53 protein-coding genes and 2 pseudogenes (1 of these 55 running past the window's edge) are annotated in these 57,671 nt (G+C 42.7%); 19 read left to right on the forward strand and 36 right to left on the reverse strand.

The features are described from left to right. Positions 1–175: 175 nt before the first annotated feature. Both V7K85_RS15320 and V7K85_RS15325 read right to left on the reverse strand, forming a co-directional pair. A complete protein-coding gene (locus V7K85_RS15320; protein ID WP_334814496.1) occupies positions 176–2,767 on the reverse strand; it encodes a CHAT domain-containing protein in 2,592 nt (863 codons plus the stop codon). Positions 2,768–2,848: 81 nt separating this feature from the next. Then, positions 2,849–2,989, reverse strand: a complete 141-nt coding sequence (locus tag V7K85_RS15325) for a hypothetical protein (protein ID WP_334814497.1) — start codon at positions 2,987–2,989, stop codon at positions 2,849–2,851. A 299-nt stretch (positions 2,990–3,288) separates the two neighbouring features. Between V7K85_RS15325 and V7K85_RS15330 the strand changes: the two genes are divergently transcribed. Next, a complete protein-coding gene (locus V7K85_RS15330) occupies positions 3,289–3,927 on the forward strand; it encodes a histidine phosphatase family protein (RefSeq protein WP_334814498.1) in 639 nt (212 codons plus the stop codon). Between the two features lie 66 nt (positions 3,928–3,993). Here the strand turns inward: V7K85_RS15330 and V7K85_RS15335 are convergent, their stop codons facing one another. The 4 genes from V7K85_RS15335 to V7K85_RS15350 are packed head-to-tail and all read right to left on the reverse strand — an operon-like array spanning position 3,994 to position 9,221. Then, complete coding sequence (locus V7K85_RS15335; RefSeq protein ID WP_334814499.1) at positions 3,994–6,612, reverse strand: polynucleotide kinase-phosphatase; 2,619 nt, start codon at positions 6,610–6,612, stop codon at positions 3,994–3,996. A 5-nt stretch (positions 6,613–6,617) separates the two neighbouring features. Beyond that, a complete protein-coding gene (locus tag V7K85_RS15340; protein ID WP_334814500.1) occupies positions 6,618–7,379 on the reverse strand; it encodes a tRNA(His) guanylyltransferase Thg1 family protein in 762 nt (253 codons plus the stop codon). After that, a complete protein-coding gene (locus tag V7K85_RS15345; RefSeq protein WP_334814501.1) occupies positions 7,369–7,818 on the reverse strand; it encodes an ATP-binding protein in 450 nt (149 codons plus the stop codon). Before V7K85_RS15345 ends, V7K85_RS15340 begins: the two co-directional genes overlap by 11 nt. A 14-nt stretch (positions 7,819–7,832) precedes the next feature. Further along, positions 7,833–9,221 carry a 3' terminal RNA ribose 2'-O-methyltransferase Hen1 gene (locus V7K85_RS15350; protein ID WP_334814502.1) on the reverse strand — a complete coding sequence of 463 codons (1,389 nt, stop codon included), beginning with the start codon at positions 9,219–9,221 and terminating at the stop codon, positions 7,833–7,835. Between the two features lie 332 nt (positions 9,222–9,553). On the opposite strand from V7K85_RS15350, the gene V7K85_RS15355 reads away from it, so the two are divergent. Beyond that, entirely contained in the window at positions 9,554–9,751 is a 198-nt protein-coding gene (locus tag V7K85_RS15355; protein ID WP_334814503.1) for a hypothetical protein, read from the forward strand. A gap of 160 nt (positions 9,752–9,911) precedes the next feature. Next, positions 9,912–12,212: a glycoside hydrolase family 10 protein gene (locus V7K85_RS15360; RefSeq protein ID WP_334814504.1), complete on the forward strand. Its 2,301-nt coding sequence runs from the start codon at positions 9,912–9,914 to the stop codon at positions 12,210–12,212. A 241-nt stretch (positions 12,213–12,453) separates the two neighbouring features. On the opposite strand, the gene V7K85_RS15365 is transcribed toward V7K85_RS15360, so the two are convergent. Then, a complete protein-coding gene (locus V7K85_RS15365; protein WP_334814505.1) occupies positions 12,454–13,419 on the reverse strand; it encodes an alpha/beta hydrolase in 966 nt (321 codons plus the stop codon). A gap of 365 nt (positions 13,420–13,784) precedes the next feature. Further along, the gene (locus V7K85_RS15370; protein WP_334814506.1) at positions 13,785–14,147 is read right to left on the reverse strand and encodes a hypothetical protein; all 363 of its coding nucleotides are present in this window, start codon (positions 14,145–14,147) and stop codon (positions 13,785–13,787) included. 255 nt (positions 14,148–14,402) lie between these two features. On the opposite strand from V7K85_RS15370, the gene V7K85_RS15375 reads away from it, so the two are divergent. Together V7K85_RS15375 and V7K85_RS15380 are read left to right on the forward strand one after the other, a co-directional pair. Next, a complete protein-coding gene (locus V7K85_RS15375; protein ID WP_334814507.1) occupies positions 14,403–15,458 on the forward strand; it encodes a DMT family transporter in 1,056 nt (351 codons plus the stop codon). Between the two features lie 280 nt (positions 15,459–15,738). Then, positions 15,739–16,494 carry a DUF2996 domain-containing protein gene (locus tag V7K85_RS15380; protein WP_334814508.1) on the forward strand — a complete coding sequence of 252 codons (756 nt, stop codon included), beginning with the start codon at positions 15,739–15,741 and terminating at the stop codon, positions 16,492–16,494. A 105-nt stretch (positions 16,495–16,599) separates the two neighbouring features. Here V7K85_RS15380 and V7K85_RS15385 read toward each other — a convergent pair whose 3' ends face one another. Beyond that, on the reverse strand, positions 16,600–17,094 hold the full coding sequence (locus V7K85_RS15385; RefSeq protein WP_334814509.1) for a TM2 domain-containing protein: 495 nt from the start codon (positions 17,092–17,094) through the stop codon (positions 16,600–16,602). A 502-nt stretch (positions 17,095–17,596) separates the two neighbouring features. Then, positions 17,597–17,719 carry a hypothetical protein gene (locus V7K85_RS15390; protein ID WP_334814510.1) on the reverse strand — a complete coding sequence of 41 codons (123 nt, stop codon included), beginning with the start codon at positions 17,717–17,719 and terminating at the stop codon, positions 17,597–17,599. Between the two features lie 49 nt (positions 17,720–17,768). On the opposite strand from V7K85_RS15390, the gene acsF reads away from it, so the two are divergent. Then, positions 17,769–18,845, forward strand: coding sequence for a magnesium-protoporphyrin IX monomethyl ester (oxidative) cyclase (gene acsF, locus V7K85_RS15395; protein ID WP_334814511.1), 1,077 nt, complete (start codon positions 17,769–17,771; stop codon positions 18,843–18,845). Between the two features lie 395 nt (positions 18,846–19,240). Here acsF and V7K85_RS15400 read toward each other — a convergent pair whose 3' ends face one another. The 5 genes from V7K85_RS15400 to V7K85_RS15420 all read right to left on the reverse strand — a co-directional run bounded on the left by V7K85_RS15400 (position 19,241) and on the right by V7K85_RS15420 (position 24,769). After that, on the reverse strand, positions 19,241–19,390 hold the full coding sequence (locus tag V7K85_RS15400) for a hypothetical protein (protein WP_334814512.1): 150 nt from the start codon (positions 19,388–19,390) through the stop codon (positions 19,241–19,243). An 89-nt stretch (positions 19,391–19,479) separates the two neighbouring features. Beyond that, positions 19,480–20,760, reverse strand: a complete 1,281-nt coding sequence (hisD, locus tag V7K85_RS15405) for a histidinol dehydrogenase (RefSeq protein WP_334814513.1) — start codon at positions 20,758–20,760, stop codon at positions 19,480–19,482. A gap of 457 nt (positions 20,761–21,217) precedes the next feature. Further along, entirely contained in the window at positions 21,218–22,429 is a 1,212-nt protein-coding gene (locus V7K85_RS15410; protein WP_334814514.1) for a type I restriction endonuclease, read from the reverse strand. A gap of 317 nt (positions 22,430–22,746) precedes the next feature. Beyond that, on the reverse strand, positions 22,747–23,190 hold the full coding sequence (locus tag V7K85_RS15415; RefSeq protein ID WP_334814515.1) for a hypothetical protein: 444 nt from the start codon (positions 23,188–23,190) through the stop codon (positions 22,747–22,749). Positions 23,191–23,896: 706 nt separating this feature from the next. Further along, positions 23,897–24,769, reverse strand: a complete 873-nt coding sequence (locus V7K85_RS15420; protein ID WP_334814516.1) for an MBL fold metallo-hydrolase — start codon at positions 24,767–24,769, stop codon at positions 23,897–23,899. 230 nt (positions 24,770–24,999) lie between these two features. Between V7K85_RS15420 and V7K85_RS15425 the strand changes: the two genes are divergently transcribed. Then, complete coding sequence (locus V7K85_RS15425; protein ID WP_334814599.1) at positions 25,000–25,266, forward strand: Precorrin-3B methylase; 267 nt, start codon at positions 25,000–25,002, stop codon at positions 25,264–25,266. Between the two features lie 218 nt (positions 25,267–25,484). Here V7K85_RS15425 and V7K85_RS15430 read toward each other — a convergent pair whose 3' ends face one another. Both V7K85_RS15430 and V7K85_RS15435 read right to left on the reverse strand, forming a co-directional pair. After that, positions 25,485–26,558, reverse strand: a complete 1,074-nt coding sequence (locus V7K85_RS15430; protein WP_334814517.1) for a WD40 repeat domain-containing protein — start codon at positions 26,556–26,558, stop codon at positions 25,485–25,487. A gap of 236 nt (positions 26,559–26,794) precedes the next feature. Then, positions 26,795–26,986, reverse strand: a complete 192-nt coding sequence (locus V7K85_RS15435; RefSeq protein WP_334814518.1) for a hypothetical protein — start codon at positions 26,984–26,986, stop codon at positions 26,795–26,797. Positions 26,987–27,272: 286 nt separating this feature from the next. Here V7K85_RS15435 and V7K85_RS15440 point away from each other — a divergent pair, with 286 nt between their 5' ends. Then, a complete protein-coding gene (locus V7K85_RS15440) occupies positions 27,273–27,455 on the forward strand; it encodes a hypothetical protein (protein WP_334814519.1) in 183 nt (60 codons plus the stop codon). 248 nt (positions 27,456–27,703) lie between these two features. Then, positions 27,704–28,399 carry a pentapeptide repeat-containing protein gene (locus V7K85_RS15445; protein ID WP_334814520.1) on the forward strand — a complete coding sequence of 232 codons (696 nt, stop codon included), beginning with the start codon at positions 27,704–27,706 and terminating at the stop codon, positions 28,397–28,399. Positions 28,400–28,633: 234 nt separating this feature from the next. Here the strand turns inward: V7K85_RS15445 and V7K85_RS15450 are convergent, their stop codons facing one another. The 7 genes and pseudogenes from V7K85_RS15450 to V7K85_RS15480 all read right to left on the reverse strand — a co-directional run bounded on the left by V7K85_RS15450 (position 28,634) and on the right by V7K85_RS15480 (position 33,068). After that, a complete protein-coding gene (locus V7K85_RS15450) occupies positions 28,634–29,605 on the reverse strand; it encodes a polyphosphate kinase 2 family protein (RefSeq protein WP_334814521.1) in 972 nt (323 codons plus the stop codon). A gap of 102 nt (positions 29,606–29,707) precedes the next feature. Beyond that, on the reverse strand, positions 29,708–29,869 hold the full coding sequence (locus V7K85_RS15455; RefSeq protein WP_334814522.1) for a hypothetical protein: 162 nt from the start codon (positions 29,867–29,869) through the stop codon (positions 29,708–29,710). A 9-nt stretch (positions 29,870–29,878) separates the two neighbouring features. Then, on the reverse strand, positions 29,879–30,115 hold the full coding sequence (locus V7K85_RS15460) for a hypothetical protein (protein ID WP_334814523.1): 237 nt from the start codon (positions 30,113–30,115) through the stop codon (positions 29,879–29,881). 451 nt (positions 30,116–30,566) lie between these two features. After that, positions 30,567–31,547: an aldo/keto reductase gene (locus V7K85_RS15465; RefSeq protein ID WP_334814524.1), complete on the reverse strand. Its 981-nt coding sequence runs from the start codon at positions 31,545–31,547 to the stop codon at positions 30,567–30,569. Between the two features lie 47 nt (positions 31,548–31,594). Further along, positions 31,595–31,718 (reverse strand): annotated as a pseudogene (locus V7K85_RS15470) (IS630 family transposase); the annotation flags it as partial. A 131-nt stretch (positions 31,719–31,849) separates the two neighbouring features. After that, positions 31,850–32,020, reverse strand: coding sequence for a hypothetical protein (locus tag V7K85_RS15475; protein ID WP_334814525.1), 171 nt, complete (start codon positions 32,018–32,020; stop codon positions 31,850–31,852). Then, entirely contained in the window at positions 32,010–33,068 is a 1,059-nt protein-coding gene (locus tag V7K85_RS15480; RefSeq protein ID WP_334814526.1) for an alpha/beta hydrolase family protein, read from the reverse strand. The genes V7K85_RS15475 and V7K85_RS15480 overlap by 11 nt, the downstream gene beginning before the upstream one ends. Positions 33,069–33,253: 185 nt before the next feature. On the opposite strand from V7K85_RS15480, the gene V7K85_RS15485 reads away from it, so the two are divergent. Continuing rightward, positions 33,254–33,505 (forward strand): hypothetical protein, encoded by a 252-nt coding sequence (locus V7K85_RS15485; RefSeq protein WP_334814527.1) that lies wholly within the window; start codon positions 33,254–33,256, stop codon positions 33,503–33,505. A gap of 49 nt (positions 33,506–33,554) precedes the next feature. On the opposite strand, the gene V7K85_RS15490 is transcribed toward V7K85_RS15485, so the two are convergent. Beyond that, positions 33,555–33,722 carry an NAD(P)-binding protein gene (locus V7K85_RS15490; protein ID WP_334814528.1) on the reverse strand — a complete coding sequence of 56 codons (168 nt, stop codon included), beginning with the start codon at positions 33,720–33,722 and terminating at the stop codon, positions 33,555–33,557. Between the two features lie 214 nt (positions 33,723–33,936). Here V7K85_RS15490 and V7K85_RS15495 point away from each other — a divergent pair, with 214 nt between their 5' ends. Next, a complete protein-coding gene (locus tag V7K85_RS15495; RefSeq protein ID WP_334814604.1) occupies positions 33,937–34,068 on the forward strand; it encodes a hypothetical protein in 132 nt (43 codons plus the stop codon). Positions 34,069–34,142: 74 nt separating this feature from the next. Here the strand turns inward: V7K85_RS15495 and V7K85_RS15500 are convergent, their stop codons facing one another. The 3 genes and pseudogenes from V7K85_RS15500 to V7K85_RS15510 form a co-directional block, all read right to left on the reverse strand. Further along, the gene (locus tag V7K85_RS15500; protein WP_334814529.1) at positions 34,143–34,577 is read right to left on the reverse strand and encodes a hypothetical protein; all 435 of its coding nucleotides are present in this window, start codon (positions 34,575–34,577) and stop codon (positions 34,143–34,145) included. Positions 34,578–34,785: 208 nt separating this feature from the next. Then, a pseudogene (rpsU, locus tag V7K85_RS15505) lies at positions 34,786–34,916 on the reverse strand (30S ribosomal protein S21); the annotation flags it as partial. A 317-nt stretch (positions 34,917–35,233) separates the two neighbouring features. Next, complete coding sequence (locus tag V7K85_RS15510; RefSeq protein ID WP_334814530.1) at positions 35,234–35,542, reverse strand: RNA recognition motif domain-containing protein; 309 nt, start codon at positions 35,540–35,542, stop codon at positions 35,234–35,236. A gap of 399 nt (positions 35,543–35,941) precedes the next feature. Here V7K85_RS15510 and ilvA point away from each other — a divergent pair, with 399 nt between their 5' ends. Continuing rightward, positions 35,942–37,453, forward strand: coding sequence for a threonine ammonia-lyase, biosynthetic (gene ilvA, locus V7K85_RS15515; protein ID WP_334814531.1), 1,512 nt, complete (start codon positions 35,942–35,944; stop codon positions 37,451–37,453). 223 nt (positions 37,454–37,676) lie between these two features. On the opposite strand, the gene V7K85_RS15520 is transcribed toward ilvA, so the two are convergent. The 3 genes from V7K85_RS15520 to V7K85_RS15530 form a co-directional block, all read right to left on the reverse strand. Continuing rightward, on the reverse strand, positions 37,677–38,717 hold the full coding sequence (locus V7K85_RS15520) for a hypothetical protein (RefSeq protein WP_334814532.1): 1,041 nt from the start codon (positions 38,715–38,717) through the stop codon (positions 37,677–37,679). 10 nt (positions 38,718–38,727) lie between these two features. Then, on the reverse strand, positions 38,728–38,973 hold the full coding sequence (locus V7K85_RS15525; RefSeq protein ID WP_334814533.1) for a hypothetical protein: 246 nt from the start codon (positions 38,971–38,973) through the stop codon (positions 38,728–38,730). Between the two features lie 599 nt (positions 38,974–39,572). After that, positions 39,573–41,036, reverse strand: a complete 1,464-nt coding sequence (locus V7K85_RS15530; RefSeq protein ID WP_334814534.1) for a TonB family protein — start codon at positions 41,034–41,036, stop codon at positions 39,573–39,575. A gap of 348 nt (positions 41,037–41,384) precedes the next feature. Between V7K85_RS15530 and V7K85_RS15535 the strand changes: the two genes are divergently transcribed. Beyond that, the gene (locus V7K85_RS15535) at positions 41,385–42,053 is read left to right on the forward strand and encodes a MotA/TolQ/ExbB proton channel family protein (RefSeq protein ID WP_334814535.1); all 669 of its coding nucleotides are present in this window, start codon (positions 41,385–41,387) and stop codon (positions 42,051–42,053) included. Then, on the forward strand, positions 42,040–42,444 hold the full coding sequence (locus tag V7K85_RS15540; RefSeq protein WP_334814536.1) for an ExbD/TolR family protein: 405 nt from the start codon (positions 42,040–42,042) through the stop codon (positions 42,442–42,444). Before V7K85_RS15535 ends, V7K85_RS15540 begins: the two co-directional genes overlap by 14 nt. Positions 42,445–42,528: 84 nt before the next feature. On the opposite strand, the gene V7K85_RS15545 is transcribed toward V7K85_RS15540, so the two are convergent. Then, the gene (locus V7K85_RS15545) at positions 42,529–43,296 is read right to left on the reverse strand and encodes a thioesterase II family protein (RefSeq protein WP_334814537.1); all 768 of its coding nucleotides are present in this window, start codon (positions 43,294–43,296) and stop codon (positions 42,529–42,531) included. A gap of 65 nt (positions 43,297–43,361) precedes the next feature. On the opposite strand from V7K85_RS15545, the gene V7K85_RS15550 reads away from it, so the two are divergent. Both V7K85_RS15550 and V7K85_RS15555 read left to right on the forward strand, forming a co-directional pair. Then, the gene (locus V7K85_RS15550; protein ID WP_334814538.1) at positions 43,362–45,512 is read left to right on the forward strand and encodes an NACHT domain-containing protein; all 2,151 of its coding nucleotides are present in this window, start codon (positions 43,362–43,364) and stop codon (positions 45,510–45,512) included. A gap of 153 nt (positions 45,513–45,665) precedes the next feature. Then, a complete protein-coding gene (locus V7K85_RS15555) occupies positions 45,666–45,836 on the forward strand; it encodes a hypothetical protein (RefSeq protein WP_334814539.1) in 171 nt (56 codons plus the stop codon). 121 nt (positions 45,837–45,957) lie between these two features. Here V7K85_RS15555 and V7K85_RS15560 read toward each other — a convergent pair whose 3' ends face one another. Then, positions 45,958–46,410 carry a globin domain-containing protein gene (locus V7K85_RS15560; protein ID WP_334814540.1) on the reverse strand — a complete coding sequence of 151 codons (453 nt, stop codon included), beginning with the start codon at positions 46,408–46,410 and terminating at the stop codon, positions 45,958–45,960. A 206-nt stretch (positions 46,411–46,616) separates the two neighbouring features. Here V7K85_RS15560 and V7K85_RS15565 point away from each other — a divergent pair, with 206 nt between their 5' ends. The 3 genes from V7K85_RS15565 to miaB all read left to right on the forward strand — a co-directional run bounded on the left by V7K85_RS15565 (position 46,617) and on the right by miaB (position 50,547). Next, a complete protein-coding gene (locus V7K85_RS15565; protein ID WP_334814541.1) occupies positions 46,617–48,113 on the forward strand; it encodes a carotenoid oxygenase family protein in 1,497 nt (498 codons plus the stop codon). A gap of 113 nt (positions 48,114–48,226) precedes the next feature. Next, the gene (locus V7K85_RS15570) at positions 48,227–48,808 is read left to right on the forward strand and encodes a Uma2 family endonuclease (protein WP_334814542.1); all 582 of its coding nucleotides are present in this window, start codon (positions 48,227–48,229) and stop codon (positions 48,806–48,808) included. 374 nt (positions 48,809–49,182) lie between these two features. After that, positions 49,183–50,547, forward strand: coding sequence for a tRNA (N6-isopentenyl adenosine(37)-C2)-methylthiotransferase MiaB (gene miaB, locus V7K85_RS15575; protein ID WP_334814543.1), 1,365 nt, complete (start codon positions 49,183–49,185; stop codon positions 50,545–50,547). A gap of 32 nt (positions 50,548–50,579) precedes the next feature. Here the strand turns inward: miaB and V7K85_RS15580 are convergent, their stop codons facing one another. From V7K85_RS15580 to V7K85_RS15590, 3 genes are all read right to left on the reverse strand, one after another. Then, positions 50,580–53,372: a GEVED domain-containing protein gene (locus V7K85_RS15580; RefSeq protein ID WP_334814544.1), complete on the reverse strand. Its 2,793-nt coding sequence runs from the start codon at positions 53,370–53,372 to the stop codon at positions 50,580–50,582. A 96-nt stretch (positions 53,373–53,468) separates the two neighbouring features. Next, positions 53,469–55,604, reverse strand: coding sequence for a hypothetical protein (locus V7K85_RS15585; RefSeq protein WP_334814545.1), 2,136 nt, complete (start codon positions 55,602–55,604; stop codon positions 53,469–53,471). Positions 55,605–55,727: 123 nt separating this feature from the next. Further along, positions 55,728–57,671, reverse strand: partial view of a beta strand repeat-containing protein gene (locus V7K85_RS15590; RefSeq protein ID WP_334814546.1) — the 3' portion only. The gene runs 1,839 nt beyond the window's last position; only the last 1,944 of its 3,783 coding nucleotides appear in the window; its start codon lies beyond the right edge, outside the window; its stop codon occupies positions 55,728–55,730.

Genomic DNA, 57,671 nt, shown 5'->3' on the forward strand with positions numbered 1-57,671 from the left:
AGGATGCTTTAAGGCTGACAAGATAATATTTTTAACCTCTAATTCCTTTTGATTTGCGTTCTCTCATATCGCTTTTAGTCTAAACTCCAGTGAGATTGAAAGTTACTAAATTTACCTGCGCTGCATCAGTGTCATTCACCAAATTACAAACTGCTGTATTTATCCAGATATAAAACTACAGCCAATTACCTAGCAGAACGTAGGGTGCCCAATACCTGGGATGTATGTACTTAGGATTTTTTAAAAGAGCCAGTTGAGCGCGACGCAGTGCTTCAGCTTTAGTCAACTTTTTGTTAGCTAACTCTTGGTAAAATTGACTCATTAACACAGCCGTAGATTCATCATCTAAGTTCCACAGAGAAGCGATGGTACTCCGCGCTCCCGCTTGAAAAACGACACCAGCGATTCCCAACCCAGCCTGTGCGTCTCCAGTAGCTGTTTGACAGGCACTCAGCACAAGCAATTCAATAGCTTCAGGTCGGTTTTGCTCGATAGTTCGCACTAACTGATTAAACTGCTTGACATAAATACGGTCTTTCCAAGCAACAATAAATGTCTCCTCAGCTTTGGAGCTAAACTGACCATGAGTTGCCAGATGAACGACTGGAAAAGGCAGAGAATTAATTCGATTCTGCAAAGCCGATCTGGTAAATTCTTGATTGAGAAGTATATTACTAGGGATCTCAGCCCGGATTTGCTCTAATTCCCGCTTCACGTTGGGTAGTGCCGAAAATCCAGAACTTGGTTCACTCAATCCTGCGGCTATTACCTTTAATTCTTTTTGCAATGGTTTGGGTTCAATCAGTCGCATACCTGGAGTCAATGCAATGCTATACTTCTCAATCAGATATTGTTTGCCGTCATAAAGAGCTGCCATCGGGATATTTCGCAACCACCTATCCAGCACAAATACCAAAGTAGGAGTTTTACTTTCAGCTAAAGCACCTTCAGCGGGTTTAATCAACCAGTTATATACCTTTTGCGACAAAGACTGAATTTTTCGTAATGTATGGGGTTTGGTTAAATTTTGCTGTAGTTGTTTTAAAGTAGTTTGCACTTCATCTTTACTTACAGCAGTAGCATAGTGCAGCCAACGTTTTTGCGGTAATTGGAGAATCACCTCTAGTCGGTCTGGCAAAATAAATGGATAGATAACTGTTACGGCTGTTTGGTCTTGTTTTTTGCTTTGAATTTGAGCATTCAAACAGGTGTTGCGAAAAAAGTTATCAAGTTCTGCGACTTGCAACAATTCTATTGTTTCGCTGGCTTTTTCAATATTTGCTAGATTTGGTTGGGAATTTTCCCCAGGTTGCAAAAGTAAATCTACTAATTCCCGGTATACAGGTTCGACTTCATCCCGAAAGGAAAACTTCACTTCTGGATTGACGGCAGCTAAATCGTTGCGGAGTGACTGGAGACTATTAATTGCTTCATTGTAAGCTGCGATCGCACCTTGCGTATCTCCCTTCACTTTCAACAAACGTCCTAGCTGCCATTGCCATCGATAGCCAATATCTTTAGCATCAATAGCTTGAGCCATCAGCAAGGCTTGCTGGGTAAGGTTTTGGGCATCAGACCATTGTTGAGTTTGTTCGTACACTTCTGCCAAAACACCAAGAGCATAAGATTCTGTGCGTTGGTCTTGCAAGCTTCTGGCTTGCTCAATAGCAGATGATAAAAGTTGGGCAATATTCAACCATGAGGGCGTGTCTGTGCTAGTTTTTTTTCTAAATTTCGTTAGACTTTGGGCAAAGTTGATGCGGGCAGAAATTGCTGTACGACTGGGTGGTAATTCACTAAGTTGAGTTTGGATTTGGGACGATAACGCTGGGAACGCATCAAATTTCTCGGTTTCCACTAGTAGCCTGAGTTGATTAACTTCAGCTTGAATGCGGGTAGTTGGTGAAGTGGCAGCATTGGTAGCTTTTCGGTAAAATTCCATAGCTGCTGGGACATCTTGTTGAGCGCGGGCTGTGTTGCCTAAACTGAGTAGAATATCTCCTACTGCTTGCTTATCTGGCAACGATGAAGCTGCTGCTAAACTTTGTTGCAATATTTGCCGAGATGTTTCTAAATCACCAGTGACTTGTACAACATTGCCGAGACTACGCAACCCTGCGACTTTCAAAGGCGAGTTAGGTTGGCTTTGCAGTATTTTAATAGTTTCTTTTAAGGTTTTTTCAGCTTGATGATAAAACCCCAAAACTTGTAAAGCTTGCGCTTGGTTAATCCGGTTACGAATAACCGCTTTGTCGTCTCCTACTTTTTTGTAAATGTCAATTGAGAGTTGCCAACTATTTAAAGCATCTTCAGCCTTGTTTTGAGCTAATTGCAGGCGACCTTTGATATCTAAAACTTGGGCAAGGATTTGGGAGCGTTCTTTGGCGTTGATGTTTTGCGTGGTTTCTAATAAGTTTAGACTTTGAGCGATCGCACTTTCTGCTTCACTCCACTGTCCAAGTTGCTGAGAGGCTAATGATAAATCGCCCAGTGTCATCGCTTGTCGCAGTTGATCTCCATTGCCTTTGAATGCAGAGATAGCCTGCTGCCATACTTTAACAGCCTCAGCAAACTGTTCGACTTCATAGAATTTTCTCCCCTGTTCATACAAGTTTTGGGCATCGGACAATCTTTGAACACTAGAGTTTGCCGATGTTATATGTGCAAAGGTGGGCGGCAATAAAAGAGCGCCTAAGAATATAGCCAAAAACAGCAGTACACTTAAAAAGCGTTTGATTTTTCGTAATCTAGATTTTTTTATTACCATATTTTTGCCTCACTCGCACTGCGTCTTTACTAAAAATAGAGAGTGTAAGTTGCTATAGCGATCCTAAATCATTTGTGAAGATTACATATCTCTTTCTTCTTTCTTCTCTTTGCGTCCTTTGCGTTCTTCTCTACGAGACGCTGCGCGTACCCCTACGGGGAAGCAAGCTATACGTAGTGTCTCGTAGAGAAGGCGGTTCGTTTCCTTATCTATATTTTTCACGACTCATTTAGGACTGCTATAATCAACTTCCCTACTGTTGTTGCATCTGGGTATAAAATTGCTCAGAAAGCTCTCAATCGGTTCAGTTTAGCTGTTTGGGGAATTCGGCAACGGTATCCGTATCCCGGCTCAAACTAGAGTACTAGCTCTTACCGCTACTTTTGTCAACGAAATCAAAAGTTTGTGGTTGATTGACTTTTTTGGTTGATTACTTTGTCCTGGTGTCACATAAAAGATTGCGAGATTGATGGTATTTTATTTTTGCACAAACATCCTTTATCCCAATCGCGATACAAGCTATGACACTCAATTTATATTTACTGCGACATGGAGAAACTACTTTTAGTCAAAGTGGTAATTTCTGCGGTGAAACTGATGCGGAGTTGACTTCTGAAGGGATGCAGATGGCAAAGAGTTTTGCCGATGTTTATCAAAAACTGAAGTGGGAGGCTGTTTATGTTAGCCCGATGAAGCGCACAATCGCAACTGCCAAGCCATTTTGTGATGCTATCGGTATGGATATGCAGTTGCGTGACGGACTTAGAGAAGGTAGTTACGGCAAATGGGAAACTAAGAGTAAATCGTTTGCCCAAGAGAATTACACAGAAAACTATGTAAAATGGTTAACAGAACCCGCTTGGAATGCACCACTAGGTGGAGAAACTGCGGTAGATATTGCTAACCGTTCTATGCCTGTAATTGCTGAAATTCAAGAAAAACATTCCCAAGGTAATGTTTTAGTAGTTTCGCATAAAGCCACGATTCGGATTATGCTTTGCAGTTTACTGGGAATTGATTTGGGACGCTATCGCTATCGGGTGAATATTTTGGTCGCGTCCGTAAGTATGGTTAAATTTGACGTTAATGGCCCTTTGATAGAAATATTAGGCGATCGCCATCATATACCCGATCGTATTCGCTTTCGTCCGGGAACATAATGTCTAAACTCCAGAACTTAGGTTATTAGAAGAAAGCGAACTGTATTGACTCTAAAGCTTCAAAATTTAAAGTCGTGGATCGACGGGTTCGCTTTCCAATGTCAGAATACCGAAAACACATTCATGCACGCGGCGTAGAGGGGTATGGGCGACAAATCGCTCCAATGCTTCAACACCCAAAGCAAACTCGCGCATAGCCAGAGAACGTTTGTGAGATAACCCACGTTGGCGTAGACGTTGCAGATTCTCTGGGGTTGAATATTCAGGGCCATAGATAATCCGCAGATATTCTTGTCCGCGACATTTGACTGCGGGCTGGACAATGCCGCGACTACCTCGAACGATAAAGTCCATAGGCTTGACAACCATACCTTCACCCCCCATTTTAGTGAGATTTTCCCACCAATAAACCCCCTCTGTCTGACTGCTGGGGTCAGTCAAATCTATCACTTTATAGGCAGTAGCTAGGAGCAAAACAGGGTCTTTTTGGCAGATTCTAGCAATTTGCTCCATATGCCAGCGATGGTCTTTATCGATATGGACGGCTCCTTCTGTTGCTAAGATGTGAAAAGGAGCTAACCTTAATCCAGAAATATCAGTTACAGACCAACAGTATTGGCGGTAGGCACTGACGTACTGATGTGCCATATCTGTACGCTGTTGGTAATGACTCAGTTGGGTGCTAATATCTACACCGCGATCGCTTGCTTGTTGTAAACAGTTAACAGCGTCACTGAGGGCAAGGCGTGATGCCACTCCAACGGGTGCATACTGTTCTCGTAGTAGCCCCTGTGCTTTGGCTGACCACGGCATTAATTCACAGTCTAGACACACCCAGTCGGTTTGAAATTCTGACCAAAACCCGCTCTGGGAGAGGGCAAGATTTACCCGCCTCAAAAATTCTGTCTCTAATGCTGAATCATCAAAAAACCTCCGTCCCGTGCGCGTATAGCAGATGCCGATTCCCTCATTTACGACACCAAATCGTTTCTCGGCAGCTGCTAAATCTCGACAAATAATCACAACCGCCCGCGAACCCATGTGTTTTTCCTCACATATTACTTGTGTAATTCCCGGATTTTGGTAATAGGTAAAGGCTTGGGCTGGATGTTCTAAAAATCCTGGCAATAGGGATGTTTCTACCGGAGACATAGTAGGGGGTAAATAAATCAGCCATTTGGGATTGGTGGCAAAACGGCTCATCACTTCTAAAGCCGCGATCGCATTTTCTTCCCGAATAGTAATATTAGATTTCAGTCGGGTGTTGATAATCCGCTTACCTACAACGTCCTCAATATACAAGACATCATCCAATTCTTGTTGAGATGTGCGTGTTGCTGTGTTCTGTTCCAAAGGTTTCACAGGTTCACAATATATACGGGCAGCATGAATGCTCACCAGTTCCTTTTCTGGATAGCGGAGGGCAGTAAGTTTCCCGCCAAAGACGCAGCCTGTATCTATATCAATAGTGTTATTCAACCATTCTGCTTCTGGCACAGGGGTATGTCCGTAAACTACCATTGCTTCACCGCGATACTCTCCCGCCCAGTTGTAGCGGACGGGTAAGCCAAATTCATCAATCTCACCAGTGCTTTCGCCATAAAGAGCAAACTCGCGCACAGCACCAGACCCCCGTCCTTGCATTTCCTGTTTCATCCCCGCGTGAGCCACTACTAACCGCCCATCATCTAAAAGGTAGTGACTTATCAAGGAATCCAGAAACTTTTGCAGTTCTTTGCTGAAAGGTTCGCGCACCTGATCGGGTAAAGCCTCAATCTCAGCCAGGGTTTGCTCTAACCCATGATTAACCCGGACATTTTTACCGCGTAGTTTACGCAATAGTTTGTTTTCATGATTACCAGGAATGCAGAAAGCCGTACCTGCGTCAACCATGTTTCGCACTAGTTTAACTGTATCTAAGATCCGCGTCCCCCGGTCTACCAAATCTCCTAGAAATACGGCTTTGCGTCCCTCTGGGTGGTAGTAAATAGGGGCATTCCAGAGTGAAACAGAGGAAAAAATAGACAATTCTTCTTCTGTGCTTTTTTGCTCCTTTGCCTCTCCACCTTTTTGATAGCCTAGCTGTTGAAGTAATATTTCGAGTTCATCACAACAGCCATGAATATCCCCAATGATGTCAAAGGGGCCATGTTCGTGCTTCAGGTTATTCCAAAGGGGTTGGCGTTCGATTTCAATGGATTCAATTGCTTCTAAAGAGTTGAGAGTGTAGACATAGCGAAAGCCTTCCTTTTCTAAACCTCGCAAAGAACGCCGTAACATTTGGGTATGACGACGCACTACATGGGGGCCAAACTGGCGATCGCTACGGAGTTGATTACGTTCGTGGCACAATTCTTCTGGGAGATCGAGGACGATGGCGATCGCAAAACTGTGATACTGCCGTGCCATTTGCAGTAAGGGCTTGCGGTCTTCCATCTGGACGTTAGTAGCATCAATTACTGTTAGTTTACCTGCTGCTAGCCGCTTGTCAGCAATGAAGCGCAGCACCTCAAAAGCATCTTTGGTAGCAGACTGGCTATTTTCTTTATTTGACACCAACCCGCGACAAAAGTCGGAAGACAGCACCTCAAAAGGTTGAAAGTGCTTACGCGCAAAAGTTGATTTACCGGAACCAGAAGCACCGATGAGGACAATTAGGGATAGTTCAGGAATAGTGATTTTCATAGTAATTAATCTGCACTCAAAAGTTTTGCAATAAATTTGCTATACTCATCCTTCATTGGCAAGTCCAAATCTCGCGTGACGCGTCGCCGTAGTGCTGAGACAGTTTCACCGATGATCGGGTTAAATCCCTGCTTTTGGTATTCTTCCCAATACAGCCCTACACCTCGTTTTTGCCAATTAGGGAGATGATTAAAATTAATCCCATGCTGGAATAATAGTTCGTTTTTATCGGCAACAGACAACCCTTTCATCATACTGGTTGCTTCAGTTACACTTTTGCCATCTCGACGCAGACACCAGTAACAATGAGCATTGAGAGCATTTCTGTGGGCATCCTCACTGCGCCAACGAAAATAATTTACTACTTCTTCTATATTAGGAAGCTGCGAAATACGACAGTCAAAGCAGCCTATAGCACCTAATAGTAAAGAAAATTTGGCGCTGGCTTCACCTGCTAAAACCGAATTGAGTTTTCTTAATTTGCGGTTGAAAGTGTTTTCTTGTTGAGCAAATAGTAGAGAGATTTCATCACTTTGGGTATAACCATAAGTGAGATCTAATCCGCAATTGAGCAAATGTTCGACAGTTGCAAGCATCAAGTCTCGAAAGCGAGTATCGTAGGGAGCCTCAAATTGATGCACTTCTTTTGTCAGGCGAGTAAAGCTGCGTCCATCTAATCTTGCAACTATGTAAAGTCCAGGTAGCACACAATAATCGTGTGCTGTCTCAAACACCCGCATTTTACTATCAAGTTCATCAAATTTCACGGTTCCATTCCTCAACAAAAAATGAATTATTTAAATCATTTTTAACCGAATAAAGTGCATAAAATTCTTCGCTCCACCTCGGTAAATCAAGCTTTTTATACGTTGCTAACAGTCCAACCAAAGGCACGATTTCTTCAGGAAGTCTCTGGCTATTTCGTTGCTTGCAGTCTTCTAGTTGAGACTGAAAGTAGTAACCCACAACCCAGAAACCTTTCGCCTTAGCTGGAGTAATGTAGCGTTTTCTTTCCTCTACAGTTGGGTTAGTATTGTCCACAACGAAGCGTTGTTTACTTTCCAAACAAGCTTGAAGAAAAATTTGCTCTCGATGACGAGTTTTAAGCATATCAAGGTTAATGCGGATGTGAGTATTAAAGAAGCGATCGCGATAAAAAGTAGATTTACCTGCTCCCTGGATTCCTACAAAAATAATTGCTTCCATGATCAATGATGAAATTAGAAGTTATGGCTAAACACTGCCATTTGTGTGGGTGAACCGACTTCTGGATCTTCCGTCCCTATAGGTTGAAATTCCACAGTGTAGCCAAAGCCTTTTGCTACTTGGTTTGCCCAGTTTTGAAACTGCGATCGCGTCCATTCAAAGCGGTGGTCTTGATGTCGCAGTTTTCCCGCCGGGAGATTCTCAAATTTGATGTTGTATTCAATATTCGGCGTTGTCACCACCACCGTTTTGGGTTGGGCAAACTCGAACAAAACTCGCTCAAATGCTCCCAACCGAGGCAAATCAAGATGCTCAATCACCTCAATCACCGTCGCAGCATCATAGCTACTAAAGCGTTTATCCTGGTAAGTGAGTGCGCCTTGGATCAGTTGTACCCGTTCCCACTGGTTACGCGTCAGGCGCAGACGATCCAATCGTTCTTGGGCAACTTCTAGCGCCCTGTAGGAAACATCCACACCTGTAATCTGTTCAAAAAACCCGTCTTTGATGAGTATTTTCAACAGATTGCCTTGACCGCACCCTAAATCAATCACCCGCTTTGCATTGCTTTGTTTTAGAACTGCAATCACAGCATCCAAGCGCTGCTGATTCAGGCTAATCGGCTTTTCTACCTCCGCCTCTTCTTGAGCATAGTTTTCTTCAGCACTATCAACATCGGAATTGTCTGACTCTATTAGTTGAGCTAATGCTAGACGAGTTAAGCGTTGCTGTCGTTTCAGGTAACGCCTGGTAATTTGCTCTCGCGCTGGATGGGTAGTTAACCAGCCTTCACCATGACGTAGTAATTTTTCTATTTCTTCATCGCCTACCCAGTAATGCTTATCGTCATCCAACACTGGAATTAGAACGTAGAGATGACTTAACAAATCACTAAGCGGCAAGGTGTGCTGAAGTTCGACGGTAAAGTATTGGCTCTGCCCCCAATCAGGGAATTTCTCATCTAAAGCATGACCTTCGGCACTGACACCATAGCCCAACGGCTCAAACAATTGCCGCAGAAACTCTTCACCACCGCGACAAGGTAAGACCGATAGTTTTGCTACCAAAGGAATAGGGGTTTGCGCTAATTTTGGTAAGTCTTTGCAGCGACCTCCTAAAGCCGTACTAAACACCTGAGCGATCGCTACACTTAAAAATGAAGAAGCAACATAAGGGCGATCGGTTACATATTGTTCTAGCCTTGCACCGCGTCCCCGCACCAACTTCACAGGATCAACATCCAACAACAACGCCGCCGTACATCGCTCTCTACTAGCTTCTGGGTAGAAAATGTGCGCCTTTCCAAAACTTAGGGCAAAGGACTGACAACGGTCTGGGTGTTTATGCAACAGGTAGCCTAACTCCGTTGCTGGAGAATGTGTTGTTGTGATTGTCAGCAGCATTTATTTACTTGTACAAAGGTTTAGGGTAAGGAAATAATTTATGAATTCTGCTCAAGGATAAGCGATAATATATCGAATTTACTTCTTGTACTCAAATTATCTTCGCTCATATCTGACGTTATTTAAATATAGTTGTATTGATTGCTAAATCATTACAAATGAGTTAGCAAACATGATCGAACTCACCTCCATATACCTAATTTCTTAAGGTTCTAGACACAGAAAATTGAAATTATTGGTATCCCGCACAAATTGATAGAACAATTTTTTTGGATCACAGCTTTTAATTTTGCTTTTTAAAAAAGGTTTTATCTTAACACTATATTTGTAATATGGATACTACATATTGTCAAGGGATAGTACGATTTTTTGATCAGCTAGAGAATGGAGGATACCATTTTAATCCGAGCTTTGCAGGAGCAATGAAAGCCCTCCGCGTGGCGCGACGAGTACATGGAACTATCACTGCTGCAATCCGCATCGGTATTGGTGGAATGCCGCAGCTTCCGAATGGGAGTATATGTGCGTAATCTGCTAGTTGCTGATTGTTCATACTGCTTGGCACTACCAACCTGACAACTGCGTCAACTATCTTGCAGCTAAATTACTGTATCAGTTCTCCTGGTGTAGCAATTTAACGTTTATATGGAATGAAATATAACCAATTAAGCTCATTTAGAAGCAGAAGTAATGACAACTCAGTTTTGGGAAAAAAACAGAGAAATTAATGCGACTCTAACTTACTTACTATTTAACCCTGTGCGTAGACGCTTACTCCTATGTCGAAGCAAGCTACGCGTAGCCTCTGGTAGAGAAGCAGCGATTCAAGATATATCACCTTTGATTCATCATGGTTGGTTGCTTTTTAGGAAGCATCTGCTGCCATTATTATGTCTGATATCATTCTTTGTAGTATTGCAACTTAACAGCTTTGCCCCTGCCGTTGCCCAACTACCTCCTCAACCTCGTCAGGAAATTCGGGGAGTGTGGCTAAGTGGTAACGATTTTAGCATTTTCAGAAATCGCTCAAAGGTGCAAGCAGCCATGAGCCAACTGCAACAGTTAAACTTTAACACTGTTTATCCAGTAGTGTGGAACGATGGTTATACACAATACCCCAGTGCTATCATGCAAAAAATGGGTGTCCCCTTTTTCTTCAAGGGAGCAGATGGACAAGATGTGATTGCAGACATTATCAACCAAGCCCACAAACAAGGACTACTAGCAATACCTTGGTTTGAATTTGGTTTCATGGTTCCCCTAACTTCGGAACTCGCATCCCAGCATCCAGATTGGCTGACACAAAAGCTAGATGGGACTCAAACTTCAATTAGTGCTGCGGGTGAAGTGGCGTGGTTAAATCCCTTCTACCCCGAAGTGCAAAAGTTTATCACCGAACTCGTCATGGAAGTCATTACTCAATACGATGCTGATGGCGTTCAATTTGATGATAATACGAGTTTACCTGTGGATTTTGGTTACGATAAGTACACAATTAGTCTATATACTCAAGAAACTGGCAATCCTCCCCCACCTAATCCCCAAGCCCAAGCATGGATAAAATGGCGGGCAGATAAAATCACGGCATTCATGGTAGACCTCCACCAAACTGTGAAAGCCCGAAAACCGAATGCTATCTTCTCAGTTGCTCCTAATTATTATGATTTCGCCTACAAACTGCAACTGCAAGACTGGCTCAACTGGGTACGGTTGGGTATTGTCGATGAGTTAGTCATGCAAGTGTACCGTAATGATTTGGAAAGTTTTATTGCTCAAATTAGCCGCCCAGAAATTTTAGAAACAAAACAAGTCATCCCAACTGGTATCGGTATTATGGCGGGGTTACGAAATCGTCCCGTTTCCATATCACAAATTCAATCCCAGGTAGAAGCAGTGCAACAACGCGGTTTAGGTATCGGCTTTTTCTACTACGAAAGCCTTTGGGATATTGCATCTGAACCAGTAGCGCAACGTCAGTCAGCATTTGCGGAGCTTTTCCCAAACCCAGCGTTGCGCGACATCTCTCAAAATACACCCCGCAAGCCAACTTTTGATACCATATCCCTACCTTTATATCCAAAACCTTCCCTCGGTCAACGTATTCGCGGCTATTTTCTGGAAGTAGCGATCGCAGGTGGTCAGCCAAGGCGTATCTTATTAGATACAGGGTCAGCAGGGCTAAGAGTTCCCAAAGAATTTTTGGGTAATACTCCTATCCGCAGAACAGGTCAAAATATCAGGGAGGTATTAAGTGATGGTACTATCCTGGAGGGAGAATTAGTTTATACTAGTGTCAGGTTTGGTTTGCTTCCCACCGCAGAACCCGTTCCGGTACAGGTTGTTACTAATCGCCAATGTACTGCCCAAAAGCCTAATTGTTCAGCAAAGAGTGGTGTGCCATTTTCTGGTATTGTCGGTGTCAACTATTTTGAAAAATCACTTCCCTATAATCCGTTGAGAAAATTACCAGGCAATCTGAGTAACGGATTTATTGTGATTGGAAATGGTGGTAGTAATAACAATGGCAGTTTAATTCTCGGTTTGAGTGCCAATAATCAAGCAGGTTTCAAAATGGCTGTTTGGAGTAAACAAAGCGAAATTAATGATGTACCCGGTAACAGATGGGACTCTCAACTGAGCAAAGTTTGTTTAACAATTGCTGGAAGTTCTGCTAAAAATCCTTGTAATGGTAAAATGATCACTGATACTGGAACTATTAATGGTTTGACTGAATTCAAGTCAGCTTCTACAGCAGGTAAACTCAAACCAGGAGTATTAGGTTCAGCAAATGCCGTGAAGGTCGCAATTAATGGCATTTTTGATTACAGCCTGATTCCAGGAACCCGCGACGGATTTAATCGCTGCAATTTGAGTATCTCGCCACAGGCAGAACTGACTATATTTGTAAATCCCGGAATCGCATTTTTTGATAAATACGATGTCCTCTTTGACCAAGTTAATGGAAGACAGGGTTTTCGCAGTCGGCGGTAAGAGGAAAGCTTATCCTCCAAGCAGTTGAGCCATTTTAATTTAAACCGCCCTGCTCGCGTCTGCTAACTTTTGCTCACCAGACTCATCGTTTGTGCGATGGCTGCGGTTTTTGCTAGCCGACGCTAAAATCTTGTACAAAAACGCTCCCATCGAGGAACTAACAAGTTTAGGGAAGATCGAAGAAGTAGTACGCAGTCAAATGCAGGAAGATGTCATGCCAGAAGTAGGGGTTTTTTTACCCTTAATCAATGCTAATATCATGTGACTTTATTTGTCTTAAAATTGCCGTGCACAGTGGACTCTCAGTGTCTAAAAAACCATTGATGATTGTAAAGTGGTTTTTATTAGGCTGTGGTAAGTATTCACCAGGCAATTCTTTTTCTTTCCATGCAGCCAGAAAATCTAACGATTGTCGTTGAAACTCTGAAGTTTCTTCGCCGCCACAAGTTACAAGTAGAGAGCCAGCTTTTTCAGGAAGGTGACGGATAGGACTATTGCGAAGAACTTCAGCCCAACTAAGTTGTATTTTGGGTTGTAGCCAGGTATAGGGAAATGGCATCAAATCAAACAAACCGCTAATAGCACAACCACCTTTAATGATGTCATCTGGTAGTCCATAGTCGTTTTTCCAGTCTGTAGTCATGAGCATCGCAGTTAAGTGACCACCGGCTGAGTGACCGGCTACATAGATGCGATTGGGGTCTGCACCTGCACCAAAGCTTTCGGCATGATGATAAACCCAGGCGATCGCTGAACGATTTTGGCGGACAATTTCATCAATGGTTACTTTGGGACACAACGCATAGTTGACCAGCACCACTGTAACATTGGCAGCTACAAGACCTTGGGCGACAAAGCTAAAGTCTTTACTGCTGGACATTATCCAATAGCCACCGTGGATAAATATCAAAATTGGTGCTTGTGGTTGCGTTGCGGGAAAAATATCTAGGTGTTCGACTAAGGTAGAGCCGAAAAGAACATTTAGATCACAGCGTAGTTTTTCACGCACCTTAACACTGTTTGTGGCATAAAAATTCATGTATTGAGGTATATCAAGACCTAGTTCACTGGGATTATACTGGTAATCTAGCTGGGCCTGAGTTTGAAAATTGCGGTACAGCATTGAGTTTTCTGGATCAGCGCAAGTGATTTTAATTGATACTAACCCAAGTTGCGGTTTATCAAATTCGGGGCGTATCTTCATCATTGATTCAGGCGAGCGCGCAACCCCCCTCACGCTAATTTCAACACCAAACCATCGTCAAATTTCTCAACCGCCAAGAGATCCTCCTACTCATACCTACAGGTTCAGACAAAACAGAAAGTGCGATCGCACCCTTCACTCTTTACTAAAACTCTCAATATCGACAAGGGGATAAGGGTAAAAAAGAACTCATACCCCTTGTCCAGATGGTTTCAAAAAGACTATTTTGAAAGCTAGTAGTTTATGGGGACATTAAGGAAAAACTCCGCTCCTTTTCCTAGTTACGATATTACACTTTTCCCAATTTTCAGCACCTAGCTTGGACATATTCACGATGATAAGTTTTTGCACTCAACGCCCTCAATAAGTTACTTCACTTCGCTGGGTTCAAACTTAGTCACCTTACCTTTTTTAATCGCTACAATTACATCGTAGTACGAACAGTAAGCGAATGTGACATCATTAGCTTTGTTATAAAGGTTAACTACGTGACCTGCACCACCTACCTGGATACCAATTGGCTCCAAGTCACCATAAAAGAAACGACGCAGTTGATCACCACTACCAATCTGACCCTTACTCTTAGTTAGCAAGTCTATTTTCTGTGTTAGAGTCATCTCTTGGGCTGCTGATGCCTGCACTAATAACGGATTGATCACCTTTAATGGTGCGTCCCAAACTGTGAGAAAACCAACCAAAGCGACACTTGTAAGTATGGGTGCAAGTTTCATGTTTTACTCTCTTCTTTGTTTTATCCTGAACATCCCAAGCATCTCAGGTGGCAGTGAGAGCTGATTGAAACTAAGCAACTATTTTCATGAATTTATCCCTTAAGAAAATTTAGTTAATTCTCAGCATTTTCTCAGGCAATCATGGTTGCTCAAAGTCACAGCATAATTTAAGTATTTTCTCAACAAAACCTCATTCAGAACTGGATGACGGCAACTTAATATAATGAGCAATGCTTTCATTGCAGTAGTATTATTGTGACTAGACCCAAAAGCCCACATCGTCTAATCCATAGAATTTCCGGACAAACATATCTTTGGCTAGCAATGCTAATTTTTGCAGCATCTGGCGCAGTTACCCGGAAGCTAACAGAAATTGGTGCTGAACACTTCATAGGCGCTCGCAATCCAATTTCTTTTTGTAATGTTTTATTCGTGGGAAACCTTTGCGCCTTGATACTTCTGATCCTAATCTATGGGCGACAGTGGAATAAGGCGACTTTGAAGCAACTCTCAAGTCAGGATTGGGTCAGTTTAACAGCAGTAGCTATTTTATCGGGAGCATTGGCCCCTGGCTTATTTTTCCAGGCACTCGCACTCACAGGGGTGAACAATGTCATCTTGGTGGGACGCTTGGAACCGCCTCTAACTCTGGCTTTATCAGTCTGGTTATTGAGGGAACGGGTAAATATTTGGGAATTTATCGGAGCGATCGCTGCTTTTGTTGGCGTTATCTTAACTATTATCCTTCAGCCCCCAACAGAAGCGATGATGAACATGGGAGGTTTCAGTTTAGGTATAGGGGAACTTTTGGCAGCAGTAGGATCTGTGGCCGTAGCCGCTTCCACGATTATTGGTAAGAAATACCTTTCGCAGATACCTTTGGGAATCTATAGCATCTTTCGGACTGCACTAGGAACCGTAATCTTTTTCCTCATTGCTTTAGTTGTCTATGGCAGCGATCATTTTGCTGATGTCCTCTCACCGTTCTTGTGGCAATGGATGTTTTTGTATGGTGGGTTGATTGTAGTAGTAGGTCAGTCTTTTTGGATTAAAGGCTTGAAAACTTCCACTGTATCTATGGCTTCCTTAGTTAACTCATTTAGCCCAATTGTGGGCATCCTAGCAGCTTATTTAATTTTGGGTGAAGCCCCTACCCTACCTCAATATATTGGTGGTAGCTTGATTTTAGTAGGTCTATTCTTGAGCCAAGTTGGTATTTGGCGTCAGACTTCTAGGATTGCGTCTGGCAAGGTGAATTCTACTCAAGCGCAGCAACAGGTAGAAACTGGTATGGGATTCAAGGGGATTTGAAGGAGGCGGAAAAATTTTAGATTTTGGACTTCGGCTTCTCTACGAGACGCTCTTGCGTTCGCTCAGTCGAACGATTTTAGATTGAACAATCTAAAATTGCAAATCCAAAATTGCAGGGGCAGGGGACAGAAGGGAAGAAAGCTTATGTCCTAAGCCTTTGCGTTATTTCTAACTGTGCAGTTATTATTGCCTTGCGGTACTATTATGTCAAAATGAAAATACCCGATACCTCAAGGTGAGCGATCGCTCCCAAAGCTAGATTAAAGGATTGACCTGAGCAATGGCAGACGAAACCAATCACAATCAAGCGGGAGAGATAGCTCCCAGCACTGTTGACAAGCAAGCTCCCAGTGTGGCTGAAGAACACGCTCCTAGTACAGATTCACCCGAAGCCACAGATATTCCTACTGCCAACGCGCCAGATCCTAAAGCCGCAAACCCCGAAGATAATCCCAATGCTGCTAAACCAGCTGCTGTACCACCCAAGCGAGAAAAACCCGCAGCCGCAGCTAAAGCCGCAGCAGGCGAAAAACCCGCAGCCGCCGCAGCAACAGGAGAAAAACCAGCCGCCGCAGCTAAAGCCGCAGCAGACGAAAAACCCGCAGCAACAGGAGAAAAACCAGCCGCCGCAGCTAAAGCCGCCAAAAAGGAAAAAGTCCCCGCTGTTGAAGATAAGCCATTTGTAGAGTTCATCGAGCAAAACTACTTGCCAGCTTTACAAAAAGCGATCGCTCAAAAAGGCGTGCAAGATTTACAGGTGTCTTTTGCCAAGCAGAAGGTGCCAATCACTGGCTTTGAATCCGCCGAAGAATGCTGGCAAATTATCGGCAGTTGGAAAGAAACTGGTCGGCGTCAGTTTAACCTGTATTTCCCTGAAGAAGATATTCAAGGGAAAAAGGGATTTTCCTGTAATGAAGGCAAAAAACCTAGCACTCTTGAGTCATTCTTAATCGATGAGCGTAGAGTTACACTCGATTTGTTGGTATTTGGCTTAGTTCAGCGCTTGGACGGTCAAAAGTGGTTAGGTATAAATTAGTTATTGGTTATTAGTCATTAGTCTTTGGTTTTTGATAAAGAAAGAAGTCTAAGCGGAGGCTTCCGACTATCAGAACTTTGGGGACAAATGACTAATGACAGTTGTTTAAAGTTCGTGGAAATGGTAGATAACGGCTCCAGTATTGGGGTCGTTATCAATTTTCACATAACCTGATTTATACATTTCATTGAGAGTAGCTTCCACTTCAGCAAAGCTAGCTCCTGTGTACTTCACGCCTTGAGTGACAGTTAAAATACCACCTTTGCTTTCCGCGGCTTCGATTAGTTTAATCATGAGTTGGTTACCAGTTGGCCGATGGACTTGAGAGGCAACCACTGCTTGATTTAACGGTACACCCAAGGGAGATACACCCGCTTTTAGTCTCAGCTTGTGTTCGTATTCGTCAACCATACCGGGCATGATGAACAAATCCACGAACTGCCCTATACCAAACACACCACCGGTCAACAGCCACAACAACCCAGTCCCGATCTTGCCATTATAGAAACGGTGCAGTCCTCCTAATCCGAAAAAGACTGCTGCACATAAAATGTAAGAGACAAGAAGTCGGTCTTTATGCTTATTGTTTTCAAGATTCATCTTGTTTTCAACTCTTTAGATTTGCTCTTGTTATTTAAAATAGCTTTTATACCAAGTATAAACAGTTAGACTTACATTTTGTACCTGGCAATTTTTGTAGGTAGGCACTGCTGTTTGCTCCAACTCTGATTTTAGGTTGTGGGCAGCGTCCAACCTAAAGTTATCGATAAGGGTGCAATATATCACTATATTAATTGGTATTTTTAAGTAATTATGCCAGTCATAGATTGTTAATTTTAAGATGAGCAACGTATTGAGAAAACCGCATGAATTTATTGTAGTAAAAACTACAGAAAATTCCTGAGATAGCAGTGCTTTAACAAGACAAGAGGAGCGTACTACTCCACTGGATCAAAACAATACTGATCACTGAATTACGTTTATTTGACTACTAATCTGCGATTTTGGATTCCGCAAACATTGAATTATTGTTGCAACTCTTAATGTTTTGCTTACTAGTTTCTAACCCGCACCTTGGTAAACTGAACTTTATACAATTGGATTATTGTGGGCTGTTACGCCTTGCCAGAGCTTTACCCTTGGCTTTTTGGTGAGGCAGTCGCTCAAAGGGGGTTTCCCCATGAGGAACTGCCGTTAGCGTAGCGGTAGCGACTATGTGTAGCATCACCCGAAAGGTCTACTTAAGATAATAAAGACGAAAGAGCAATCAAGACATGGTAGATTCCCTCAAAAAACCAGGCTTTGAAGAAATCCGTCCAGGGATTAAAGTCCCGGCAAAAGAAACCCTGTTAACACCTCGGTTTTACACTACCGATTTTGATGAAATGGCGCGGATGGACATTTCCGTCAACGAAGACGAGTTAAGAGCCATTCTCGAAGAGTTTCGCACTGACTACAACCGCCATCACTTTGTTCGGGATGCCGAGTTTGAACAATCCTGGGATCATATTGATGGGGAAACTCGCCGATTGTTCGTTGAGTTTCTAGAACGTTCCTGTACGGCAGAGTTTTCCGGCTTTTTACTGTACAAAGAACTTGGTCGTCGCTTGAAAGGAAAAAGCCCCGTCTTGGCAGAGTGCTTTAACCTGATGTCACGGGATGAAGCGCGTCACGCTGGCTTTTTGAACAAAGCTATGTCGGACTTTAATCTTTCCCTAGATTTAGGGTTTTTGACTAAGAGCCGCAATTATACTTTCTTTAAGCCGAAATTTATCTTCTACGCCACTTATCTATCTGAAAAGATTGGTTACTGGCGCTATATCACCATTTATCGCCACTTAGAAGCACATCCCGAAGACCGGATTTATCCAATCTTCCGGTTCTTTGAGAACTGGTGTCAAGATGAAAACCGTCACGGCGATTTCTTCGATGCGATCATGAAATCCCAGCCGCAAATATTGAATGATTGGAAAGCACGGCTGTGGAGTCGGTTCTTCCTGTTATCTGTGTTTGCGACAATGTATCTCAATGACATCCAACGCAAGGACTTTTATGCCACCCTTGGACTGGATGCGCGAGAATACGACATCCATGTTATTCAGAAGACTAACGAAAACGCAGGTAGGGTGTTCCCGCTGATGTTGGATGTAGAGAATCCAGAGTTTTATCAGCGGTTGGATACTTGTATAAGCAATAATCAGAAGCTGAGTGCGATCGTTAACTCCAACACTCCCAAATTCCTGCAATTCTTCCAAAAACTGCCGCTTTACATCTCCAATGGCTGGCAGTTATTGCGGCTGTACCTGATGAAGCCAATTGATACTATTTCTGCTCAAGGGGCAGTTCGTTAAGTTATAACAGGTTTGCGAAAGCTTTAGTGGTTCTGCTGATTGCAGAGCCACTTTTTTTATCAAAAATATTACCATAAGGGATATTAGTACCGCAAGGCGGAAGTCAAAAGTCAAAAGTCAAAAGTCAAAAGTCAAAAGTCAAAAGTCAAAAGTCAAAAGTCAAAAGTCAAAAATAAAGTAGGTAGTCAAGGTACGCAAATCATTGAAAAATCGTTTGCGACTACCCATTTAGAATATGACCTCTTGGTTACAAGTAATAGTGATAGGACTTACGCAATAACCCTCTAAAAGTCTTATTCCTTTGTGTCCTTCTCTACGAGACGCTATATGCGAATGCGTTCTTTGCGGTTCGTTTTTTTATGATTTTGCGTAAGTCCTGAGTGAGTTCAAGCCAGTTAGTTAAATATTGCAGGTTGGATATCTCGCAAGGGAATTTGATTAACCCATCGGTAATTATAAAAATGCCAGTCCAGTTCATGACGTTTCCTGACCCCGATATGGCTAATTTCTCCGTTAGCATCAAGGTATTCTAACCAATCAGACAAAGCTGTACCTCTACCGCTCAACCTCTTGTCAATTCTTAAATTTAGAATTGCTGACTGGGAACGACAAATTGCGAAATTATCTCACCAGATTATTGCAGGCGCACAGATACACTACCTGCATGGGCAGGTAAACCTTCTGCTTCTGCTAAGGTCACAGCTGCTTTGCCTATTGTCTGTAATGCTTGTTGATTGCATTCCAAATAAGTAATCCGCTTGAGAAAGTCGTATACACTCAAGCCAGAGGCAAATCGCGCAGAACGTGCAGTCGGCAGTACATGGTTGGGACCTCCTAGATAATCGCCAACTGCTTCTGGGGTATAACGTCCTAGAAACACGCTACCAGCACACTTAATTTGATTGGCAAACAATTGTGGGTTGTCTGTGCACAATTCCACATGTTCTGGAGCTAGTTGATTTAGCAGTGGTATACTTTCTGCCAAATCGCTGACAATAATCACGGCTGCATGATTTTGCCAACTGGCATTGGCGACTTCTTTGGTGGGCAGGTTGGCGAGAATTTGCTCAACCGCCGCTATTACTTGCCCCGCAAAAATTTCCGAATCAGTAATCAAAATTGACTGGGCGCTAGGATCGTGTTCTGCTTGCGATAGCAAATCCCAGGCAATCCAGTCTGGGTTATTATGTTGGTCGGCTACTACCAGAATTTCTGAAGGCCCGGCGATGCTGTCAATGCCAACCGTGCCAAATACTTGACGTTTAGCTTCAGCAACATAAGCATTACCGGGCCCGACAATTTTATTTACGGGGGCAATGCTTTCTGTACCATAGGCTAATGCTGCGATCGCTTGCGCCCCACCAATGCCGTAAATTTCCGTGACACCAGCAACTTGGGCAGCTGCGAGTACGGCGGAATTAATCTCACCGCCAGGCATCGGTACTGTCATAACGATTCGTTCCACGCCGACAATTTTGGCAGGTAGGGCGTTCATCAGTAAAGAACTAGGATAGCTGGCACGTCCTCCAGGTACATAAATTCCCACTTGAGATAGCGATATCCAATTTAATCCCAGTTTTACCCCGGCTGTATCCGTGTAGCCAATATCTTGCGGTAGTTGTTTTTCATGGAAAGCCACAATCCTCTGGGCAGCAAATTCCAGCGCCGCCTTGACATCAGCAGGACATTGTGCAGCGTGTTCGGCAATAAAGGTTTCGCTCAGATGCAAAGACTGGGGATTGTAGCGATCAAAGCGGCTAGTATAGTCCTTGACTGCGGCATCACCACGCACTTTGACATCAGCTAGAATCTCACGTACTGTCCCACTAACATCAACTGTAACTTCCCGGCGATCGCTGACAAGGGTTTTGAATTTACTAGAAAAATCTTTGTCGGTAGTTTGAAGCAGTTGCATAGATAGTATCTTGCAAGCGGTGATTTCTCTAAGTAGTTTAACATGAGTTCGACAGGTTGAAAAAATTCAGAACTTACGCAAAATACCTCTCAAATTCTCATTACTCCGTGTCCTTTGCATCTGGAGCAGTAGCCTGCGGCAAGCCCTCCGGGTGACGCTCGTTCCTCACTAACGCTGCGCTAACAGCAGTCGCTTATGGGGGAAACCCCTTTCTCTACGAGACGCTCCGCGAAGGCGCTAGCCTCTCCCTTTGGGAGAAGACCGCGCTGCTTCACCGCTTTGCGTCTACGTTAACAAATTGACTACAAAGAGTTTTAACCTTAACCAAGCGTATTGGTATATGTAGTTTTGCTGTAAACAAACAGATGACAGACTGATCAAACGGAATTGGAATCATCAGACAAAAACCAACTCTAGTTTCAACCTTTGAACTGCTAGTAAAAGCAATTACACCGAGTTAAGCTGATTTTTCCATTCTGATTACATCTGGGATGAATGTTTGATGCTTGGCTGCTTCTGCCTCGTAACATTTGAGAATCAGTGATGTCATCTGAGCAAAATCACTGACAGAGGAAATAATTACTTTTGACGTGGCATCCCCCACAGAAGCTGTTACTTCCTGCACTTCAAAATTTGAAGCTAGAGACTTTACTTCATCTACACTTAACCGAGTAATAAAACTTTTTTTCTGCGAAGATAGATACAGCCGCAGAAACCACCAGGTAGTTTTACCAAGATTGATGCCAAAGTAGGAGGTAGTATCTTTGTATTTGAGTTCAAAACTGTAGCTCTTTGAAGTTTGCGTAATTGCTTTAATTGTTTCAAAAGCTGCGATTTCTTCAGCAGTTGTTACTACTTTTGATTCTTGAGGGTCTTGGGGTTGTTCCTCTTCTTCAATTTCTGGTTCTACTTCGACTTTGACAGGTTGAGACATTTCTCGGCTAAGTGAGCTTGTCATTAAGTCTAGTAAACTTCCCTGAATCGACTTTTTAACAATTGCCTTGAATTTCTCAATTACTCTAGCATTAATATTACCTTGAAATTCATATCTGTGGTCAGAGGAACGCAGTTCAGATACCAAGAAACGAACAAATTCTTCAGAGGGAGAACGTAAAATATTTCCTACAAGCTGAGTCATACCTTTTACATAAACCATTTCTTCAGCATGGCTCGTAATAGGTGTAATATCAAAATTATCACGATGAAAAAATTTGAGATTATCAATATCTTTGGTATCATATTCCAGGATATTAAAAGTAAAAAATGGCTCCTTATCCATGACATTTTTATCACGCAAGTCTGTAAAGAAACGGTACTCAATACCATTTGTGACAATCGCTACTTTTGTTGTCAAAAGTGCATTAAAATATTTGCTCAATTGTCCATCATGTGCTTCCGCTTTTTGACCACGGGCTTTTGCCTCTACGAGCATAACTTTAGTACCGTTAATAGCTAAGGCGTAATCTACCTTTTCAAACTGTCCTGCTCTTCTAATAGCAAAGTCTGCCACGTATTCCGGCATTACTTCACTAGGATCATAGACATCGTAGCCAAGAGCACTCAAAAAAGGAACAATCAGTGCCATTTTAGTAGCTTCTTCGCCCACAACTTGGTCAAATCGCTTACGCACTTGTTCAGACAGTTTGGTAATATCTTCAATGAATCCCATTTTGCTTACTCCTGGTAAGTTAATGATTTTTGATACATTTTTTTTGTAAAATAGGAGCGATCGCAAGGTGATATGGTAGATTTGAATTGAAAGTGTTAGCGCGATCGGCTTCTTTATCACTCCTATAAAAGTATTCCCAAATAAGTACTAGCCTGTAACACTCATAACCTGTTTATAAGTGCAATGGCATTGGTAATGAATAAGAATAAATTAGAATGATTTTTGATAAAGCCTTAGTCTATAGTGGTTCTCAAAAGAAAAATGCTCAAGCTAATTATTCAAGCCCCCGGATAAATCCGTGGGGCCTTTAATGCAAGCTAACTTGTCGCTGCTTTGTTTTGATTCTGGTTGCCATTTTTGCTGTCGTTGTCGTTCACACTGGCAATGAATGACGGTTGCTGTGAACTGGGAACTGGTGACTCGCCTCGCAGTCCCTTGTGGCGCTGGTTCTTAGGAACACCTCCTGCCATGCCATACTCCACACTGCTTTTACCATATTGAGTAGCAACTCCCAACAGCATATGCTCTGCCATATCTGCCAACTCGCGCTCTGTTTGGAGCATTTCATAGTACAACTTATCGAGGTTGGAAAGGGCAGTATTGTATAAATTCTCTCTAGTTCGCATCGTCTCGATTAGGGTAGAAAAGGCAGGTAGCGTCAGTCCATTGCCTACATTTAAATTCGGATCAATTGAGTTAATGCCAGCAGCACGACGCGCTGCTTTTTCTAACACCTGAGAGGTTCTTTTTCTCCGAGCCATGATTTGAACCTTGTAATCCAGTACGGTTAATATTCTTGACTTTAAAAAACTTTCGTATTGATCAGCTTGAGAGAACTCCGGCAATTCTCCAATGATTTTGTTACATAGCGATTGTTGTCATGAATGCGCGATATACCGAAATCAGAAAACAATCAAGCTTTTGAATAAGCAATATGTCTTTTTGCTTGCTGAATCTACCGAAATCAGCAAGCAATCAAGCATTTTGAATAAACAATATACCTTTTTACTTGCTGAATCTACCGAAATGAATACGCGATATACCGAAATCAGAAAGCAATTAAGCTTTTGAGAAAGCAATATGCCTTTTTGCTTGCTAAATCTACCGAAATCAGAAAGCAATCGAGCATTTTCAGAAAGCAATATGCCTTTTTGCTTGCTAAATCTACCGAAATCAGAAAGCAATCAAGCATTTTGAGAAAGCAATATGCTTGATTGCTTATTAAAATTGACTGATCAGGTAAACTGTTCCACTTTTAACTTGCATAATTAGGGCGCTCATGTTGCCCACCCTACAAGACTTTGATTAAATTTAGATATGCAAACTAGATGTGGAACAGCTTATTAAAAGCTTGACAAGCTTAGGTAAGATATTTTACTTTGAGATGAGTATGTTGAAACTGATCAACGCATCTCAGCCGAACCTTAAAAACTGGATAATTCCGTTGAAATGCGTCGAGTTTTTGAGCTAATTGAAAGTTGTTGAGCGCGAATTGTCTTTCTGCAATTGCGAATTATCTTGGTCAGCGAAGGTTTTGAACTCGATCGCATCATGGCTACAAAAGAGGCGCACGTCACTACTGTGGTCGAGCGATAACGCACGTAACTTTTCTTGATTAGAAAGTCGAGCCTTGCGGTCTACCTCCATCATCCACTGGTAGGCACGCAGACCAGGTGTGCAAACTCGTTTATCAGAGCCGATCTCATGTCGGTAAAAGTAAGCATCGCCTACATGTAAGAGCCAGCCTTCGGATGTCTCAATGGCGATGCCTGCATGACCCCGTGTGTGACCGACGAGCGGTATAAGGAGAATTTCGGGCGGTAGTCCTTCGAGGTTACGTACTGCCTCAAAGCCGAACCAAGGTTCACCACCAGCCGAATAATATTTCCAATTTTTTACTTCGTCCCACTGGCCAGGACGGTAACGTTGCGATGAGATAAAGCCGTGCCGTTCCTGCGCTGCTTCAATCTCACTGAGCATTACATGCACGGTTGCTTGTGGGAAATCTTCTAACCCGCCTGCATGGTCAAAATCGAGGTGAGTAAGCACTATATGGCGGACATCACGCGGGTTCAAGCCAAGCTGCTCAATAGCCGCAACCGCCGTGTATTTTTGTTCAAATTTGATTCGATTCAAATTCATGAAGAAGGGGCTAAGTCTTGATAATGGCGCTTTGATATCGCGCTGGCCGAAGCCTGTATCGATGAGAACGAGTCCCTGATTTGTCTCGATGAGCAGACAGTGACAGACCAGACAGGCTGTCAGCCCACGACTAAAACCGTCGAAGAGTGCCCCACCAATCGGGCACATACAACCGCAATTAAGATGATGAATACGCATAAATTATTCTACCGAGCATCAATCTCTTTTAAAGACGAAAAAATATGGATCATCAACATACCTAGGAGTGAACAAATTTATGTTTTTACAGGATTTGATTGCTGAGTTACTTTTGCTGTGTATGTCTAAAGTCTAGTGAAATCGATTTGCGGGTTTGACTTGTTTGGGTTGGGATTGTGAAAAAGAGCCTGACTCGCTACGATCGCATTAGAAACTTATCGCATCTGAGTATGGCAAAGCAGGACGCTCCACTCACCGGAGTTGCGCTGATTAAAGAAGTCTGTCGGCGGATTCGGGTAGCCCGTAGCTATTGGGATGCTCACAATAACGCTGCCTGTCGGGGTGAGCGCGATCGCGCAATCTTCCTTTACAATACACTCAGCAAGGAACAAAAAGAGCAGATTCCGCAAGTGTTGCGGGTGTGGCTGCGCTATCGCAGTGAGAAGTATTTTGGCGCACACCGAACACCGCCCAAATCGGCACGAAAATCAAAATAGTCCTTACCAGGGCAACACCTTGCCGTTGATATGCCAAAAGATACCTGTGTTGTTGATTTATCTAGATATTTTTTACTGTATACAGCAGATTGCAGGTAAATTAAGTACACAGGTAGGGGCACAGCACTGCTGTGCCCTTAAAATCATCTGTACCTCACCGGCGTTGCAATCTGCTGTATGTATATTTCTGAAGATTTTTGCCCATTCACTCTAGTTTATTAATTAATTTGCCAAATATGGATAGTGCTATCCTCATTGCTACTAGCGAGGGTTTTACCATCTGGGCTAAGAGCAAGTCCTAAAACGGAACTGGAACCATCCTGAAAGGTGTGCAACAATTTCAAAGTCTCTAAGCTCCACAGTTTAATACTGCCATCAAAATTGCCGCAGATCAGAATTTTTCCATCCGGGCTAATGGTAAGAGATTCAACTGAACTAAAATTGTCAAGAAACTCATGCAGCAGTTTTCCAGTTTGAAGATTCCATAACTTCAGGGTGCTAATTGCACGATTTCGAGAAACTAGTTGACCAAAACTGCCAGTGACCAGCTTTTTGCTATCTGGAGTAATAGCAATAGCATCAACTCCGGTTTTGTGTCCTTTGAGAATATAGCGTGTTTTTTTAGTTTGCAGATCAATGAGCCTAATTGTATTGTCATCGCCACCCCCAGTACTCACAAGGGTTTGCATATCAGGGCTAATTGCAACCTTACTCACAAAGTCTGAGTGTGCAGCAATGGTATTAAGCAGCTTTAGCGTGTGTAAATCCCAAAGCTTAATTGTATGATCATCACTGCCACTAGCAATCAATCTACCATCTGAACTAATAGCAACGGTTTCTACTGGCTGGGTATGTCCACTTTCGATGTTAAGCATAAGGAAAGTGCGTAAATCCCAAACCTTCATTGTTGGGGTGGTTATCCCACCACTTACAATCCGCTTGCCATCTGGACTAATAGCAATTGAAGTAATACCATCTGAGTGAGCATCTAAACTACGCAGCAATTTTCCAGTCCGGAGATTCCAGAATTTAATAGTATCATCTCTACCTCCGCTAATCAGGGTTTGCCCATCCGGGCTAATGACAACTGCTCGAACACCAAAAACCACTTTTTGATGTCCAGTCAGTGTGTGAACAAGTTGAATATGTGATTGAGACTGAGTAATTGTACTCCTGTCAATGGGAGGATTGGAACTGGAAGAATGTACATCAATGACAATCACAGTGATGTTTACTGCAATCGCTAAGGCTGTAATAGCTGGTTTGGATTTGAGGAAATTTAATAATTTCATGGCAGTGAGGAACGCAGTTATTATATAACAGGGTTCCCATTTGATGGGGTGCATAGTTTACCGCCGTAGGCATCGCCCTTCATCCTCTTCATTAAAGTGTTCGCGTAGCGTCTCGTAAAGCCTGTGGCATAGCTACGCTTAGGGCGCAGCCTCTCGTAGAGAAGAGAGGAAATATGCCAGCAGGAATGTCTGCCAAATCTAACCAGTAAATAGACTTATCAATTGCTATGTGTTTTCTAGTAGATTACTAGCCAGTTGTAGCGTTCGCGCAGCGTCTCGTAGAGAAGCGATGACTGAGCGCTGTAAGTTGCCTGAGAAGTGATTCTACAGCGTTGAGCCAACAACTGGCGATTTGTGGAGCTACTGAGGCATAGGGTAAACCATTCCTCATGTAACCTTTGGGCTATCCGGTTCTCTTGATATCTCATTTAAACTGCAAAACAAAGACTTGTAATGCCAAATTGGCAGAATCTTTCTGTCTTCATTTTAAGTGTCACCGTCACTTCACCTTTTTCTTAACGCAGGAATGCAAAGAGTTGATGCAGTCTGGTCAAATACCTCTACTAGTTCAATAGATAACTTTTAGCAAAGTTCGTTAAGCACGTCCAATTTAGGTCGGTTGTTACACACACCAGTCTGATTGTGATTAGTCATAATGTAGTGTAGTAGTGCAATATCTTGCACTGTTACAAAAGCTAAATACAGAGGTAAACTATGTTTCCTTTTTGGGGTAATCCCTGTTATGGAAGCGAACCCATTTCGCGCAAAGCTGGCTTAGAACGGAAATTAAAATTCTTGATTTGGATGCGAGATGATTTAGAGTCCAAACTGGCTGGCCTTAATGCTTCTATTGATACCATTCGGCAGCAAATAGAACGCTCAGACTCAACTGTTTAGAACTTAGTTCTTGCATTTGTACTTGAGCCGATTGTAACTCCTTTGTGACAGAGCGCTGTATAATGGGCTGCATCAATGTTGTAGGTCTTTGTGCAGCGCCCTGTCATAAACTGGCGGACAAAAGAGGCAGTCTTGAAAAACGAAGCCCAGTCTTTTGTGTTGCTGCAACTAACCTTGAATAAACAGAGTTTATTAATATCTGGAAATTAGAGCCGTAATCGTCACTTAACGTGCCAAAACTTATAAAAATGAAAAATATTATCTCGATTGTTTGGAATAGCTGGTTCAAACGGCACAAAGAATCTATTTTACTATTTGACTCAATTGCTGCCGCTAATGAGATTGCCTTTATGCTTAACGGTCAGTGGGATGGCTGCAATGGTGTGATCATCGCTAAATGTGATGAGGTAGCTGTTAACACTGCTACTAAACTATTAGAAGCTACATGGTCTTATCAAGGCGCATCAAAAGCTGTTTTAGACAGAGTAACAACTGATGAAATTTTACGCCGTTATGCAATGGGAGAAAAAAATTTTATTAATGCTAATTTGAGGGGTGCAATACTTGCATCAGTGAAGCTGAGTGAAATTAACCTAAGTTATGCAAAGTTGAGTTTAATAGACCTAAGTCAAGCCAATCTAAGTAAAGCTGATTTAACAGCGGCAGACCTAAGTGAGGCTAATTTAAGTGGAGCCAACCTGAGTCAGGCATACCTAATGAGGACAAACCTGAAGGGGGCAGACCTGCAACAAGCTTCACTGAGGGGGGCTAACCTAAGTAGCGCTAACTTAAGTGAAGTTAACCTCACTGATGCAGATTTAACAGGAGCGAATCTATCACTAGCAGACCTAAGAGGGGCAAATTTTAACTTCTGCAATTTGAGTGGGGCTAACCTAACAGGTGCCAAGATAATTGAAAGTGACTTGGCTTTTGCTAAACAATGAGTACGCTTGGAAGCGATTGGACTTAGGTGCGGTTTGCTTAAGTAATCAACAATAATAATGTGCGATGGCGTAGCCGCCCGCCGTAGCCATCGCGCAGTATTCAGGGTAACGATTTTCAGCACTTTAATGCTTACTACAAAGTATTGTTTATCTATGCCTATCCACTTAACAAAGTATTGCCAAATTTAATTCGCAATAAATTCATGAAATGGTGTGCTTAGGTAATTTCTTACTTTAATCTGGAACCACAATATTTTCTAAACCCTTTTCTGCTGGTGGAAATTGTGGGTTGATTGCCTCTAGAGTGTCTGCGAGCGTTCGAGCTACTACCAAGTTACGATACCACTTATTGTTTGCAGGTATGACATACCAGGGAGCATGAGCAGTCGAGCAATTGTTAATCATCTCCTCAAATGCCGCTTGGTAGTCATCCCACAGCACCCGCTCTTTTAAATCGTTGCTCGAAAACTTCCAATGCTTATCTGGATCTTCTAACCGACTTTCCAAGCGCCGTTTTTGTTCGTCTTTAGAAATGTGAAGAAAAAACTTGATAACAGCAATGTTATTGAGTGTTAGCATATGCTCAAACTCGTTAATCAACTGATAGCGATCGCGCCAAATATCCTCCGGTACTAGCTGTTTGACTCGCACAATTAACACATCTTCGTAATGAGAGCGATTGAAGATGCTAATCATCCCCCGTTGTGGTGCCCGCTGGTGGTAGCGCCAAAGAAAATCATGGCTTAATTCTTCATCGCTGGGCTTTTTGAATGGCCAAACCTGACAGCCTTGTGGGTTAAGACCACCGAATACATGTTTGATGGTACCATCTTTACCCCCGGTGTCCATCGCTTGCAGCACGATTAGCAAACTGCGTTGGTGTTCAGCATATAACCGTTCTTGCAAATTTTGCAACCGTTGACGCTGCTTTTCCAATTCTTCCTCAACATGCTTCTTTTTCTTGTAGTCCTCGCAGGCATTTGGATCGAAATTAGCCAAAGTGCTGGGCTGTCCTGGGTGAACTCGGTAGCGAGGATAGTCTGGTTTAGGCGGTGGCTCGTCAACAACGATTTTTTCAGGTGCCATTTCCTCGGCATATTTGGTTGTAATCTTTGCTGCCGCTTTTTTTGTCTTACGAGATTCTGCTGGTGTTGCGTTGCTGTTGGCAGTTGAAGTATTATCGGTTGAACTATTTGACTGGTTCATAAGTTCTTTTAACTTTTAACTTAGATAGAGTTTACAGTGAAATATCCTTAATTTGCTTAATTTATTCAAGGCTATCTGGTCACCTCAATTTGATGCCAAGAGTTATTCATATATCCCTTGAAATTCCAAATCTCTGATATTTTCTGGTTGAGTGTTACCAGCAGAATCCCAGGCACGCACAATAACTCGGTTGTTGGCATTTTTTAGATACAGCAGATTGTAACTTGACTTGGTGAGGTACAGATAATCGTAGGGGCACAACATGTTGTGCCCCTACCCGTGTACTTCATTTACCTGAAATACGCTGTATATCTGGCTGCGCCAAAATTGCCAAGCCCAGGGATGCTGTGATTCTTGAAGCTCTGCTTGTATCCAAGTTTCTCCTCCATCGGTGGATAGCTCTACGCATTTAATGGTGCAATCTCCAGTGGCGATCGCATACCTCTCAATTAAAATAGAGTTTGTCAGTATTTTCTCTCCATCTAATGGATGACAGATTACAGAATTCACGGTTAGCTCCCCTAGCATCTGTCCTTTAGTCCAATCGACCGTCTCAGATTGAACCTCTGGCGCAAAGAGTTTATAAGCATGTTGCTGAAACTAGTTACTAGAAGCGCTAGTTTAAAGTGTGATGCTCGATAACCATTTAACGTGTACTAACGATATAAAGTAACGTGAGTTCGACGGTCTTGCATAAATCTCACATTACCAGATCAGGAGTCGTTCTATTTGACGATCGCCCTTCTCCCCCCTGAAAGGTTACGATAAAAGCTATTCTTGACAAGATACTTGCTAAAATAGCACTATATTTTAATCGAAAACTAGTAATTTATATTACTAGTTAATCAGACATAATTAAGAGATTTATGTCTGGATTTTTGTAAAATATAAATATTTTTATTCTCAGACTTAAACCAGGTTTTTCCAATTATTCATATTCATATTCAGCAATGTTGAAATTTCACTTAGTTTGAAAAATATTTTGTACCATTTTTTTGTCTGCATTCGCCGCCGCCCTATCCAACTCTGCAATCTCACTAGCGTCTAATTGCCAACCCAATGCACCAATATTCTCCCTGGCTTGTTCGACGCTCTTTGCTCCAGGGATGGGAATGGTTCCTTTACAAATGCACCAATTAATTGCTACATGTGACATGGTTTTGTTTCTAGACTGTGCCACCTCTTGTAAACATGCCAAAAGCGATCGCATTCCTGGTAATATCTGCCTAAACAGCAGACCTCGGATGCCTTTGGGCAAAGGGCCTTGCTCAGAGTATTTTCCTGTCAGTAGCCCCAAAGCTAGAGGGCTGTAGGCAATCAGTTTAATTCCCAACTCATCACAAAGGTCTTTTAGCTTTAGTTGGGTGACAGGATATGTAGACAACAAAGAGTATTGAACTTGCAGAGTAGTAATCGGAACGCCTCGTTCAGCAAACTTTTTCTGCACTTGCTTAAGCCGCTTAGGCCCATAATTAGATAGTCCCACTCCCTTAACCAGTCCTTGCTCATACAAATCGGCAAGACCATCTAACAGCCCTCCCTCTTGCCAAGGAGCATAATTCGCTGTAGACCAGTGCATTTGCACCAAATCTACATTTCTTCCCAGGCGTTGGGCAGATGATTTGCAAGCTTTTACCATTGACTGACGTGTCCATCTCCACGGGTAAGCAGCAAGCTTAGTAGCAATACAAATATTTTCTTTGCCTAAACCGACATATTCTCGGTTGAATCGTCCCAGGAGTAACTCACTCCGACCATTCAATCTCCCAGTTCCGTAAGAATCACCTGTATCAAATAAAGTTACACCGTTGCTTACACAAAGGTTAAAGACGGCTTGCAACTGGTCATCCATACTTTCGTTATATCCCCAAAGCAGTTGGTTGCCCCAGGCCCAAGTCCCGCAGCCCATGCTTGGGAGGGAGAGTTTTTGGAGAGTCTGCATCTTTGCTCTCTGTAGATTGCCTTATTAATTATCAGACATATATAGGACTAATATTTGATTTTTGAAAAAGTTCCGTACATCTGAAGAGTGGGAAAATCACTCGTTTGTGTGCCGAATAAACCATTCAAACATCCATTTTAAATGAGAGAATGAAGGTATCAAAGCGCAGAAAAAAATATTTAAAACTGCCAGTGACCTCAAACGTGGTTATGAATTTTTCTTCTTACCCAAAACCAGTTTTGAAAAGTGTTGGGTAACGCAAAGCCTTAACCCAACCAACAAAATTCGGTATTGTTTAATCCTCATTTATTACGAACTAATCGTTGGAGAAATTCTGGTGGTAGCGACCTGACTAAATATACTTTGATTGGCTCATTGTGATTCAAATTCTTCACATAAGATTCAGTTAGCAAAGGACGATATTCAGTCTGGTAAACAAGATATAATTTCATAAAAGCTGTACTAAAAGTCATAAGTGCGCCCTAATTCTAGATCAACCCCAGAGTAACCAGAGAAACGCTTAAAAGAGGGCAAAGCTACAGTACTCACACCTGCAATCAAATCAGTATGAGTTCCTTTGTCACCAATCCCCAAATACTTTTCTTGAGTAGTCAACCAGGAAAATGCTTGTATTTGTTCCGGCAAGAGGGGAGCAACCGTATCTGCCGAGCCAGCACCAATAGCTACAGGAATTTTGATTCTGCTCAGGCCCGCTTGTCCAAGAATACTGCTCGTGACTGGATTCAGAGCAAGCACAGCTTTAACTCGGCGATCGCGTAAATCCAGGTTGCTTAAGTTTTGTTGGATCTGTTCATAATCAGGAGAATTTTTCCCTAGTGCTAAAGCACGACACTGCAACAACAATGAAATATTGATTAGATCGGATTCAGGTTTACAATCTTTGTGCAACTGATTAATATTGATGCGCGCACCAGCTAAAATTAAAGCTGTGTAACCACCAAAAGATTGTCCAATCACACCGATTTCTTGTCCGTTAATTTTTCCTTGTAGCCAGGGGTCAGATTTTGAACGCTGTTCTAATTGATCGAGTACAAAAGTTACATCTAAGGGTCGATCAATCAATTCGGTGTCTGCAAATACTTGTTGGCTTTTCCCTGTTAGTAGTGCTTGCATTTGGAGAGAATCACTACCAGGATGCTCAGGAACAACCACAGCAAACCCGTATGATGCTAAATTTTCTGCTAAGTAAGCAAAGCTATCGCGATCAGAACCTAGTCCATGAGAAATGACGACAACTGGTGCAGGTGTTTGACTTTGAGGTAAATAGATATCTGTTTGAATGATTCTAGTTTTAATGCTTCCAGTTAGGGATCTACGATTAGTATCTACAAAAGCGATCGCTCTTTTCTGCCAAGAAAACGGCCCTGACTTGTTGTATAACTCTGGTAATTTCGATATATCTACAGGTGGTTCAGTCAATGCTTCTGTAGTAGACTGCTGTGCAATTACAGCGATCGCTTGATTTGTCTCCTTGTTCAGAGTGGAGAGTTGATTCATCATGTTAAGCCGCAACTTAAAACAGATTTAATAATAAAAAAGTTGTGCAACGTCGGTTTAAGCTAGCTTAAAAAGTGAGATGCTCCGGTTTGTGATTGAGCTTCCACGATAAATATTTTGGCTTTTGAACTCAATTTATTCGCACATCTGGGAATACTAGGAATCAAAGTCTCCAGTATTAACGCAGTATGATTAGCAATCAAGTCGGTATTCCCGGATACATAGTTAACGAACAACTCTATGATGGTTCCAGAACTCTAGTTTACCGAGCAGTTAGAAAAATCAACGACCTACCTGTAGTCATCGTCTCTACAGGAGTTTTTAGTTCTAGCGATCGCACGATATCACCGCACGACCCAATCCAACCGGGTAAGTTCCACTCTTTCGCCTCTCTCCCCAGCTTGATTCCCTTAAATTGGAGCATTTTTTCATCAAAGTAAGTACAGGCATCAATGTAGCGGAGTGCTTTGAGTCCGTGCCCCGTGATGTCTATGGCGTAGGAGCGATCCGGATTGAAACGGGTGCGACCTCTGGATGAGCATCTCGCTCGAAAAACGTCGTCCGAATGCCGCGACGGGCGAGGGTGATCGCGGCAACCAGTGCGGCAGGACCGCTACCAACGAGGGCAATCTTTGCTGTTGCTTCTATTTGTGTCATTTCGGTCTTCCGTATCAGTGCAATGATAAATTTCTGCCCTCAGTTTTACTGATTGCTGTCAGTCCTATTGCTATGTTTGACTTGTTAAGCCGCAACTTAACGAATACAAATCAATCAATTTTGGATTTTGGATTGCCGATAGCGTAGCGTTAGCCATTGGTGTCAACTTAAGCAAAAAGGAACCATAGGATGTAATCTAAGAACATCAATCAAGATGTTCTTAGATTACATCAATCGCCGATGGTTCAACTCTAGAAGCACTCAGAAGGAAATTAAAGGCACTCAAAGACACAGACAAAACTGTGGCAGGAAAAATCATGATGGTGGTGGCGGCATGGTTCGCTAGTTTCTGATTGGACAAACAAAGCCCAAACACATATATTTTTAATCGGTTGCTAAAAGCAGCTTAAGCTCCAACCATTAGGATATTGTCGGATTTGCAAGCAGCCAAGCTTTCTGAGTCCATGCGTTATTAAAGAATCCAACCTCTGGCGCTTTTAATTCAAATGAATGAGGTGGTGATTCTAGCAATAAGAGCGAACCTTTGTCATGAGCCTCAACTAAATTAACTATCCAGGGAAGAAAGTCTAAGATTTCTTTTGGTAGTACAGTTAACTCAAAGTCCCACACCAAATTAAGACCTCGGCATACTTGTCCTTTTTTTAACATCGTCACTCTACCAGCACTCTTGTTAATAGCCAGTCGAAGAATGAACGGGCGGAATGGGACAAATTCATCAGGAGCTGTATAAGCGTATACATTTAGATAGTTCAATCTCTGCCTATGATCCATCCAAGATGCGATCGGTGAATTACTACTATAAGATGTACCAGTTATGAGCACCGGCATATTCATAGTAGCAGCAAAGTTAGAGTAGAACTTATGCCTTAGTTCGCTAACAATATGTTTAACTTCTGGGTTCATGGTTGCTACACCTGTTACAAAAACGATACCTACGGTAAGCTACTCTAACGCATGACATCATAAGAGATAGTTATTATCAATTGCGGAAACTTCTCTTACGCTGTTTGTGCTTGGCAATTGCTTTGCGTTTGCACTTTTAGAGAGGCGTTTCAAAGTGACGGTGCTTGTTGATATCTGGAAAAATCCCCGCTTTGGATAGTTCTGGCTTAAATCTACGTAAGGCTGATTCAATCCCATCCCTTCATTTTCGCCTACGATTATTTGGGTCATACTATATTTCTACTCAATTCACTTAATTTGTGGTTGGATTGTAGTAAATACTCCAGTCAAACAATTTTGGATTTTGGATTTGTTCCGCCCACACTCGCTTTGCTCAAAGTCAAAAGTAAAAAGTCAAAAGTAATTAATTAATTTTGACTTTTGACCTTTGACCTTTGACCTTTGACTTGCCCCTTGGGGGCGGTGAACCAAATAATTCTTTAATTTCAAAATCTAAAATCTAAAATGGCGGTCAACCGAAGCATAAAAAAAAGGCAGACCTCTTGTCTGCCCTCAAGACCTTAGAGTGAAATTCTTAGTTTTACACCTTAATAGCGGCGAGAGGAGCCACCACCACTATAGTTTCCTCGTCTACCACCAGAGGAACTTGCGTCTGTCTTCGGCTTCGCTTTATTAACTTTTAAGCTCCGACCCATCCACTCAGCATTATCAAGGCCCTCAATTGCTGCTGTTTCTTCAACGTCTGATTCCATTTCTACAAAGCCGAAACCTCTCATCCGACCTGTTTCTCGGTCGATAGGCAATTGAACATTTTTTACAGTTCCGTATTCTGCAAAGACGTGCCGGAGGTCATCTTCTTTAACCTCATAAGATAGGTTACCGACGTAAATTGACATAAAATGTCTCCAGAATCAGGGGGTGTAGAGATTTATATCCGCAGAGGTCTGTAATACAAGTATATATAAAAATAAACTATACAGCCGAATTGAATCTTCCATGCAATACTTTAACATAAATTGAGAAGTTATGTTCATAAGCAACACTAGACTTATCTGTTGATCTAAATACTTGGACAGTTGGCAAAACTCGTTTAAAATCAACCTACCAGCGATCGCATTAAATTTGAAGTCACCAAAAAAATTCAATCACTGAATTTATTTATCTTCAAACAGTATTAGTAACTTTTAGATTTTATTCACTCCAAATTTCCAGAGAGTGCAATTAAATGAAACCAGTGCGATCGCTTGTAACGTAAAATTAATTTCCATCCGGCATTTGCTAACACTTTGACGCCCATGTATTGCGACTACCTCATCCAAATCCTAACTGCCCGTGTGTACGATGTTGCCCAAGAAACACCACTGGAGTATGCCCCAAATTTGTCTGCGCGGCTAAATAATCAACTCCTGCTGAAACGTGAGGATATGCAGTCAGTATTTTCCTTTAAACTGCGGGGTGCTTATAATAAAATGGTGCAACTGCCACCAGATATATTGGCGCAAGGTGTAATTGCAGCGTCTGCGGGGAACCATGCTCAGGGAGTCGCCCTTGCAGCCCATCGCTTGGGAACCAAAGCGATTATCGTCATGCCAATAACCACACCCCAAGTCAAGGTAGATGCGGTTAGAAGCAGGGGCGGAGCAGTCGTATTACATGGAAATACTTATGACGATGCTTATAGCTATGCTCGTGAATTAGAAGTAGAAAAAGGGTTGACCTTTATTCATCCTTTCGATGATCCCCATGTAATTGCTGGACAGGGAACAATCGGGATGGAAATTTTACGGCAATATCAGCAACCCATCCATGCGATTTTTGTCGCAATTGGAGGGGGCGGATTAATTTCTGGGATTGGGGCTTATGTGAAACGGTTGCGTCCGGAAATCAAGATTATTGGCGTTGAACCAGTAGATGCTGATGCGATGTCTCAATCGCTCAAAGCCGGACATCGGGTGCGCTTGTCCCAAGTCGGGTTATTTGCTGATGGCGTGGCGGTGCGAGAAGTAGGTGAAGAAACCTTCCGTTTATGTCAGCAGTATGTAGATGAAATTATTCTGGTGGATACAGACAAAACTTGTGCTGCTATTAAAGACGTGTTTGAGGATACGCGATCCATTTTAGAACCAGCCGGTGCATTAGCGATCGCAGCTGCCAAAGCCTACACAGAACGAGAACAAATCGAGGGACAAACCTTAATTGCTGTAGCCTGCGGTGCAAACATGAATTTTAATCGGCTCCGCTTTGTGGCAGAACGAGCAGAGTTGGGCGAACGCCGCGAAGCTATCTTTGCAGTCACAATTCCTGAGAAACGGGGAAGTATTCGCCAGTTTTGTGAATGTATTGGCAACCGTAATCTTACCGAGTTTAATTATCGAATTGCTGATGAAAAAACAGCCCATATTTTTGTCGGTGTGCAAATTCAAAATCGTGCCGATGCTGCAAAAATGGTAGAAACCTTTGAAGCTCATGGATTTGAAACTCTTGATTTAACGGACGACGAATTAACTAAATTACATCTGCGGCACATGGTGGGTGGGCACTCTCCCCTTGCTGACAATGAATTGCTCTATCGTTTTGAGTTTCCCGAACGTCCTGGCGCATTGATGAAGTTTGTTACCTCCATGAGTCCCGCCTGGAATATTAGTCTTTTTCACTACCGCGACAACGGCGCAGACTACGGACGAATCGTTGTTGGTATCCAGGTTCCCCCCCACGAGATGGAAGAGTGGCAAGCATTTCTCGATAACCTGGGCTATCGCTATTGGGATGAAAACAAGAATCCGGCATACAAGCTGTTTTTGGGATAGGCGAGGAGGGGGCAGTAAGAATTTTAGATTTTAGATTTTGGATTAAAGAATTGAAATTTAATCCAAAAGACGCTCTCTACGAGACGCTGCGCGTAGCTTGCTTCCCCGCAGGGGTACGCTGACTCGCTCTAAGCGTTCGCGCAGCTCAAGGTAGAGAAGGCTTTACGCTGCGCTATCGTCAATCCAAAATCCAAAATTAAATTGCCCAATGCCCCATGCCAATTTAGCGAGAACTACCCTCCAATATCAGATTGGAGTCCAAAGTATAGAAGCCAATTTGGTTAGGAACCCTAGAGAATCTACCTGTCCGATAGCCTCTAGATAATTCATTCAGCACCTTATTTTTGATCTCTCTAAGTTGCTGAGAATTTAGTTCTCCATAAATTCCGGCGATGACTTCAGCAACGCTGAAAACTTTACCTGGATTTTGTTCTAACAGAGAGGTGAGGGCATCAATTAAGAATTGACCCTCAAAGGCTTTGAGCATTGGTACTGTTATTGTCGGAGGTACGAAAGGTTTCTTCTTTTTGTTTTTGATGCTTTTAAAAGCACCATTGTCATTACTTGGGACTACCAAACTTAAATCCAGAGTATAACAACCTGGCTCATCGGGAATAGTTACCCAGTAATTCCTTTCTCTGCCTTGGGTGAGAGATGATTGAACCCTACCTTTAACTACTTTGAATAGATTGGAATCTAACTCTCCATAAAGCGATCGCACAATAAAATCAATATGACAGACAGTGCCTATCTGCTCTTGCAATAGCTGTTTTATGGCTTCCATTCGCGAAAGAGCGTGATGATACTGGGGTAGCATGGGGATTTCCGCCACCTTCGTTGAACTATCGATGTTCTCTGTAGGTATCTTTGGATCTGGCGATGTAGTTGGAGGTAGACTTTCTTTTGTATCAACAGCAACAGAAAAGGAATTATCTATCTCAACCAAGTCTTTGTCTTTTTGTTCTGACTCTACAGACTCCACCAAGTTGATTTCGTCGATGTCATCAAGGGGTGATAAAAACCCCAAAGAGCCTTCTTGAGAAAGATTTGTGGTTTCATCAGCCGCCGTCAATCTTGATATCTGTTTGTTGGGATCAGAAAAAGACCAGTTAGACAACAACGCTTCTACATGATCGAGCTGCGATCGCGCCTGCACAAAGAGGCGTTCATACTCTGCTGTCAGGTGAGCATAATAGTCTCGTAATTCCAACAGTGGTGAAACAAAGGTGCCCGGAGGTGGTTCTAATTGTCCATTTTGAGTCATAACGCTTTAATCAATTTAAATTGATGTCACTTTTGTAAGACATTGGTCTGGGTTTTGCTTTGTGAGATGTTGGCTGGGATTTCTTAGGCGATTGGGGAGGGCGACATCTCTCACAATATAAGGGTCGAGGTCCAAAAGTCTCGCGCTTTGTCAGATCGTTACACTCTTTACAGACAAACTGGAAAACACGAGTATGAATCTGTCTTTTGTGTGCCCTGACAGTATATTCCCTAACATCAATGAATTTACTTGCCATAATCAGGAATTGTGAATTGTCGGCGGATCAATGTCTTATCAATATAGCTATTCAAGCAAATCAAACTGCATCAGTGTGTGTTTATGTAGAAGTTTTATTCAAATCAGTGGATTTGACGCCTAGCATAAAGAGCAGATGAGCAACTTGAGAGTTAGCCATTGACTATCTTCTCAGCATATAATTGCTAGTGAACAAACACTACTACCAGTCCCTAGCCGCAGGCATTTTCATCGTTCTCATCAGATAAATGGGTAGGGGGAAGTGCAGGATTATTCACTTCCACTTCCATTCATTGGCAAATCAAGCGATCGCCAGTGTGTTTAATTGCCCATCATAAAATTACCGCACTCCTAATCCCTCTTCTTCATGGTAGAGGGGTGATGCTTTAGGTCGCCATTCCTGTCTAAAGAAAAACCGCCTCCTTGAAGCAAGGAGGCGGCGATCATCGCTAATCAAAGTATGATTCCAGTAAATTTTGTCACTCTACTAGTAGTTTATATGATTAATTTTGATGGGTTGTGAAAGTTCATAGCCGCTCTAGCCTTTAAAATTGAGCAATAAATCATTCACTACGAACCCATCAATTTCAATTTGACAGACTACTGCTGACTGGGAGCAGCAGGTTGCGATTGAGGTTGTGGGCGTAAACGGCGCAAAGACTCCCGCAACTTATCCTGGCTGGTGTTTTCTGCTCGCCGCCGCCGAGGGGTTGCTTGTGGCTGTTGTGATGAATTGGTAGCCGCTCGTTCACGCTGGATACGGCGTAAGGACTCTCTTGCACTTCCCTGAGTACGAGTTATACTCGCTTCAGATGATGAGCTTGTAGCAGTACTTTCCCGTCTTTGAGGTTCCAACCGTCTACTCAATCCAGATATTGCTGGTCTTGTGGCTGTAGCTTCATTAGATGAGGGTGTCAAATCTCTACGTCTACGTCCTGGATGTTCTTGTGTGGAGTTAGCAGCAGCTGCTGCCTGCTGGGTTCTTTCTTCTGCTTCTCTTTGTGCTCGCCGTTCGTTAGCTTCTCGGTTTCGGCGTGAACCTTCAATAGTATAATTAGGCCTGAGTGTCACTTGTTTTCTGCCACCACTTAGTTGGATTGTACGTGCCTGTCTGATGGCGTCTTCATCCACGGTGGAGTTCCCACTGGAGCGAACAAGACGCACATTAGTGACATTACCTTTTTCATCTAAATCAAGATGTAAGTCTGGGCTGCCTTCAACGTGTTGCCCTTTTAATGAAGTTGGATACTGGAATTTGCAATTGCGACTGCAAGCTACCCTACCATTACCATTACCTGAACTGTTAACTTTTGGAGGTGCCGGAGGTATTGGTGCTGTTGCTACTGTCGGAGGGCTTTCTACTCGATTACCTATACCACTGCCAGAGCCTGAGCCAATTCCTGAACCTCTACCACTGCCAATTCCTGAGCCAATTCCTGAACCTCTACCACTGCCAATTCCTGAGCCAATTCCCGAACCTGAACCTGTACCTGAACCTGTACCTGAACCTGTATTTAAAGCAACGCCTGAGCCAGAGCTACCAGAGTTATCTGTCAGGACTGGACTACCACCGCCGCCACCACCGCCGCCGCTCACAGGTGCAACAGTTGTCACAGGGACTTGTGGCTTGGGAGCAATTTCCCTATTTGTAGGTTGTGGGTTTTGAGTAGTTTGTTTTGGTTGTTGTTCAACTGGCTGAATTCGAGTAGTTTGTTTTGGTTGTTGTTCAACTGGCTGAATTTTTGGTCTTTCAATCAATTCTTGTACTGTTTTTTGTACTACTGGAGTTTCTCTAGGCTGTTTTTGAACAATTTCCGGTTGTTTTTTAGGTTCTTCTGGAATTTTTTCAAGTGGTTTTTCTGGCTCCGGAGTCGGAGTATCTAGTTTCACCAACTCTATTGGTTCATCTTCGTTTGTGGGTTCTCTCGTCAAATAATTACCTATGCCTGAGGACAGTACGCCGATATGCAGCGCCAGTGAACCTATCAGACTGTAAGTCAGAAAAGACTTGAGAGCCTCAACTTCTTTGGAACGTTGCTCGACAGTAATGCCAGAAAAGCTCATAGCTATTGCTACCTATTCTCACTAATTTAGTCATCTTAGAATGCATGGTTGCAAATATCAAGTAAAAAATTAAAATTATTTTGGGCAGTGTTACGGAACAGCATACTACTCAAAAAAAATATCTTTGAAAAATACTGTTCTTTATCACGATTTCTAGATAAAATTAATTTTTATATTAATTAAATTAATTTATATAAAACCAAAAAAAAGTAAAAAAAAATAATGATAATTAAATTAGATTTGAAAAAATTCTAATTATATCTTAAACTCTATTGAGAAAAACTTTCATTTTTTTGCTTGATTCTGGTAGTCTGATTTTGTATTGTTGATGACATTTAGAGGCACTACATGGGAATTCAGAATTTGTTTGAAGCAGGTGGTGTGGTTATGTGGCCCCTGTTGCTGTTTTCGGTGTTGGCAGGGGCACTAATGATTGAGCGGGCGAAGTTTTGGCTACAAATTGGTAAGCGTCAAAACCGGCTGGTGCGAGAGGTTTTAAATCTTTATCGACTTGATAATCTCGTTAGTGCTGTTGATAAGCTGCAAAAAAATGTAGATTTACCTATAGCACGCATTTTTCTGGCTGGACTACAGCTAGAAAGACCGACTCCAGAAAAATTTCGTTTGGCTTTGAAAAGCGAGGCGCAAGCAGAAATCCCTATACTCAAGCGGTTTCAACCTGTATTTGACACTATTATCGGTTTAGCGCCTCTGTTGGGACTTCTCGGCACAATTTTAGGATTAATTCGTTCATTTGCTGGACTGAATATTGGTGATGTCGGAGGTACTAAAACTGGTGTAGTTACTGCTGGTATTAGTGAAGCTTTAGTTGCTACCGCCAGTGGATTGATTGTGGCTATCTTTGTGCTTTTAGGAGCCAGCATCTTCCGAGGACTATATCAGCGGCAGATAACAATGATTCAAGAGTACGGCGGACAGCTAGAAATACTGTTCCTTGACCGCTATGAACAACATGATCGCTACGAACAACAGGAGAAGTCCTATGGATCTAGATGAGAATGAACCAGATTTACCTCCATTTATAAATGTAGTACCTCTGATTGATGTGATGTTTGCTCTTTTGACATTTTTTATTATGTCAACACTGTTTTTAACACGATCAGAAGGATTGCCAGTAAATCTACCGAAGGCAGCCACGGCGAAGGAACAGCAAATTCCCACTAAAGTTACCATCACAGTAGATGAAAAAGGTCAGATAAGCCTAAACCGCGATCCAATAGCAATTAATGATTTAGCAGCGCGAGTGCGGACTTTAGTTGGTTCTAACCCAGATGCATTGGTGATTATTAATGCTGATCAAAAAGTCTTGCATGGTGAGATAGTGGGGATAATGGATCAAGTACGTCAGGTGAAGGGAGCAAGGTTAGCGATCGCTACCCAAAAATAAAAAGTAGAAATATTGTGTACAAAAAGTTCAGAGAGTCAGGAAAATTCTATATTCTGACTCCTAACTCTTCTTATTTAATGTCTACTACCAGCTACGCTTACGCATCTGCAATTCCTGAGATATAAATTTAAATAATAATTCTTGGTGTGAATGGATAAAAAAGTGGTCACCGTTGAACTCATGTAATGAAAAAGCAGCGATTGTCTGCTCTTGCCATGCTTGCAGATACTCATGACTAACTTCTTGGTCTTGCAAACCACCAAAAACAGTAATAGGACACTCCAGTGGCTGTTTTTGAATGTAAATATAAGTTTCCAGAACTGCAAAATCTGCCCGCAAAATGGGGAGGAACATTTGCATCAGTTCCGGGCTTTCTAGTACTGCTTTGGGTGTACCGTTAAGACTGTGTAGCTCGTTGATCAAATCAGGGTCTGATAGGACGTGGAGAGGTGGTTTTGTCAACGGGATTTGCGGGGCGCGACGAGCAGATATGAAGAGATGAAAGGGAGTAAGACTATACTTAGAGCAAAGTAGACGGGTCAACTCGAAGCTAACTAATCCGCCCATACTGTGACCGAAGAAGGCGAATGGTTTGTCTAAATATGGTATCAGAATTGGAGCGATCGCTTCAACAAGAGGTTCTAATCGCGTCAACGGTGCTGACTGAATCTGTCTTCCCCGTCCCGGATATTCCACAGCACAGACTTCGACATTACTAGGTAGATTATTAGGCCATGTGCGAAAAATCGCTGAGTTCCCACCAGCGTAGGGGAAGCAGAATAAACGCAAGTTGGCTTGAGGATTTGGTTGGGGACAGATAACCCAGGAATTGAAGCTTGGTGTAGGTGTCATAATAGAGCTTAGAGTGGGATAATACAACTTTGCTTTAATTTTTAAATATATCCACTGATAATTTTATGACAGGAATGGAACCTTGGGCGATATCAGCCGTTAGCGGTGTCGCCGCTATATTTTTCCAAATCGGTAATCAGGTTTTAGCAGTATTAGGCAAAACCCTGGATGAAAAAACCAATCAGTTAATTTTTGATGCATCAAATCAATATCAAAAGAACTACGAAGAACGGCATGGCATTCTCAAAGTATTAGGAATGAGTGAACCTGTCAAGCTGGAATCGCTCTACACAGCAGTACAGTTTTTAGATGATGATGCTATCCGTAATCTTGAATCTATTGAAAATTTAGAAAATCGGTATCGTCAAGCTCATAGCCGCAGATTTCAATTTCAAAATGACAAAAAACAAAAAGCAATTGAAGTTGCTAATAATAAACAATATCTGATGGTACTCGGTGGCCCAGGTACAGGAAAGTCTACATTTCTCCGGAAGATGGGACTAGAAGCGCTGAAAAGTAAAAAAGAAGGATTTGAACACGACTGCATTCCAGTTTTTATCGAATTGAAAAGCTTTGCATCTAATAATATCGACATTGAAAACTTTATTGCTGAGGAGTTTGATATTTGTGGCTTTCCATCACCTGATAAATTTGCAGATCAAGCCTTAAAAGAAGGTAAGTTACTAATTTTGCTGGATGGTTTCGATGAAGTACCAACAAAAAACTTGACTGAGGCAATTAGGAAAATTCAAAATTTCGTTGACAAATATGATAAAAATCGCTTCATTGCCTCCTGTCGCACGGCGGCTTATCGCGGCGGTTTCCGCCGCTTTAGCGATGTATCAATGGCAGATTTTGATGATACCCAAATTAAGCCATTTATTTATAACTGGTTTAATTGTGAAGCAGACGAACAGGCGAAGACAGGTGATAAATGCTGGCAGTTACTGCAAAAATCAGAAAATAAAGGTACTAAAGAATTAACGCACACACCTTTATTGCTGGCATTTCTATGTTTAGTTTATGACCGTTCCCAAAGTTTTCCAGATAATCGCAGTGTTCTTTACTGCAAGGCACTGCGGATATTGCTAGAAGAGTGGGCATCAGAAAAGCGAATTCTCAGAGAAGAGATTTATCAAGGACTGCATACAGAATTAGAAGAGATATTACTATCAGAGATTGCTCATACAGGTTTTGAGTCTGACAGGCTGTTCTTTTCACAGCGCGATATAGTTGGGCAAATTAAAACATTTTTGGCGAGTAATCTGAATGCACCTCAGCATTTAGATGGGGAAACAGTGCTGAATGCGATCGCAATTCAACAAGGAATTTTGGTAGAACGAGCCGAGGATGTCTTTTCCTTCTCTCATCTAACGCTACAAGAATATTTAACAGCACAATATATTGATGACCATCGCCAAGTTGAGAAGTTAGTTACTGAACACCTGACAGATGAACGCTGGAAAGAGGTATTTTTGTTAGTAGCTGGGTTAATGCGTGGTGGTGCAGATGATTTGCTGTTGTTGATGGAAAAGGAAGCGCAAAAATATATTAATACCCCGAAGTTACAAGCTTTATTAAATTCGGCAGAACAGGTGACAGCCGGATCGCCAGGGGATTTTAAACCTGTGGGTAAACGTGCAGTTGCCATCGCCAATGCCATCGCCATCGCCAATGCCATCGCCAACGCCTACGACATCGCCATCGCCAACGCCAACGCTATCAGCAACGTCTACGATATCGCCAATGCCATCGCCAACGCCATCGTCATCACCAACGCCATCGCCCTCGCCATCGCCTACGCCAACGCCAACGCCTACGACTACGCTACCACCAATAGGTACGCCAACGCCTACGACTACGCCAACGACTGCGCCTACACCTATACTCGTCATCTTGAAGAATTAAAAATTTTCAATAACGTTAATTTTATCGAGCTGATTAAGCAATTAAAAGCACTGAAAGCTCAGGATGCTGATAATCAACCGCCAAGGAAAGTGCATCTGGCATTTGTTAAACACCTGCAACAAGCCTTACTCAATGCTTTCAATCTTACTTTAGAAATGATCGATTTATCTCAGGAAGAAATAAAAGCATTAGAAAATTATCTCTACGCCAATTATTTCATCATCCAGTGCAAACAAGCAGCAGTCCGGGTGTCACCTCAAACCTGGGAAGCTATTGAGGCGCGGATGTTGTTGGTTCCAGGTGATTAAGCAACAATAGAGAAATGAATACAGGACTTACGCAAAATACCTCTCTAAATCTTATTCCTCCGTGTCCTCTGTGCCTCTGCGGTTTGATTCTTCCGTGACTCGTGCGTAAGTCATAATACAAAAAATCTTACCCCGTCCTATCCAGATACTCCTATGCAGTTCGATGCAATTGAATTGTCAGTCGATACAATCGCATTGTCAGTCGATGCAATTGAATTGTTAGCCGAAACAATGGCATTGTCAGCCGAAACAATCGAATTGTTAGCCGACACAATGGCATTGTCAGGCGATACAATCGAATTGCAAGAGATTGCGTTTAGATGATACCGTAATGCAAATATTAAACCGCAAGACGCTTTAGACAAAAGCCGCTCAACAATTAACACTATAAGCAAAGCTGATTATCTTAATAACTGTCGAGTAAGGCGCTAGAGGTTAAATTTTTTTAGCATACTTCACACAATTGAGAATTGCTGTATATGTCATGTTCTCTGTTGATAAACACTTGAGACAATACTTGATAAGCTTCACTCCAAGCTGCCATCACTTCTTCTGTAGCTGCTTCCCCCAAAACATCTTTCATTGCTTGCAGTAAACTTTCTCCGACAATAGGATATTGTTCTGGTGTAACATGGGTCTGCACATGGCGATGAGCAATCTTTTCCACCATCGATTTTAAAGCAGGCAAATTATCAATCTGGTTAGCATAGCCATAAACTGCTATAGCCAACCTCGCAGGCTGAGAACCATTTGCTTGAGCAGACATATCAAATTGTTTTCTAATTTCTGGATGATTTTGAAACATAATTTCATACATCCGAGTTGTGATTTGCTGACCGTTCTTTTTTAAGATAGGTGCTGTAGATTTGACGATATCTATTGTTTGTTGGCTAATCATAGTTTTTTGAACCACTTGGAATGTTGATTGACTTCAATTTAGTGATTATTCCCATTCGTTACTATGAGCTAGCTCAGTTAACGAGTAATATCATGTCAAAGCCTCTATACATCCACAGCTAGAGGCATTGTTGAAAAATTGCAGCAAAGATGAAAATGTAAGAATGCAGTTATGTACATCGATAATTTTTCAAGCAACAATTTTATATGCATACCATTGAAAGAAAGTCAACAACAAAAGCCTGGGCAGGTGCGATACCTTCTCTACGAGAGGCTACGCCAACGGTGAACTTTCCTGCGGAACGCTGCGCGAACGCGATCGCAGAACCAGCAAAAGAATTTCCCTCTACGCAATTGCCAATTCTTTCTGGCAAAATCCCAGATGGCTTACGTGGCACACTTTACCGCAATGGCCCCGCACGGCTAGAACGCGGTGGCATTCAGATGGGACACTGGTTTGATGGAGATGGGGCAATTCTGGCTGTAAATTTTACCGATGCAGTCGTAACCGGGGTTTATCGCTACGTGCAAACCTCTGGCTATCAAGAAGAAGCCGCAGCAGGTAAACTACTCTATGGCAATTATGGCATGACTGCACCAGGCCCAATTTGGAATCAATGGCAAAAGCCGATCAAGAATGCTGCCAACACTTCGGTGCTAGCACTTCCAGATAAACTTTTGGCATTGTGGGAAGGTGGTAAACCCCACGCCCTTGATTTACAAACTTTAGAAACTTGGGGCGAAGATGATTTAGGGGGGTTAACTAAAGGATTAAGCTATTCCGCACATTGTAAGCGTGACGAGCAAACAGGGGAGATTTTTAACTTTGGCGTTAGCCCTGCACAAAATGCGACGCTTAATATTTACAAAAGCGATTCGACTAGGCGGATTATCCAACAAGCCGCATACCAACTAGATGGTGTACCATTGGTGCATGATTTTGTTTTAGCAGGACAGTATATTGTATTTTTCCTTCCGCCAGTGCGGTTGAATGTCTTACCCGTACTAATAGGGATAAAAAACTATAGTGATTCGCTAGAGTGGCAACCTAAATTAGGAACTCAGATTTTAGTTATTGATCGGGAAACCCTATCTGTAGTCAGTCGTGGAGAAACCGAACCTTGGTTTCAATGGCATTTTGCTAACGGTTATGTAGATGCTAGCGGTTCAGTGATTGTAGATATCGCCCGTTATGAAGATTTTCAAACTAACCAATATCTCAAGGAAGTAGCTACAGGTGAGACTCACACCCACGCTAAAAGTACACTAACACGAGTTCATCTGCATCCCCAAACTGGCAAAGTTACGTCAATTCAGCAACTATTAAACCGACATTGTGAATTTCCTAATGTACCACAGCAAAACGTGGGGCTAGCTTCTCGATACACATATATGTCAACATTCCGCTCAGAAACAGATATTAGCCAAGAAATATTAAATGCGATCGCTCGTTTTGATCACAATACCGAAACCCTCACTGAAGCAGACTTTGGAGAAAACCGTTATCCTTCAGAACCCATCCACGCCCAAGACAGCCAAAATCCTAAGCAAAGTTGGGTGTTAACCGTTGTTTACGATGGTAATTCTCATAGTAGTGAAGTTTGGGTATTTGATAGCGATCGCCTGGATGCAGAACCCGTTTGTAAATTAGGATTACCTAGCGTCATTTCCCACAGCTTCCACGGTACTTGGAACCCACGTTAATAACCCCTCTGCGTTAAAAAAACAACGCTACAGTAAAAACTAATAGCATTGATCAGACATAATTAATCGCATCTGGTCAATGCAAAATCAAAAATCCTAAAGAGCTTTGTCCTATGCAATTAAAAGAACAACGCAACTATTCTCCCACAGAATACCTAGAACTAGAAGTCATTTCCGAGTATCGTCATGAATATATAGATGGTCAAATTATACTCATGACAGGTGGAACCCCAAATCACAACCAAATAGCTGGTAATTTTTATCCAGCTCTCAATTTTGCTTTCAAGAGACAACCTTATCGAGTATTCGTCGCTGATCAACGTCTATGGATTTCCAAAAAGCGAATTCATACATATCCTGATATCATGGTTGTTGCAGGTTCATTAGAATTTTCTGAGGGATGTACAGATACAATTACTAATCCCTTAGTAATTTGTGAAGTGCTATCCAAATCTACCAGAAGCTATGACAGAGATGAAAAATTTGCGGCTTATCGCACCATCCCCAGTTTTAAGGAATATATTCTAATTGAGCAGTACAAAAATCATGTAGAACAATATTCTAAAACTGATGACAACAAATGGATTTTCTCCGAATATGAAGAAGATAGTAGTATCCTAATACTATCCTCTATTAAATTTCAAATCCCTCTATTAGATATTTATGATAAAGTTGACTTTGAGGCTAAAGAATAACCTTACTCTAATTAGTTAATTAAGCAATAACGTAAATATCAGCATTTATCACTGACCAGTCCATTATTATATATCTAAAATTGCAAAAAACTGCATTGTAATTTATATGATGTCTACCAAAATATCCATAATAAAAACTTTGGTTTGCAGAGAAGACTTTAGTCCTCTTTACGAAACCAGAGGCGAACAAAACCACGACTGAAGTCCTGATTACGAACATTTTTACTCAGGTTGATTAACCCTATATGATATTACAGTGATTTACAGATGAATGGACTACCGTTGAGACAGCGAGTAGAGAGGAGACACTACGTTACACGGGTTAGAATAGAAATAAACCTTACATACATTACGCTAATTAAGTAGAATTGCCCATGACCACTTCTAAACGCCACTACCACATCACTACCTTCGGTTGTCAGATGAATAAAGCTGACTCAGAGCGCATGGCTGGCGTTTTGGAAGACATGGGCTTAGAATGGTCAGAAGATCCGAATAATGCAGATGTGATTCTCTACAATACCTGCACAATTCGGGATAATGCCGAGCAAAAGGTATATTCCTACCTTGGCAGACAAGCGAAGCGCAAGCATGAGCAGCCTGATTTAACCCTGATCGTTGCTGGTTGTGTTGCCCAGCAAGAAGGTGAAGCGCTGTTGCGGCGAGTCCCAGAATTAGACTTGGTAATGGGGCCACAACACGCCAACCGCCTCAAAGATTTGCTGGAGTCGGTGTTTGACGGTAACCAAGTTGTGGCAACCGAGTCGGTTCATATTATTGAAGATATCACCCAGCCGCGACGGGATAGTAAAGTGACAGCTTGGGTAAATGTAATTTACGGCTGTAACGAACGCTGCACCTATTGTGTAGTTCCTAATGTGCGTGGTATCGAACAATCTCGCACACCGTCAGCTATCCGGGCTGAAATGGAAGAATTAGGACGCCAAGGTTACAAAGAAGTTACTCTACTTGGTCAAAATATTGACGCCTACGGCAGAGATTTGCCGGGAGTGACACCAGAAGGTCGGCATCTGCACAACTTCACAGATTTACTTTATTATGTACATGATCTGCCGGGAATTGAAAGGTTAAGATTTGCTACTAGCCACCCCCGTTATTTTACAGAGAGATTAATTAAGGCTTGTGCTGAGTTGCCCAAGGTGTGCAAACATTTCCACATTCCCTTTCAATCTGGGGATAATGAACTTTTAAAGGCGATGGCGCGGGGTTATACCCATGAGAAATATCGCCGGATCATCGATACCATTCGGCGGTATATGCCAGATGCTTCGATTAGTGCTGATGCGATTGTCGGTTTTCCTGGGGAGACAGAAGCACAGTTTGAAAATACTCTGAAACTGGTGGAAGATATTGGCTTTGACATGTTGAATACAGCAGCATATTCACCGCGTCCAGGGACACCCGCCGCTTTGTGGGACAATCAACTTAGTGAAGAAATTAAAAGCGATCGCCTGCAACGGCTCAATCATTTAGGAAACTTGAAAGTAGCAGAGCGATCGCAACGTTACTTTGGACGCATTGAATCCGTTTTAGTAGAAGACCAAAACCCCAAAGATAAAACTCAAGTTATGGGACGCACTGACGGTAATCGCCTGACATTCTTCAGTGGCGACATCAAAGAATTGAAAGGGCAGTTAGTGAAGGTAAAAATTACTGAAGTTCGCCCTTTTAGCTTGACGGGTGAACCAGTTGAAGTCAAACAAGCTTTGTTTGTCTAAAAAATGATATGAAACGTAATTAAGCCCTTCCTCTATTTCATCTTGACGCGGAAGCGAACAAAGCCATAAGAATTAGCTGGTGTGCCAGATCCACTTGCTGCGGGTAGATTTGACAAATCTGGACTGCGCGTGATATTCACCACCACGGCTCCATTGATGTTAATACCACAGGATGATGGTATGCCTGATTCGTTAGCTGTATAAAAACGTCCGCGATCGCCATCCTGTACATTAGTAAGATAAGCCGTAGGAGTGCTAGAACCAAGCGCAAGGGCAATACCTTGATCTGCTCCTGGTAAGCCACCATCATTAGGAGTCATACCATTAAAAGCAGTAGGAAGAAAAGTAGTATTGGTAGGTACTAAGTCACAGATTTGCACACTAGTTGCATCACCCTGACCCTCGGAAAGGAAATAGATGGTGTATTCTAACTCATCATTTGGCTTAACTGTCCCACCGTTGATCAATCCGCGTAAGTAACCACTAGGCCATGGGTTACTGCTATCATCATCAACGTCATTAGGAGATGCTACGTAATTGGTAGCATTACTAGAAACGTCGCTGCGACCATCCACAATGTTGGTTAAGTCCTGGTTATTGATGCGGGTGATGCGTTTAACTAAAATTAGCTTAGGTTGGCCTGTTAACGTCACTGGATAATCTTCCACCTCACCAGCATCCCCAGAACCAGTTGGGCTAGGTGTTGCAACTGTACTAGCTGTAAACCGGAAACGAGCAAAGGTACTACCAAGGGTTGCATTGCTGGGTACGGTAAACGTTAAAGTATTGTTTCCAGCATTGAGCGGAACATTATTAACCGTTGCAGCTGTGCCTTTAGTGACGTTGATCAAATTCAACTGTTCGCCACTATCAAAGACCCCATTTTTATTAAAATCAATCCAACTATTGAGAAACCCTGCGGTTGAAGCGTTAACGGTAATTGTTGCAGTTTTTCCGGGAGTTAGGCTTGAAGGCAACGTTACACCATCATCCCCAGCATCGCCATCCGCATTGGCACTGTAGGACTGATTATATTCTCCAGTCACAGTTGCGCCAAGATGGGGATTACTACAACTGGGTGCGTGGGAAACTTCACCAAAACTGTTTGGTGCATCGCCGAAGTCAGAGACAAATTCAGTAGTCACGTTAAAGCCACCAGTATTGTCATAGTTCGATAAGCGAATCTCAACAAGATCGCCAGCGTTTACCGAAACTGTAGATACTTTGTTTGCTGGTAGATTGGTGGTATAGGCTAGAATTGGATTCCCGACACGCACTCCATTAATATAAACCTCCATCGCATCATCAATGTAAGCTCCTGCTTGCCCCAAGGTAACTCGACCTTTGGCGATCGCCTGCCGCTTAAACACGATTACCCAGCTGGGTTGGCCAAAATTGGTCTGTGTTGAAATGTAGTCTCCGTTAATCGGAACGTAGCCCTGAGATGGAAAGCTGCCGTTGATAATTGTTTTCAATGGATGGGCAGTTTGGCTAATGGATTGATCGTTAAAAGTAAATGTCGAATTTCCCGCTCCAAATTTTGCAGTGCCACGCAGCGTTGGTAATCCACCTGTACCAAATAGACCAACAGATTGCGTATCTTTTGCAGAACTTGCGCCGGGAATAGGGTAATGACCACTGTAGATTTGGGCTTCCCATTCACAGGTTAAAGCCGGATAGAAGCCAAAATCTTGTCCGGTGATATTGGTAGTGTTTACTGTGACCGACAAATTATCAGCAGTACCCAGCGTGTACCCCACAGGCACATGTGTATCAGCAATGTCTACTTTAATTTTGTAAGTTCCAGGAGCGACGTTGGTAAATTGATAAGTTCCATCAGCGAGAGTTGTTACTTGCTGGATGATTTCACTAGGAGAAAGTTCACGATTATTGTCGGTATCTTGGTAGAGAATTACACGCACATTTCCAATCCCAGGCTCACCATTGTTCGTACTATTGTGATCGTTATCCCGGTAAAGCGTTCCACTCACAGTGTTAGAAGCCGTCGCAGTCTGGGTCGCACTGGCTTCCTGGCGGTGATTTGTCGCATCTCCATTAATCGGTGCGCCTGCCGATTCACCGGAAATGTTATCGGCGTTATCAACAGTGTATAAATCCTTGCTTCCAGTTCCATTTGCACCCAGAATATATGGAGTGTTGCTATTACTGGGTTGTCCACTGGTATTACCTAGTGTCACACTCACAGTTTGTCCACCACCTGCCGTTACTGTCACTGGAACCCGCACCACAATCGAACCGCCTACGGGAATCGAACCGTTATTAGCAGAGGCGATCGCACCTAACAATGTCCCCGTATTTTGACCACCACTCGGCACAGTAATGTTGTTGGAGGTCAGGTCAACTGGTGCTGCTGGGCCAGTACCGTCTGGATCATAAGCAACAATTTTCAGTGTGCCTGCTGTACCCCCGCTAATCGCTGAAGGTGCATCGGGAATAAAGAACTGTGTCGGGTCATTACCGACGTTAGTCACTGTAAAGTCAAAGTTGACAGCATTGCCAGTTGTTGCGCTGGGTGTATTCGCTGGTGTAATTGTAATCCCCGCAACTTCTGCCACAGTTACTTTAACTATATTTGATTCAACTTGTTTTTCAGTATTATCTGTAGAATCAGTAAAACTACCAGTTACTTGGTTATCAATTACAGTACCAGGTGTCGGACTAGCCGCTAATGTTGGTAAGACTTGTAGTAAAGTACCGCTTACAAATAAATATAACAGTACAATTACGCAGGAGTAGGATTTACCCTTTCGGTCTTTTTGGCGTTGATAATTAGACTTTTTCTGGATGAATTGATGTTTTAACATAAGTAGTTTTGCTTTTTCAATACTGAAAAATTTAAATCTATTTCCGGGATGGTAGAGACACGATATATCGTGTCTCTAGATAGAGGTTAATTAAAGTTAGGGCTTCACCTTCGTGACAAAGCGGAAGAAACCATAGGAATCATTAGGTGCACCCTGCCCTGTTGACCCTGGCATAGTAGTTAAATTTGGTACTCCAGTATTACCAGTCACATCAATAACTAAAGTGCCGTTGTCATTAGCCGCTTTGAGATAACAATTAGCGGGAACACTACCACCAGCGCTAATCAATTGAGCGCGATCGGCTGCGTCATTAGCACTAGTTAAATTAAGTACTGTACTCGTTCCTAGTTGCAATTGCACATCTTTGCTAGTACCATAACTATCGACTTTAAAATCTTGGTTGGCACTAATGCGATCGCAGACTCTGACAGTATTGGCATTACTACTACCCGCATTCAGGAAATAGATTGTATATTCAATATCGTCCCCTGGCTTAACTTTGCCAGCATCAATTGCCCCTAACAGATAATTAGACTTCCAATTGGGGCTGTTATCGTCGGCTTGACGAGTCGAGGTGGTATCGTCAACGAAGGCATTTAGTGGTGTGTTGTCATTAGGGTTTTTGGTGCGATCGCCATTAATCGCCGTAATCCGTTTGACTAATAAAACATTGGCAGGAGTGACAAAGGGTATCGTCACTGTCGCAGGAGTCGGATCTTCTTTGCTTGCAGCATCGATCGCCGCATAGGTAAAACTAACGGTAATCGCTCCATCTTGAGGGTCAAGCTTTAATAACGCTGGGTTATAGCTACTAATCACCTGCCCCGCAGTCACGGCTACGTTATTGTAAGTCAGCGTGCCATTGGTCGGCAAGGTGACAATTTTGAATTTATTACCACTGCCCAATGCACCATCTTCTGGGTCAGTTCCCGCTAAGGTTGGCACCTGCACCGTTGCTGTGCCACCGGGATTGGTTTGAGACGCTGGATTTAAGTTGGTCGTATCTGGGAGTTGCTCAATCCCAAAATCTTGATTAGTGATGTTGGTCTTCGCCGTAGTGATGGCAATATCACCGGGCGTAATGGTTTCAGTGGTGCCATTTTTGTTCTCACCAGTATTCACCCAGTTACTCGGCAAGCTAGGCGTTGTGGGAGCAGTTGCCCCAATTGCTACAGTAGAGTCGTTAGATAACCGCAGCGTCACATTGGAACTTACTGGGACGTTAGCCAGACTGTAGGTTCCATTAACGGCGACAGTGGCTTTATCGACTACTTTGCCAGCAGTATCGATCGCATAAATAGTGAGGTTAGTTGATCCGGCATTGGTTCCTATATCGCTGCCATTGATGGTAACACTACCATCAGCATCCCTAAACACAGTTCCACTCACCGTGACAACAGTATTGACTACCGTCACCGTCTGGATCGCACTGGCTTCTTGGCGATGATTTGTTGCATCGCCATTAATCGGTGCGCCTGCCGATTCACCAGAAACGCTATCGGCGTTATCAACAGTATATAAATCGTTGCTTCCAGTTCCATTCGCACCCACAATATATGGAGTGTTGCTATTACTGGGTTGTCCAGTCGTATTACCTAGTGTCACACTCACAGTCTGGGCATCCGCTGCTGTCACGGTCACTGGAACCCGCACCACAATCGTCGCACCGGCGGGAATCGAACCGTTGTTAGCAGAAGCGATCGCACCTAACAATGTCCCTGTACTGCGACCCCCACTCGGCACAGTAATGTTGTTGGAGGTTAGGTCAACTGGTGCTGCTGGACCAGTACCGTCTGGGTCATAAGCAACAATTTTCAGTGTGCCTGCTGTACCCCCGCTAATCGCCGATGGGGCGTCGGGAATAAAGAACTGAGTTGGGTCGTTACCGACGTTGGTTATTGTAAAGTCAAAGTTGGTAGTAGTACCCGTTGAAGCGCTAGGTGTATTCGCTGGTGTGATTGTAATCCCTGCAACTTCTGCCACAGTTACTTTAACTATATTTGATTCAATCTGCTTTTCAGTATTATCTGTAGAATCAATAAAACTACCAGTTGCTTGGTTATCAATTACAGTACCAGGTGTCGGACTAGCCGCTAATGCTGGTAATATTTGTAGTAAAGTACTGTTTAAAAATAGATATAACAGTATAATTACAGGGGAGTATGATTTACCCTTTTGGTCTTTTTGGCGTTGATTATTAGACTTTTTCTCGATGAATTGATGTTTGAACATAAGTAGTTTTGGTTTTGTAATAGTGGAAAAATTGAAATTCTTTTCTGGATTGGAGAGACCCGAAAAAGTTGCTGGACGTAAGCATAGCGGGGCAAAGCTCAGTCCAATTTTGCGTCTTAGGTGTTAGGGCTTCACCTTCGTGATAAAGCGCAAGAAACCATAGGAATCATTAGGTGAACCCTGCCCTGTTGAGCCTGGCATAGTAGTTAAATTTGGTACTCCAGTATTACCAGTAACATCAATAACTAAAGTGCCATTATCATTAGCCGCCTTGAGATAACAATTAGCGGGAACACTACCACCAGCGCTAATCAATTGAGCGCGATCGTTTGTATCCGACGCACTGGTTAAATCAAGTACTGTACTCGTTCCTAGCTGCAATTGGATATCTTTGCTAATACCATAAGCACTCGCCTTAAAATTTTGGTTAGCACTAATGCGATCGCACACTCTGACACTATTGGCATTAGTACTACCTGCATTCAGGAAATAGATTGTATATTCAATCTCGTCTCCTGGCTTAACTTTGCCAGCATCAATTGCCCCTAAAAGATAATTAGGCTTCCAATTGGGGCTGTTATCGTCGGCTTTACGAGTCGAGGTGGTATCATCAACGAAGACATTTAACGGTGTGTTGTCATTAGGGTTTTTGGTGTGATCGGCATTAATCGCTGTAATCCGTTTCACAAGCAAGACATTAGGTATTGTGGCGATCGTCACTGGATAATCTTCGACCTCACCAGCATCCCCAGAACCAGTTGGGCTGGGTGTTGCAACTGTACTAGTCGTAAACCGGAAACGAGCAAAGCTACTACCAACGGTTGCATTGCTGGGTACGGTAAACGTTAAAGTATTGTTTCCGGCATTGAGCGGAACATTATTAACCGTTGCAGCCGTGCCTTTAGTGACGTTGGTCAAACTCAGCTGTTCGCCACTATCAAAGACCCCATTTTTATTAAAATCAATCCAACTATTGAGAAACCCTGCTGTGGAAGCGTTAACAGTAATTGTTGCAGTTGTTCCGGGAGTTAAGCTTGAAGGTAAAGTTACACCATCATCCCCAGCATCGCCATCCGCATTTGCACTGTAGGACTGACTATATTCTCCAGTCACAGTCGCGCCAAGATGGGGATTACTACAACTGGGTGCGTGGGAAACTTCACCATAACTGTTTGGTGCATCGCCGAAGTCAGAGACAAAATCAGCAGTGACGACAAACCCACCAATATAACCAAAGTTAGTGAGGCGAACCTCCACGATATCGCCAGCATTCACCGAAACTGTCGATACTTGATTTGCTGCTAAACTAGTAGTATAAGTTAGAACTGGATTTCCAACCCGGACTCCATTAATATAAATTTCCATCGCATCGTCAATGTAAGCCCCTGTTTGCCCTAAGGTAACTCGACCTTTGGCTATAGCCTGCCGCTTAAACACAATTACCCAGTTAGGCTCGTCACCACTGCTTCCGTAAGTTCTAAGTGGATAGTCTCCGTTAATTGGAACGTAGCCCTGAGATGGAAAGCTGCCGTTGATAATTGTTCGTAGTGGATGAACAGGAGGACTGACGTTAATCGTTTGATCATTAAAGGTAAATTTGGCAATTCCCGTACCAAATTTTGCAGTCCCGCGCAGCGTTGGCAATCCAGTTGGACCATAGTAGCCATTTGCTACACTATCGTTACCACCTTGTCCTGCAACTGGAAAATGACCAGTGTAGAGTTGAGCGTCCCATTCACAGGTTAAAGCCGGATAGAAGCCAAAATCTTGTCCGGTGATATTGGTAGTGTTAACCGTAACTGGCAAATTATCAGTAGTACCCAGCGTGTACCCCAGAGGCACATGTGTATCAGCAATATCTACTTTGATTTTGTAAGTTCCAGGAGCGACGTTGGTAAATTGGTAAGTGCCATCAGCGAGAGTTGTTACTTGCTGGATGATTTCACTAGTAGTAAGTTCATCATTGTTGTCGGTGTCTTTGTAGAGAATCACACGAATACTACCAATCCCCGGCTCACCATTGTTCGTACCACTGTGATCGTTATCCCGGTAAAGCGTCCCGGAAAT

This window comes from Nostoc sp. (assembly GCF_036917615.1).
In the GTDB taxonomy this organism is placed as follows: Bacteria; Cyanobacteriota; Cyanobacteriia; order Cyanobacteriales; family Nostocaceae; genus Nostoc.

Coding starts and splice junctions, on each gene's coding strand:
- V7K85_RS15425 (WP_334814599.1), top strand. CDS start 25,000: ATGGCAAAGCAGGACGCTCCACTCACCGGAGTTGCGCTGATTAAAGAA.
- V7K85_RS15550 (WP_334814538.1), top strand. CDS start 43,362: ATGACAGGAATGGAACCTTGGGCGATATCAGCCGTTAGCGGTGTCGCC.
- V7K85_RS15390 (WP_334814510.1), bottom strand. CDS start 17,719: ATGCTACACATAGTCGCTACCGCTACGCTAACGGCAGTTCCTCATGGG.
- miaB (WP_334814543.1), top strand. CDS start 49,183: ATGACCACTTCTAAACGCCACTACCACATCACTACCTTCGGTTGTCAG.
- V7K85_RS15385 (WP_334814509.1), bottom strand. CDS start 17,094: ATGAATCTTGAAAACAATAAGCATAAAGACCGACTTCTTGTCTCTTAC.
- V7K85_RS15565 (WP_334814541.1), top strand. CDS start 46,617: ATGCATACCATTGAAAGAAAGTCAACAACAAAAGCCTGGGCAGGTGCG.
- V7K85_RS15535 (WP_334814535.1), top strand. CDS start 41,385: ATGGGAATTCAGAATTTGTTTGAAGCAGGTGGTGTGGTTATGTGGCCC.
- V7K85_RS15485 (WP_334814527.1), top strand. CDS start 33,254: ATGATTAGCAATCAAGTCGGTATTCCCGGATACATAGTTAACGAACAA.
- V7K85_RS15370 (WP_334814506.1), bottom strand. CDS start 14,147: ATGAAACTTGCACCCATACTTACAAGTGTCGCTTTGGTTGGTTTTCTC.
- V7K85_RS15580 (WP_334814544.1), bottom strand. CDS start 53,372: ATGTTAAAACATCAATTCATCCAGAAAAAGTCTAATTATCAACGCCAA.
- V7K85_RS15545 (WP_334814537.1), bottom strand. CDS start 43,296: ATGACACCTACACCAAGCTTCAATTCCTGGGTTATCTGTCCCCAACCA.
- V7K85_RS15365 (WP_334814505.1), bottom strand. CDS start 13,419: ATGATGAAGATACGCCCCGAATTTGATAAACCGCAACTTGGGTTAGTA.
- V7K85_RS15510 (WP_334814530.1), bottom strand. CDS start 35,542: ATGTCAATTTACGTCGGTAACCTATCTTATGAGGTTAAAGAAGATGAC.
- V7K85_RS15530 (WP_334814534.1), bottom strand. CDS start 41,036: ATGAGCTTTTCTGGCATTACTGTCGAGCAACGTTCCAAAGAAGTTGAG.
- V7K85_RS15570 (WP_334814542.1), top strand. CDS start 48,227: ATGCAATTAAAAGAACAACGCAACTATTCTCCCACAGAATACCTAGAA.
- V7K85_RS15360 (WP_334814504.1), top strand. CDS start 9,912: ATGACAACTCAGTTTTGGGAAAAAAACAGAGAAATTAATGCGACTCTA.
- V7K85_RS15465 (WP_334814524.1), bottom strand. CDS start 31,547: ATGCAGACTCTCCAAAAACTCTCCCTCCCAAGCATGGGCTGCGGGACT.
- V7K85_RS15555 (WP_334814539.1), top strand. CDS start 45,666: ATGCAGTTCGATGCAATTGAATTGTCAGTCGATACAATCGCATTGTCA.
- V7K85_RS15540 (WP_334814536.1), top strand. CDS start 42,040: ATGGATCTAGATGAGAATGAACCAGATTTACCTCCATTTATAAATGTA.
- V7K85_RS15355 (WP_334814503.1), top strand. CDS start 9,554: ATGGATACTACATATTGTCAAGGGATAGTACGATTTTTTGATCAGCTA.
- ilvA (WP_334814531.1), top strand. CDS start 35,942: ATGTATTGCGACTACCTCATCCAAATCCTAACTGCCCGTGTGTACGAT.
- V7K85_RS15450 (WP_334814521.1), bottom strand. CDS start 29,605: ATGAACCAGTCAAATAGTTCAACCGATAATACTTCAACTGCCAACAGC.
- V7K85_RS15455 (WP_334814522.1), bottom strand. CDS start 29,869: ATGTTGTGCCCCTACGATTATCTGTACCTCACCAAGTCAAGTTACAAT.
- V7K85_RS15350 (WP_334814502.1), bottom strand. CDS start 9,221: ATGCTGCTGACAATCACAACAACACATTCTCCAGCAACGGAGTTAGGC.
- V7K85_RS15480 (WP_334814526.1), bottom strand. CDS start 33,068: ATGATGAATCAACTCTCCACTCTGAACAAGGAGACAAATCAAGCGATC.
- V7K85_RS15335 (WP_334814499.1), bottom strand. CDS start 6,612: ATGAAAATCACTATTCCTGAACTATCCCTAATTGTCCTCATCGGTGCT.
- V7K85_RS15520 (WP_334814532.1), bottom strand. CDS start 38,717: ATGACTCAAAATGGACAATTAGAACCACCTCCGGGCACCTTTGTTTCA.
- V7K85_RS15415 (WP_334814515.1), bottom strand. CDS start 23,190: ATGGCTCGGAGAAAAAGAACCTCTCAGGTGTTAGAAAAAGCAGCGCGT.
- V7K85_RS15440 (WP_334814519.1), top strand. CDS start 27,273: ATGTTTCCTTTTTGGGGTAATCCCTGTTATGGAAGCGAACCCATTTCG.
- V7K85_RS15430 (WP_334814517.1), bottom strand. CDS start 26,558: ATGAAATTATTAAATTTCCTCAAATCCAAACCAGCTATTACAGCCTTA.
- V7K85_RS15475 (WP_334814525.1), bottom strand. CDS start 32,020: ATGACTTTTAGTACAGCTTTTATGAAATTATATCTTGTTTACCAGACT.
- acsF (WP_334814511.1), top strand. CDS start 17,769: ATGGTAGATTCCCTCAAAAAACCAGGCTTTGAAGAAATCCGTCCAGGG.
- V7K85_RS15500 (WP_334814529.1), bottom strand. CDS start 34,577: ATGAATATGCCGGTGCTCATAACTGGTACATCTTATAGTAGTAATTCA.
- V7K85_RS15345 (WP_334814501.1), bottom strand. CDS start 7,818: ATGGAAGCAATTATTTTTGTAGGAATCCAGGGAGCAGGTAAATCTACT.
- V7K85_RS15320 (WP_334814496.1), bottom strand. CDS start 2,767: ATGGTAATAAAAAAATCTAGATTACGAAAAATCAAACGCTTTTTAAGT.
- V7K85_RS15585 (WP_334814545.1), bottom strand. CDS start 55,604: ATGTTCAAACATCAATTCATCGAGAAAAAGTCTAATAATCAACGCCAA.
- V7K85_RS15445 (WP_334814520.1), top strand. CDS start 27,704: ATGAAAAATATTATCTCGATTGTTTGGAATAGCTGGTTCAAACGGCAC.
- V7K85_RS15330 (WP_334814498.1), top strand. CDS start 3,289: ATGACACTCAATTTATATTTACTGCGACATGGAGAAACTACTTTTAGT.
- V7K85_RS15380 (WP_334814508.1), top strand. CDS start 15,739: ATGGCAGACGAAACCAATCACAATCAAGCGGGAGAGATAGCTCCCAGC.
- V7K85_RS15420 (WP_334814516.1), bottom strand. CDS start 24,769: ATGCGTATTCATCATCTTAATTGCGGTTGTATGTGCCCGATTGGTGGG.
- hisD (WP_334814513.1), bottom strand. CDS start 20,760: ATGCAACTGCTTCAAACTACCGACAAAGATTTTTCTAGTAAATTCAAA.
- V7K85_RS15495 (WP_334814604.1), top strand. CDS start 33,937: ATGTTCTTAGATTACATCAATCGCCGATGGTTCAACTCTAGAAGCACT.
- V7K85_RS15490 (WP_334814528.1), bottom strand. CDS start 33,722: ATGACACAAATAGAAGCAACAGCAAAGATTGCCCTCGTTGGTAGCGGT.
- V7K85_RS15525 (WP_334814533.1), bottom strand. CDS start 38,973: ATGGCAAGTAAATTCATTGATGTTAGGGAATATACTGTCAGGGCACAC.
- V7K85_RS15410 (WP_334814514.1), bottom strand. CDS start 22,429: ATGGGATTCATTGAAGATATTACCAAACTGTCTGAACAAGTGCGTAAG.
- V7K85_RS15560 (WP_334814540.1), bottom strand. CDS start 46,410: ATGATTAGCCAACAAACAATAGATATCGTCAAATCTACAGCACCTATC.
- V7K85_RS15435 (WP_334814518.1), bottom strand. CDS start 26,986: ATGAGATATCAAGAGAACCGGATAGCCCAAAGGTTACATGAGGAATGG.